General features: G+C 36.8%; 49 protein-coding genes, 4 tRNA genes and 1 riboswitch. Of the genes, 24 read left to right on the top strand and 29 right to left on the bottom strand.

What is annotated here, in order from left to right; all coding sequences use genetic code 11:
- Nucleotides 1–81 precede the first annotated feature (81 nt).
- The 12 genes from HMPREF2904_RS04590 to HMPREF2904_RS04645 all read right to left on the bottom strand — a co-directional run bounded on the left by HMPREF2904_RS04590 (nucleotide 82) and on the right by HMPREF2904_RS04645 (nucleotide 12,138).
- Nucleotides 82–813: an ABC transporter ATP-binding protein gene (locus tag HMPREF2904_RS04590; protein WP_070660452.1), complete on the bottom strand. Its 732-nt coding sequence runs from the start codon at nucleotides 811–813 to the stop codon at nucleotides 82–84.
- A complete protein-coding gene (locus HMPREF2904_RS04595) occupies nucleotides 806–1,801 on the bottom strand; it encodes an ABC transporter substrate-binding protein (protein ID WP_049506426.1) in 996 nt (331 codons plus the stop codon). Before HMPREF2904_RS04595 ends, HMPREF2904_RS04590 begins: the two co-directional genes overlap by 8 nt.
- A 57-nt stretch (nucleotides 1,802–1,858) precedes the next feature.
- On the bottom strand, nucleotides 1,859–2,617 hold the full coding sequence (locus HMPREF2904_RS04600) for an ABC transporter permease (protein WP_070660454.1): 759 nt from the start codon (nucleotides 2,615–2,617) through the stop codon (nucleotides 1,859–1,861).
- A gap of 74 nt (nucleotides 2,618–2,691) precedes the next feature.
- Nucleotides 2,692–2,793, bottom strand: a riboswitch (TPP riboswitch).
- Between the two features lie 34 nt (nucleotides 2,794–2,827).
- The gene (locus HMPREF2904_RS04605; protein WP_003009183.1) at nucleotides 2,828–3,100 is read right to left on the bottom strand and encodes a Veg family protein; all 273 of its coding nucleotides are present in this window, start codon (nucleotides 3,098–3,100) and stop codon (nucleotides 2,828–2,830) included.
- Between the two features lies 1 nt (nucleotide 3,101).
- Nucleotides 3,102–4,460 carry a replicative DNA helicase gene (gene dnaB, locus HMPREF2904_RS04610; RefSeq protein WP_070587662.1) on the bottom strand — a complete coding sequence of 453 codons (1,359 nt, stop codon included), beginning with the start codon at nucleotides 4,458–4,460 and terminating at the stop codon, nucleotides 3,102–3,104.
- Nucleotides 4,461–4,485: 25 nt separating this feature from the next.
- Nucleotides 4,486–4,938, bottom strand: a complete 453-nt coding sequence (gene rplI / locus HMPREF2904_RS04615) for a 50S ribosomal protein L9 (protein WP_003002156.1) — start codon at nucleotides 4,936–4,938, stop codon at nucleotides 4,486–4,488.
- A complete protein-coding gene (locus tag HMPREF2904_RS04620; RefSeq protein WP_083307530.1) occupies nucleotides 4,935–6,914 on the bottom strand; it encodes a DHH family phosphoesterase in 1,980 nt (659 codons plus the stop codon). The genes rplI and HMPREF2904_RS04620 overlap by 4 nt, the downstream gene beginning before the upstream one ends.
- 194 nt (nucleotides 6,915–7,108) lie before the next feature.
- Nucleotides 7,109–9,019 (bottom strand): tRNA uridine-5-carboxymethylaminomethyl(34) synthesis enzyme MnmG, encoded by a 1,911-nt coding sequence (gene mnmG / locus HMPREF2904_RS04625; RefSeq protein WP_070660458.1) that lies wholly within the window; start codon nucleotides 9,017–9,019, stop codon nucleotides 7,109–7,111.
- 10 nt (nucleotides 9,020–9,029) lie between these two features.
- The gene (locus HMPREF2904_RS04630; RefSeq protein WP_070660460.1) at nucleotides 9,030–9,485 is read right to left on the bottom strand and encodes an NUDIX hydrolase; all 456 of its coding nucleotides are present in this window, start codon (nucleotides 9,483–9,485) and stop codon (nucleotides 9,030–9,032) included.
- Between the two features lie 146 nt (nucleotides 9,486–9,631).
- On the bottom strand, nucleotides 9,632–10,243 hold the full coding sequence (locus HMPREF2904_RS04635; protein WP_049526536.1) for a MarC family protein: 612 nt from the start codon (nucleotides 10,241–10,243) through the stop codon (nucleotides 9,632–9,634).
- A 27-nt stretch (nucleotides 10,244–10,270) separates the two neighbouring features.
- Entirely contained in the window at nucleotides 10,271–11,392 is a 1,122-nt protein-coding gene (mnmA, locus tag HMPREF2904_RS04640; RefSeq protein ID WP_070660463.1) for a tRNA 2-thiouridine(34) synthase MnmA, read from the bottom strand.
- Nucleotides 11,393–11,595: 203 nt separating this feature from the next.
- On the bottom strand, nucleotides 11,596–12,138 hold the full coding sequence (locus HMPREF2904_RS04645; protein WP_023919981.1) for an aggregation-promoting factor: 543 nt from the start codon (nucleotides 12,136–12,138) through the stop codon (nucleotides 11,596–11,598).
- A 228-nt stretch (nucleotides 12,139–12,366) separates the two neighbouring features.
- Here HMPREF2904_RS04645 and sdaAB point away from each other — a divergent pair, with 228 nt between their 5' ends.
- The 3 genes from sdaAB to HMPREF2904_RS04660 are packed head-to-tail and all read left to right on the top strand — an operon-like array spanning nucleotide 12,367 to nucleotide 14,551.
- Nucleotides 12,367–13,038, top strand: a complete 672-nt coding sequence (gene sdaAB, locus HMPREF2904_RS04650; RefSeq protein WP_023919982.1) for an L-serine ammonia-lyase, iron-sulfur-dependent subunit beta — start codon at nucleotides 12,367–12,369, stop codon at nucleotides 13,036–13,038.
- 9 nt (nucleotides 13,039–13,047) lie between these two features.
- The gene (gene sdaAA / locus HMPREF2904_RS04655) at nucleotides 13,048–13,920 is read left to right on the top strand and encodes an L-serine ammonia-lyase, iron-sulfur-dependent, subunit alpha (protein ID WP_045760056.1); all 873 of its coding nucleotides are present in this window, start codon (nucleotides 13,048–13,050) and stop codon (nucleotides 13,918–13,920) included.
- 1 nt (nucleotide 13,921) lies between these two features.
- Complete coding sequence (locus tag HMPREF2904_RS04660) at nucleotides 13,922–14,551, top strand: HAD hydrolase-like protein (RefSeq protein ID WP_070660466.1); 630 nt, start codon at nucleotides 13,922–13,924, stop codon at nucleotides 14,549–14,551.
- A 24-nt stretch (nucleotides 14,552–14,575) separates the two neighbouring features.
- Here HMPREF2904_RS04660 and HMPREF2904_RS04665 read toward each other — a convergent pair whose 3' ends face one another.
- The 8 genes from HMPREF2904_RS04665 to yfmF all read right to left on the bottom strand — a co-directional run bounded on the left by HMPREF2904_RS04665 (nucleotide 14,576) and on the right by yfmF (nucleotide 21,361).
- Nucleotides 14,576–15,226: a LysM peptidoglycan-binding domain-containing protein gene (locus HMPREF2904_RS04665; RefSeq protein WP_070660469.1), complete on the bottom strand. Its 651-nt coding sequence runs from the start codon at nucleotides 15,224–15,226 to the stop codon at nucleotides 14,576–14,578.
- Between the two features lie 157 nt (nucleotides 15,227–15,383).
- On the bottom strand, nucleotides 15,384–16,181 hold the full coding sequence (locus HMPREF2904_RS04670) for an energy-coupling factor transporter transmembrane component T family protein (RefSeq protein ID WP_070660471.1): 798 nt from the start codon (nucleotides 16,179–16,181) through the stop codon (nucleotides 15,384–15,386).
- Nucleotides 16,174–17,016 (bottom strand): energy-coupling factor transporter ATPase, encoded by an 843-nt coding sequence (locus tag HMPREF2904_RS04675; protein WP_003002145.1) that lies wholly within the window; start codon nucleotides 17,014–17,016, stop codon nucleotides 16,174–16,176. The genes HMPREF2904_RS04670 and HMPREF2904_RS04675 overlap by 8 nt, the downstream gene beginning before the upstream one ends.
- Nucleotides 17,001–17,825: an energy-coupling factor ABC transporter ATP-binding protein gene (locus HMPREF2904_RS04680; protein ID WP_070660474.1), complete on the bottom strand. Its 825-nt coding sequence runs from the start codon at nucleotides 17,823–17,825 to the stop codon at nucleotides 17,001–17,003. The genes HMPREF2904_RS04675 and HMPREF2904_RS04680 overlap by 16 nt, the downstream gene beginning before the upstream one ends.
- Nucleotides 17,826–18,365 (bottom strand): CDP-diacylglycerol--glycerol-3-phosphate 3-phosphatidyltransferase, encoded by a 540-nt coding sequence (pgsA, locus tag HMPREF2904_RS04685; protein WP_070660477.1) that lies wholly within the window; start codon nucleotides 18,363–18,365, stop codon nucleotides 17,826–17,828.
- Between the two features lie 31 nt (nucleotides 18,366–18,396).
- Nucleotides 18,397–18,804, bottom strand: coding sequence for a helix-turn-helix domain-containing protein (locus HMPREF2904_RS04690; RefSeq protein WP_049495786.1), 408 nt, complete (start codon nucleotides 18,802–18,804; stop codon nucleotides 18,397–18,399).
- Nucleotides 18,805–18,830: 26 nt separating this feature from the next.
- Nucleotides 18,831–20,105: an EF-P 5-aminopentanol modification-associated protein YfmH gene (gene yfmH / locus HMPREF2904_RS04695; RefSeq protein WP_070660480.1), complete on the bottom strand. Its 1,275-nt coding sequence runs from the start codon at nucleotides 20,103–20,105 to the stop codon at nucleotides 18,831–18,833.
- Nucleotides 20,106–20,113: 8 nt separating this feature from the next.
- The gene (gene yfmF / locus HMPREF2904_RS04700; protein ID WP_070660518.1) at nucleotides 20,114–21,361 is read right to left on the bottom strand and encodes an EF-P 5-aminopentanol modification-associated protein YfmF; all 1,248 of its coding nucleotides are present in this window, start codon (nucleotides 21,359–21,361) and stop codon (nucleotides 20,114–20,116) included.
- A 155-nt stretch (nucleotides 21,362–21,516) separates the two neighbouring features.
- On the opposite strand from yfmF, the gene yaaA reads away from it, so the two are divergent.
- Nucleotides 21,517–21,879: a S4 domain-containing protein YaaA gene (gene yaaA / locus HMPREF2904_RS04705; protein ID WP_049471768.1), complete on the top strand. Its 363-nt coding sequence runs from the start codon at nucleotides 21,517–21,519 to the stop codon at nucleotides 21,877–21,879.
- Nucleotides 21,879–22,973: a DNA replication/repair protein RecF gene (gene recF / locus HMPREF2904_RS04710; protein ID WP_070660483.1), complete on the top strand. Its 1,095-nt coding sequence runs from the start codon at nucleotides 21,879–21,881 to the stop codon at nucleotides 22,971–22,973. The genes yaaA and recF overlap by 1 nt, the downstream gene beginning before the upstream one ends.
- Before the next feature lie 45 nt (nucleotides 22,974–23,018).
- Here recF and guaB read toward each other — a convergent pair whose 3' ends face one another.
- Together guaB and trpS are read right to left on the bottom strand one after the other, a co-directional pair.
- The gene (gene guaB, locus HMPREF2904_RS04715; RefSeq protein WP_003009220.1) at nucleotides 23,019–24,500 is read right to left on the bottom strand and encodes an IMP dehydrogenase; all 1,482 of its coding nucleotides are present in this window, start codon (nucleotides 24,498–24,500) and stop codon (nucleotides 23,019–23,021) included.
- 143 nt (nucleotides 24,501–24,643) lie between these two features.
- A complete protein-coding gene (gene trpS / locus HMPREF2904_RS04720; RefSeq protein ID WP_003002236.1) occupies nucleotides 24,644–25,672 on the bottom strand; it encodes a tryptophan--tRNA ligase in 1,029 nt (342 codons plus the stop codon).
- A gap of 205 nt (nucleotides 25,673–25,877) precedes the next feature.
- On the opposite strand from trpS, the gene HMPREF2904_RS04725 reads away from it, so the two are divergent.
- Both HMPREF2904_RS04725 and HMPREF2904_RS04730 read left to right on the top strand, forming a co-directional pair.
- Nucleotides 25,878–27,503 (top strand): ATP-binding cassette domain-containing protein, encoded by a 1,626-nt coding sequence (locus HMPREF2904_RS04725; protein ID WP_049486042.1) that lies wholly within the window; start codon nucleotides 25,878–25,880, stop codon nucleotides 27,501–27,503.
- Between the two features lie 49 nt (nucleotides 27,504–27,552).
- Complete coding sequence (locus HMPREF2904_RS04730) at nucleotides 27,553–30,129, top strand: YfhO family protein (protein WP_070660486.1); 2,577 nt, start codon at nucleotides 27,553–27,555, stop codon at nucleotides 30,127–30,129.
- 86 nt (nucleotides 30,130–30,215) lie between these two features.
- On the opposite strand, the gene HMPREF2904_RS04735 is transcribed toward HMPREF2904_RS04730, so the two are convergent.
- The 6 genes from HMPREF2904_RS04735 to rlmH all read right to left on the bottom strand — a co-directional run bounded on the left by HMPREF2904_RS04735 (nucleotide 30,216) and on the right by rlmH (nucleotide 33,460).
- Nucleotides 30,216–30,289: transfer RNA gene (locus HMPREF2904_RS04735), tRNA-Asn, on the bottom strand.
- Nucleotides 30,290–30,297: 8 nt separating this feature from the next.
- Nucleotides 30,298–30,369 (bottom strand) — tRNA-Glu (locus tag HMPREF2904_RS04740).
- 50 nt (nucleotides 30,370–30,419) lie between these two features.
- On the bottom strand, nucleotides 30,420–31,178 hold the full coding sequence (locus tag HMPREF2904_RS04745; protein ID WP_070660489.1) for a response regulator transcription factor: 759 nt from the start codon (nucleotides 31,176–31,178) through the stop codon (nucleotides 30,420–30,422).
- Nucleotides 31,175–32,515 (bottom strand): sensor histidine kinase, encoded by a 1,341-nt coding sequence (locus tag HMPREF2904_RS04750; RefSeq protein ID WP_070660492.1) that lies wholly within the window; start codon nucleotides 32,513–32,515, stop codon nucleotides 31,175–31,177. Before HMPREF2904_RS04750 ends, HMPREF2904_RS04745 begins: the two co-directional genes overlap by 4 nt.
- Nucleotides 32,516–32,864: 349 nt before the next feature.
- Nucleotides 32,865–32,938: transfer RNA gene (locus HMPREF2904_RS04755), tRNA-Arg, on the bottom strand.
- Between the two features lie 42 nt (nucleotides 32,939–32,980).
- Nucleotides 32,981–33,460: a 23S rRNA (pseudouridine(1915)-N(3))-methyltransferase RlmH gene (gene rlmH / locus HMPREF2904_RS04760; protein WP_070660495.1), complete on the bottom strand. Its 480-nt coding sequence runs from the start codon at nucleotides 33,458–33,460 to the stop codon at nucleotides 32,981–32,983.
- Between the two features lie 204 nt (nucleotides 33,461–33,664).
- On the opposite strand from rlmH, the gene HMPREF2904_RS04765 reads away from it, so the two are divergent.
- The 5 genes from HMPREF2904_RS04765 to HMPREF2904_RS04785 all read left to right on the top strand — a co-directional run bounded on the left by HMPREF2904_RS04765 (nucleotide 33,665) and on the right by HMPREF2904_RS04785 (nucleotide 38,805).
- Entirely contained in the window at nucleotides 33,665–34,846 is a 1,182-nt protein-coding gene (locus HMPREF2904_RS04765; RefSeq protein WP_070660499.1) for a serine protease HtrA, read from the top strand.
- Nucleotides 34,847–34,917: 71 nt separating this feature from the next.
- Nucleotides 34,918–35,679, top strand: coding sequence for a ParB/RepB/Spo0J family partition protein (locus tag HMPREF2904_RS04770; protein ID WP_070660503.1), 762 nt, complete (start codon nucleotides 34,918–34,920; stop codon nucleotides 35,677–35,679).
- A 267-nt stretch (nucleotides 35,680–35,946) separates the two neighbouring features.
- Nucleotides 35,947–37,305 (top strand): chromosomal replication initiator protein DnaA, encoded by a 1,359-nt coding sequence (gene dnaA / locus HMPREF2904_RS04775; RefSeq protein ID WP_031574821.1) that lies wholly within the window; start codon nucleotides 35,947–35,949, stop codon nucleotides 37,303–37,305.
- Nucleotides 37,306–37,464: 159 nt separating this feature from the next.
- Nucleotides 37,465–38,601, top strand: a complete 1,137-nt coding sequence (dnaN, locus tag HMPREF2904_RS04780; RefSeq protein WP_021154169.1) for a DNA polymerase III subunit beta — start codon at nucleotides 37,465–37,467, stop codon at nucleotides 38,599–38,601.
- A gap of 12 nt (nucleotides 38,602–38,613) precedes the next feature.
- The gene (locus tag HMPREF2904_RS04785) at nucleotides 38,614–38,805 is read left to right on the top strand and encodes a DUF951 domain-containing protein (RefSeq protein ID WP_003002008.1); all 192 of its coding nucleotides are present in this window, start codon (nucleotides 38,614–38,616) and stop codon (nucleotides 38,803–38,805) included.
- A 35-nt stretch (nucleotides 38,806–38,840) separates the two neighbouring features.
- On the opposite strand, the gene HMPREF2904_RS04790 is transcribed toward HMPREF2904_RS04785, so the two are convergent.
- Nucleotides 38,841–39,338: a DUF1307 domain-containing protein gene (locus tag HMPREF2904_RS04790; protein ID WP_070660504.1), complete on the bottom strand. Its 498-nt coding sequence runs from the start codon at nucleotides 39,336–39,338 to the stop codon at nucleotides 38,841–38,843.
- A gap of 177 nt (nucleotides 39,339–39,515) precedes the next feature.
- On the opposite strand from HMPREF2904_RS04790, the gene ychF reads away from it, so the two are divergent.
- The 12 genes from ychF (at nucleotide 39,516) to HMPREF2904_RS04845 (ending at nucleotide 51,455) form a co-directional block, all read left to right on the top strand.
- Nucleotides 39,516–40,631 (top strand): redox-regulated ATPase YchF, encoded by a 1,116-nt coding sequence (gene ychF / locus HMPREF2904_RS04795; protein ID WP_070660507.1) that lies wholly within the window; start codon nucleotides 39,516–39,518, stop codon nucleotides 40,629–40,631.
- 68 nt (nucleotides 40,632–40,699) lie between these two features.
- Nucleotides 40,700–41,269: an aminoacyl-tRNA hydrolase gene (gene pth / locus HMPREF2904_RS04800; RefSeq protein WP_003009246.1), complete on the top strand. Its 570-nt coding sequence runs from the start codon at nucleotides 40,700–40,702 to the stop codon at nucleotides 41,267–41,269.
- Between the two features lie 4 nt (nucleotides 41,270–41,273).
- Nucleotides 41,274–44,768, top strand: coding sequence for a transcription-repair coupling factor (gene mfd / locus HMPREF2904_RS04805; protein WP_070660508.1), 3,495 nt, complete (start codon nucleotides 41,274–41,276; stop codon nucleotides 44,766–44,768).
- A gap of 68 nt (nucleotides 44,769–44,836) precedes the next feature.
- The gene (locus HMPREF2904_RS04810; protein WP_003002258.1) at nucleotides 44,837–45,103 is read left to right on the top strand and encodes an RNA-binding S4 domain-containing protein; all 267 of its coding nucleotides are present in this window, start codon (nucleotides 44,837–44,839) and stop codon (nucleotides 45,101–45,103) included.
- On the top strand, nucleotides 45,096–45,464 hold the full coding sequence (locus HMPREF2904_RS04815) for an FtsB family cell division protein (protein WP_003009251.1): 369 nt from the start codon (nucleotides 45,096–45,098) through the stop codon (nucleotides 45,462–45,464). Before HMPREF2904_RS04810 ends, HMPREF2904_RS04815 begins: the two co-directional genes overlap by 8 nt.
- Before the next feature lie 3 nt (nucleotides 45,465–45,467).
- Complete coding sequence (locus HMPREF2904_RS11915; protein ID WP_003009253.1) at nucleotides 45,468–45,596, top strand: SP_0009 family protein; 129 nt, start codon at nucleotides 45,468–45,470, stop codon at nucleotides 45,594–45,596.
- Nucleotides 45,568–46,854, top strand: a complete 1,287-nt coding sequence (locus HMPREF2904_RS04820; RefSeq protein ID WP_070660510.1) for a serine hydrolase — start codon at nucleotides 45,568–45,570, stop codon at nucleotides 46,852–46,854. The genes HMPREF2904_RS11915 and HMPREF2904_RS04820 overlap by 29 nt, the downstream gene beginning before the upstream one ends.
- Nucleotides 46,854–48,128, top strand: a complete 1,275-nt coding sequence (tilS, locus tag HMPREF2904_RS04825; protein ID WP_070660513.1) for a tRNA lysidine(34) synthetase TilS — start codon at nucleotides 46,854–46,856, stop codon at nucleotides 48,126–48,128. Before HMPREF2904_RS04820 ends, tilS begins: the two co-directional genes overlap by 1 nt.
- Before the next feature lie 4 nt (nucleotides 48,129–48,132).
- Nucleotides 48,133–48,675 (top strand): hypoxanthine phosphoribosyltransferase, encoded by a 543-nt coding sequence (hpt, locus tag HMPREF2904_RS04830; RefSeq protein WP_003018402.1) that lies wholly within the window; start codon nucleotides 48,133–48,135, stop codon nucleotides 48,673–48,675.
- A gap of 10 nt (nucleotides 48,676–48,685) precedes the next feature.
- Nucleotides 48,686–50,659 (top strand): ATP-dependent zinc metalloprotease FtsH, encoded by a 1,974-nt coding sequence (ftsH, locus tag HMPREF2904_RS04835; RefSeq protein WP_003002062.1) that lies wholly within the window; start codon nucleotides 48,686–48,688, stop codon nucleotides 50,657–50,659.
- A gap of 90 nt (nucleotides 50,660–50,749) precedes the next feature.
- Nucleotides 50,750–50,821, top strand: a tRNA-Glu gene (locus tag HMPREF2904_RS04840).
- Between the two features lie 154 nt (nucleotides 50,822–50,975).
- Nucleotides 50,976–51,455 (top strand): transcriptional regulator, encoded by a 480-nt coding sequence (locus tag HMPREF2904_RS04845; RefSeq protein WP_070660516.1) that lies wholly within the window; start codon nucleotides 50,976–50,978, stop codon nucleotides 51,453–51,455.
- The last annotated feature ends 95 nt before the right edge of the window (nucleotides 51,456–51,550 follow it).

Consider the following 51,550-nt stretch of genomic DNA (forward strand, 5'->3'; position numbering starts at 1 on the left):
CTTCATTTTGTCCTGCTGTCATTTCGCACAAATTCTATTCTATCACGGAATAGAAACTTTGTAAAGTCCTTCAAAACAATTTCAATGAAATTCAGACAATAATTCTATGATTCGTTTTTTATATTGCAATTGTTGCCAGTCTCTATCCGTTGCTGGATCCCATTTTAAAGGAAGATCTGCAATAATTTCACCGGGATTATGATTTAAGATATAGATCCGGTCACTCAATGTCAAAGCTTCTTCGATACTATGAGTGATCACTAGAGTGGTGAGACCAAGACGTTCCTTACTGTCTAGATACCAGTGATAAAGATCCTGCCTTGTCAATTCATCTAAGGCACTAAAAGCTTCATCTAATAGGAAGACAGAATGACCCAGAAGATAGGTTCTCAATAGCGCCACCCGTTGCCGCATCCCCCCACTCAGGGCATTGGGATAAAGGTTGGCAATACTTCCCAATTTAAATTCATCTAACAATTTTAGAGCTGTAGATGTTGCCTCTTCCTTAGGAATCTTTTTTAATTGAAGGGGAAGAATAATATTTCCCAATACTGTCTTATGTTCTAACAAAAGATCCTTTTGTAGCATATAGCTGACTTTTCCAAAGGAGATCGGGGCATCATCTACTTCTATAGCGCCCTTTTGTAAGGGAAAGATCCCAGCAATTAAATTAAACAAGGTTGATTTCCCTACCCCACTTGGACCTATAATAGAGACGATTTCTCCTTTTTGCACTTCTAGTGATACATTGTTTAAAACTGCTTTATCTCCAAAAGAGAAACTTACATCTTTTACGGTTAAAATATCAGTCACCTACCAATTCATTTGTAAAACCTTTGTCTTCTAAGTCATTTGAAACCAATCCTTGCTCTTTTGCCCAAGCATAAAAAGCATTCCAACGCTTGGAGTCAAACTGCCCCCATTTATCCTTGTCTGAAGCATATTGACTGGAAAGATATTTTTGAGAAGCTAGTACAAAATCACGCTGGTTAGCCAAAGCAGGGGCCTGTTTAATCAAGATATCTGCTGCTTCTTCTGGATGCTCTATAGCATATTGGTAGCCTTTTTTCACCGCTTGAATGAATTTCTTTGCTTCCTCTTTATGAGACTTCAAATAGTCATTGTTAGCAATAATAACAGGCGAATAGTAGTCAAATGCAGGAACAAAATCTTTCATATAGAAGAAATTGGTCTTCATTCCCTTTTGCTCAGCCAAAATTCCATCCCAACCGTGATAAATCCAAGCAGCATCAAAGACCTTATTTTCAATCGGAGTAATGGAATTTGAATCACTATTTGGAACCAATTTTACTTGATTAAAATCAGCCCCCTCTTTTTTCATCATCGATTTGATCATTTCCAACTCAATCGGATCATTCCAGGTACCATACTTCTTACCAACCAAATCTTTTGGACTTGTGATCGCTGCATCTTTTCTTGAAATAATCCCTGACGTATTGTGTTCGACGATAGCTGCAACAGCGGTAATCCCCGCACCTTTATCCAATTTCTTGGCCATAGAATCTTGGAAATAAATACCAAATGGAGCTTTCCCATTAATAATCAAATCAGAACTACTGTCTTCCGGCGGAAGTTTTATATCTACATCCAGTCCTGCATCTTTAAAATACCCTTTTTCCTTTGCTACATAGAGACCCGTATGATTGGTATTCGGGGTCCAATCTAGAATAAAATCAATCTTTTTCAAACCACTTGACGATTGCTTGACAGAATTTTGACAAGCACTCAAGAAAACAAATCCCAATATTATTGAGAAAAATAAACCTATTGACTTTTTCATTAGCTATACCTCTTTTACATTTTTGTCAATTTAATTTTTACACCATTTACAAGTTTGTCAATTCTTTTTCCATTTTAGAATGGTTCGTTCTAATTGGTCAACGAGAAACATACCGAGTAAACTAATAGCAGAAATCAATACAATGATCGCAAACATCGTATCATACTGAAATAACTTCTTCGATTGGATCATATAGACCCCCAATCCATCAAAACCTCCTAACCATTCTGAAACTACCGTACTGATAAAAGCATAGGAAACGCTCACACGTAAGCCTGCAAAAAAATAAGGAAGCGCTGCAGGAATTTTATAATGGACTAAGGTCTGAAAGCGATTGGCTTGCATAATCTGAAACAATCTCAGAATATCTTGATCGCAATGTCGAAAACCATCTAAGAAACTAACTACGATGGGAAATACCACCGTAATAATGATCAAAACCAGTTTTGGAAGCATACCATAACCAAACCAAAGAACCAGGATGGGGGCCAAGGCAATCGTCGGAATGGTTTGAATAACAACCATAAAAGGATAGACCAGATCATTCACCCATTGAAAACTATCCATGAGAATCGCAAAGCCAGCAGCAAGAAGAACGCCTATAACAAGTCCGATCAAGGCCACTTGAAGGGTAGACAAACTGTGATGAATCAGGAGAGCTCGATCTCGTACAAAGGCATTCCCAATTTCAAGTGGCGTTGGTAATACAAATTTGGGGAGGATATTTAAAAATCCTGCTAGCTGCCATAAGACAAGAAGGCTGCTAAAACCTGCAAATCCTATCAACTGTTTTGAATATCTTTTTACAAGAGACATCGTAACCTCCTTTCTCACAAATAAAAAACGCCTCCAAAATAGGAGACGGATTGCACAAGGTCACTCATAACGAAAAATACATTTCATTTGTTTCCTACGCTGGCATTACCCAGATCAGGTGCGGTCGAAGCTTACACTTCCTCTCAGACTGTACACAGACTCCCATATGTATTTATTATAATAACTGTTTTAGACGATAAAAGCAAGGAATTAATCCAAATAACGAATTAAATTCTTCTCTGTTAAAATATCTGAATAGGTGTAAGACTCCACGTATGTATTGGCCGGTTCACCTGGTAAACTATTGTCGTTCGTATACTCGATAATAAATAAAGAAGGATAGACCTCAATCAAGCGTCCAAATTTATTTTTTTGACGTTTCCGTCCATTTTCAAGCGTCATTTCAACCACTTGTCCTTCATGGGCCTTAATTTCTTCCTTAATTTTTTTCATTTTTGCAACATCTGTAAATGCATCACTCATCTTATTGATCCTCTCTCTTTGAAATACTTGAGAATTTATTGTATTCCTTTTGGAATATTAATTCGACTGTCCCACGCGCACCTGAACGGTTTTTCTCAATAATCACTTCAACCGTATTATTGGGCATTCCATCTTCGTCCTCTTCACCAGCTCGATCATAATAATCATCACGGTACAAGAAAGCAACAATATCCGCATCCTGCTCAATCGATCCAGATTCACGAATATCAGAAAGAACAGGACGTTTGTCTTGGCGCTGTTCCACACCACGTGATAGCTGACTCAAAGCAATAACGGGAACTTTTAGTTCCTTAGCCAAAATCTTTAACTGACGGGAAATTTCTGAAACTTCCTGTTGACGGTTTTCTCTTCCAGTCCCTGTAATCAGCTGCAGGTAGTCAATCAGAATAAGACCGAGATTCCCTGTTTCCTGCGCTAATTTTCTTGCTCTCGAACGAATCTCAGTGATCCGAATTCCTGGAGTGTCATCGATGTAAATACTCGCATTGGCCAAATTTCCTTGAGCAATGGCATATTTTCGCCACTCTTCATCCGTCAATTGACCTGTACGAATCGAATGGGATTCAATTAAGCCTTCAGCAGCTAGCATCCGGTCTACCAAACTTTCAGCACCCATTTCTAATGAGAAAATAGCCACTGTCTTATCCAACTTTGTCCCGATATTTTGAGCAATATTTAGAGCAAAGGCTGTTTTTCCTACTGCAGGACGAGCCGCTAAAATAATCAACTCTTCCTCATGTAGCCCCGTCGTCATATGGTCCAAATCGCGATAGCCTGTCGCAATACCCGTAATATCAGAGGTTTGAAGCGAGCGGGCTTCTAAGCTACCAAAATTTATATTCAAGATGTCTCGAATATTTTTAAATCCACTACGATTTGCGTTTTCACTAACATCAATCAGAGCTTTTTCAGCACCCGCAATGATTTCATCTGAAGGACTTGCACCATCATAAGCTTGATTAATACTTTCCGTTAATCGAGAGATCAATCGACGTAAGACAGCTTTTTCGGCAACAATCTTCGCGTAATACTCCGCGTTAGCTGAAGTTGGTACCGAATTAATGACTTCTACCAAATAGGAGAGACCGCCAATATTTTGGAGATCCCCCTGACTATCCAAAATATTTCGAACAGTCGTCGCATCAATCGCATCCCCGCGGTCAGCTAGATCGATCATGGCTTTAAAAATCAAACGGTGCGAGTACTTAAAGAAATCGCCAGGCTCGATATATTCACGAACAAAGACCAATTTCCCCTCATCAATAAAGATGGCTCCCAACACTGATTGCTCCGCTTGGATATCCTGAGGTTGTGTTCGTAATTCCTCTATCTCAGCCATAAAAAAACCTTTCTATCGATCGTGTTTACCCTTCATTTACACGAATATTAATCACACCTGTAACATCTTGATAAATTTTTACAGGGACGTCAATCAAACCTGTTGAACGAATTGGAGAGGAAACTTGGATATGACGTTTATCAATTTTAATGCCAAATTGTTTCTCAAGCTCTTCTGCAATCTTTTTATTAGTAATAGAGCCGAAAGTACGGCCATCTGGCCCAATTTTTTCAGTGAATTGAACAACAGTTGCTTCTTCTTCTAATTTTGCTTTAATCTTTTGCGCTTCCGCTAACAATTCAGCATGCGCTTTTTCTTCTGACTTTTGCTTTCCACGAAGCTCACCGATTGCTTGGGCATTGGCTTCTTTCGCAAGATTTTTCTTGATCAAAAAGTTTTGTGCATAACCAGTAGGCACTTCTTTAATTTCGCCTTTTTTACCTTTACCTTTTACATCCGCTAAGAAAATAACTTTCATTCTACATTCTCCTTTTCAATAGTTACTTCGTTTTCAATAGTCTCAATCAGTTGTTGACGAATACTCATCAAATCTTGACCCTCAATTTGAGAGGCTGCCGAATTGAAATGACCTCCCCCGCCAAGCTGTTCCATGATACGCTGTACATTGACTTTACTTCGACTTCGTGCAGAAATCGAGACAGTCCCACTTTGATTACAAGCAATGACAAAGGTTGCTTCCACCTCAGACATGGCCAGCATACTATCAGCTGCTTTACTAATGGTTACTGAATCATAGGCTTTAGTCGTATGGGCACAAGCTACGATGATATGCGGCAAAATCTTTTCACCAGTCAAGATCAGTTCGTTCACTTCGCGGTACTCGTCAAACTGAATAGCAGAAATCTCCTGAATGGCTACACTATCACTACCTCTTGAGCGAAGGTAACTCGCCACATCAAAGGTCCGACTCGTAACACGTGCGGAGAAGTTCTTAGTATCCAGCATGATCCCAGCCATCAAGACACTAGCTTGAATCTTCGTCAACCGATTTTTCTTCGACTTCTGGAACTGGATAAGCTCACTAACCAATTCGCTCGCGCTACTTGCTCCACTTTCAATATAGGTGATCAGAACATTTTCAGGGAAATCATCATCCCGACGGTGATGGTCAATGACAATAATCTGTTGAAATTTCTGATAAAATTCTTTAGAAAGGGTCAAAGCTGTCTTAGAATGGTCAACCATAATTAACAAAGAGCGATCCGTCACCATTTGCATGGCTTCCTCTAGGGTAAGGATTTTCGTTACCTGCTCTTCTTCTAGTTTCGCAATTGCTCTTGAAATATCACTAGCCATTGCATGCGGGTCATAGACCACATAAGAGGAAGCCAAAATATTGCTAGAGAAAAACTGCATTCCCACAGACGCTCCTAAAGCGTCCATATCCAAGTTTCTATGCCCAACAATAAAAACTTGATCAACGGATTTAATCTTATCCGAAATAGCTGTCATCATAGCGCGTGTGCGAGTCCGAGTCCGCTTAACAGCTGAAGCTGTTCCACCACCAAAGAAAATAGGGTTTTTCTGTTCATCATTTTCTTTGACTACTGCTTGATCCCCACCACGAACTTCCGCAAGGTTCAGGTTCAAGAGAGCCACTTTACCAATCTCATCATGCTCCCCGTCACCGTACGAGAATCCCATACTTAAGGTAATAGGTAGCTCACGATTTTTAGCTTCTTCACGAAATTGATCGATGACTGAAAATTTTGATTCCATCAACTGTTCTAAGACCGTGTAGTCTGTAAACAAATAGAAACGATCCATCCCCACACGTCTGTAAAACATATGGTAATGAGCTGTAAACTCTTCTACAAAGTTGGCAATAAAACTATTGATATTGCTAATATCAGAGTCTGAAATGACATCTTCTAGATCATCATAGTTATCAACAGAAATAATACCGATAACGGGACGAGTTGTCACCAATCCCACAGTTGCTTCATACTCACTTGAAACATCAAAAAAGTAAACAACACTAGACGTCTGATCAAAGTAAACAGAATATTTCTTATCGGCTACAGTGACATAATGACCTTTATCCTCAAACAGAGTATTGAGTAACTTTTTCAATGATTCAACATCAAAGTCCCCATCATCTGTTGAAAAAATCAATTCAGCATAAGGGTTGAACCACTCTACTTCATTTGTCTCTTCATTAATTTTGATAACTCCAACAGGCATTTTATCAAGGAGGGATGCTAATCCGCTTTCTGCCTGATGGTTAACGTATTGTATTTGTTCTAATTCATCTAACTCTGAAATTTGTAACTGGTATTCAAATAAAGCAATCAATCCAGCTAAGACTAAAAAAATTGCAATGAGAGTTACATAGCCTTTGCCAAAGATTCTTAAAAAAATTGCTAAAATTGCAAATGAAATAAAACCAATTAACACATAATGGATGAACGATAAACGAAATTTTTTCATCATAAACCTCTTCTCGGAATTATACCATAAATAGAGGTAAAAAGCGAGGTTTCTCTCTATATTACAGAGAAGATCGACCTGTAAAAGCTCTTCCTCGGCTTCACTACTTTGTAAACAAGGTTTACAACTGTGTAAATAGTAACAACCGATTTCAATCCATAAAATTGAGGCTGAAACATCATCTCAGCCCCATTTGATTAGTGGTTTGCTTTATTTTTGGAGATACTACGAGATTTACCTTCCAAGTAAACCATTAAAATAGAGATATCCGCTGGATTGACACCTGAGATACGACTTGCTTGACCAATCGTTTCTGGATTAATTAATTTAAATTTTTGACGCGCTTCGGTTGCAATAGAGTCAATATCATCCCAGTCAATATTCGCAGGAATTCGTTTTTCTTCCATACGCTTCATTTTTTCGACTTGGTCCATTGCTTTTGAAATATAGCCTTCGTATTTAATTTCAGTTTCAATCAATTCAATGATTTTATCATCCAGTTCTTCAGCTGCAGGACCGATAAATTCTACCACATCTTGGTAAGAGACTTCTGGTCTTCGCAAGAATTCTTTAGCAGTGACAGCATCTGTCAATGGTTTAAAGCCCATTGCAGCAACCTTCTCATTGGTTTCCTTTACAGGCTTTAACTTAATGCTATCCAAACGCTTCATCTCGTTTTCAAACTGATACTTCTTGGTTTCGAAACGTTGCCAACGTTCATCATCTACCAATCCAATTACTCGTCCCATTTCTGTCAAGCGCATATCGGCATTATCATGACGCAAAATCAGACGGTATTCTGCACGGCTTGTTAACAAACGATACGGTTCGATCGTTCCCTTTGTTACCAAGTCATCGATCATGACCCCAATATAACCATCACTGCGTTTCAAAATGAGTTCTGGTTTTCCTTGGATTTTTAGAGCCGCATTGATCCCTGCAATAATCCCTTGACCAGCAGCCTCCTCATAGCCAGACGTTCCATTGGTTTGGCCAGCTGTAAAGAGACCTGAAATTTTCTTGGTTTCCAAAGTTGCGCGCAATTGATGAGGCAAAACCATATCATACTCAATTGCATAACCCGTTCGCATCATTTCTGCCTTCTCAAGTCCCTTAATAGAATGGACGAGATTCCGTTGAACATCCTCTGGTAAACTCGTTGACAGCCCTTGAACATAGACTTCTTCTGTATTTCGTCCCTCAGGTTCTAAAAATAGTTGATGACGCTCTTTGTCAGCAAAACGGACAATTTTATCCTCAATGGACGGACAATAGCGAGGACCCACTCCCTTTACAACCCCTGTAAACATAGGTGCCCGGTGTAAATTATTCTGGATAATTTCATGGCTATGCCCATTCGTATAAGTCAACCAACAAGGAACCTGATCCTTTACATAATCTTCATCACGCGATGTATAAGAAAAATGATTTGGAGCTTCATCTCCAGGTTGAATTTCCGTTTCGTCATAATTAATTGACGATGCCTTTACACGAGGTGGTGTCCCTGTTTTGAAACGTCCAATTTCTAATCCTAGTTGTTTGAGATTATCAGCCAAATTGATAGAAGCTAGACTATGATTAGGTCCTGACGAATACTTGAGATCTCCAATGATAATTTCTCCGCGTAAAGCTGTCCCAGTAGTGACAATAACAGCCTTTGCCCCATACTCTTGGTGAGTCGCAGTCCTTACACCAACAACCTTACCATTCTCCACCAAAATCTCATCAATCATAGTTTGGCGAAGAGTTAAATTTTCTTGGTTTTCAACCGTTTTCCGCATTTCTTTTGAGTAAAGTTCTTTGTCTGCTTGAGCCCGAAGTGCACGAACCGCAGGACCTTTACCAGTATTGAGCATTTTCATTTGGATGTAGGTCTTGTCGATATTCTTCGCCATTTCTCCACCGAGGGCATCGACTTCACGCACGACAATCCCCTTAGCAGAACCACCAATAGAGGGATTACAAGGCATAAAAGCCAGCATTTCAATGTTAATAGTCGCAAGTAAGACCTTACAACCCATACGGCTAGCAGCTAGAGAGGCTTCTACTCCCGCATGCCCCGCACCGATTACAATGATATCGTATTCTTCTATAAAGTTATAATTCATTCTATTTCTCCTATTTTTCAAGATGGATGTGTCGTAATTTTCCGTCCCAGTCTGGTAGGGCTGATTTTAAAAAAGCCGGTTTCAGGTCAACAGTATGTAAATCATCTAAAGCAATCCAACGACAAGGTAATTGCTTTGTATCTTCCTGCATGACCAAAGGTGCCTCCTCAAGTAAGTCTACTAAGTAGTGGAACTCGATGTTGTGATAGTGAACACCAGTTTGTTCGAAGCGATTTTCAACCACGAAAGCTAGCGGACCTGCTTTAGATGTAACACCAAGTTCCTCTTTGACTTCCCGAACTACAGCATCTTCTGTAGTTTCATTGACCTGAATAGCACCTCCGATTGTGTAACAGCCGCCCTCATCTTCAATGACAAACAAGCGATTATCTTTTACAATCAAAGCAGTCGCTCTCACACCAAAAACAGTAGAATCTATTTTCGTCCGAAAATCCTTTTGCCTCATTTTACTTCCTTTCGAAACCACACAAAAACAGTCAAAACTCCAAAGAAGTGCAGGACAAAAAAGCCTGCAACATCCATGAGCTTTGACCATCATGACTATTGTTAAAGTTATTTTATCAAATCAAATCGTTTTGTCAATGCAAATCACTATTTGAGCAAGGTCTGCACACTGACGATAATCATCTGTATTCCTATCGAGAATAGTAAAAGTCCCATCATTTTTGTTATAATTTTCATCAAATTTTCTCCCAAGAAGCCTGCAATTTGTTTTGCACTTCTTAACAGGAGATAAGTGATGACACATAGTAGAGCAAAAGCAACTACGGTCATCAGTTGATTCTGCAAACCTCCATTAGCCAGACTTAAAGCAGTTGTAATTGTACCTGGTCCTGCAAAAAGTGGCATTGCAAGAGGAGAAATAGCAATAGACATTGGATCTGAATTTACTGCTTGCTGCTCCATTCCTTTATAGCTAGGTGAATGATTACCATTAATCATATGATAACCGATAACGGCCACTAATATTCCACCAGCAATTCTGAAAGAAACAATTGTAATTCCAAATACTTTAAAAATGAAATCTCCTGAAAAGATAAAAACAGTTACAATAACAAAGGCAATCAAAAGACTCCTAAAAGCAATTTTTCGTGAAATTTTTTGACTATCATCTGCTACTAAAGCCATGTAAGCAGGAAGATTTGAAATTGGGTTCATTATAGCGAAAAATGCCATAAATGCATAAAAAAATTGAGAACTCATCGCTTTTACTTAGCTTCTTAACTCCAGTTAGATATACTGACAAACTTTTCCATCCCGATAAGCATTGTCAATCAAGCCACCGCCTAGACACTCTTCACCGTCGTAAAAGACAACAGCTTGTCCTGGTGTAATGGCTCGTTGAGGTTCTACGAAAATCACTTCTGCCTTGTCACCTTTAACGTGTACAGTCACCTTTGAGTCAGGCTGACGATAGCGGAACTTAGCTGTACACTCTAATGTAAACTCTTCTGGCATATCTCGTGTAAAGTGAACTTGACTAGCCTGTAAACTTGTTGACATCAATGCTTCATGATAGAAGCCTTGACCGACATAAAGAATATTTTGACTGAGGTCTTTCCCAACTACAAACCATGGAGCATTGTCTCCACCTTGTTGGCCACCAATTCCAAGTCCACCCCGTTGACCGATTGTGTAATACATCAAACCAGCATGTTCACCCATATCTCGTCCATCGATGGTCATCATTCGACCTGGTTGGGCAGGAAGGTAGTTCCCTAGAAATTCTTTGAAATTCTTTTCTCCGATAAAGCAAATCCCAGTTGAGTCTTTCTTTTTAGCTGTTGCTAAGCCAGCTTCTTCAGCTAGACGACGAACCTCTGGCTTTTCCAAATGTCCCAATGGGAACATGGTTTTTTGAAGTTGTTCTTGTGACAGCTGGCTTAAGAAATAAGTTTGATCCTTCCCGTTGTCAACGCCGCGTAACATATGAACAATGCCATCTTCATCACGCGCCACACGCGCATAGTGCCCTGTCGCTACATAATCTGCACCGAGTGTCATAGCATAATCTAAAAAGGCCTTAAATTTGATTTCCTTATTACACATGACATCCGGATTTGGTGTTCGACCAGCTCGGTATTCGGCAAGGAAATATTCAAAGACACGATCCCAGTATTCTTTCTCAAAGTTGACAGAATAGTAAGGAATGCCAATTTGGTCTGCAACCGCTGCTACATCTTTGTAATCTTCTGTAGCTGTACATACGCCATTTTCGTCTGTGTCGTCCCAGTTTTTCATGAAGATGCCGATGACATCGTAACCCTGTTGCTTTAATAATAAAGCTGTTACAGATGAATCCACACCACCACTCATACCAACAACAACACGTGTTTTCGAGTTATCACTCATAGATTTCTCCCATCTTTTCGTTTCTCACGATTGAAGGTCGTGGTTTGCTTCAACGATTGAAGGTCGTTTTGAGCAGTTACCATTTTAACACGCTTTATATTAGAAAACAAGCATCTTACTATTCTTTTGTTGATCAGGATCGATGGGTTTACAGGCCTGTAAATATAAAAAGAGTCCTATTCAAGAACTCTTTTCATACGAATTTAATACCAGCCATTTGCCAACCAGAAATTTTTAGCTGCTGACCATGATCCATAACGGCTGACAACATATTGATTGGCCACTTTTTCTTGGTTTGCAGGTGATAAATCACCATTCAAATAAGTGATAGTCAATTGGTAACGGCCATAATATTGGCCATTTTGTGCTGTATAACTACCACTTGACTCTTTTTGGGCAATCCATTCCTTAGCAGCGGCATCTTCCGCACTCAAGCCATCTGAAGCAGAGACAGTAGTTGTTGCTTGTGTAGTATCAGTTTTACTAGCAGGAGCTTGCTCCGTAGTTTTCTGCGTTGTATTTGCATCTTCAATCTCAAGAACTTGACCAACTGAGATGAGATTCACGTTACTAATCTTATTTTTCTTAGCAATTGCATCAACCGTTGTGTTCTTCTCTTTAGCAATAGCTGATAAAGTATCACCTGATTTTACAGTATAAGAATCTGCATTCGCTACAATTGGAAGGAAAAGTCCTGCAAGTAAACTAAGTCCAATCATTCGTTTCATCATTTGTTTTTTATTCATTATTATGTACTCCTTTATTGGTATACCTCTATACTACACAAGAAATATTTCATATTTATTGAAATAATGTGTCAAATATTTCAGTCAGATGTTAGAAATACTAAAAATCCAGGGTAATATAAATGCTTTAAGCCCCCTTTAAGATTTCTCAGATATTTCGGGAAAAATAGAAGAAATCATCAGCCATATCTGATATAATGAAGTAAAGTGATCACAAAGGAGCAGAGCATGAACTCTTTAAAATTCCAATCAGTTTTTGATATTATTGGACCTGTGATGATCGGCCCATCCAGTAGTCACACTGCAGGTGCTGTTCGAATTGGTAAAATTGTTTCTTCTATCTTTGGAGAGGAACCAAAAGAAGTTGAGTTCCAATTATTTAATTCCTTCGCCAAAACCTATCGTGGTCATGGAACAGATTTAGCCTTAGTAGCGGGCATCTTAGGAATGGACACAGATGATCCTAGAATCCCAGATAGTCTAAAAATTGCACATGAACGAGGCATTCGGATTGTTTGGTCTATTCAAAAAGAAAGCAATGCTCCTCACCCAAACACAACGACTATTACTGTTAAAAATGATCATAAAACGATTTCTGTCACTGGAATCTCAATTGGTGGTGGGAACATACAGGTTACTGAGTTAAATGGCTTTGCCATCTCGCTAAATATGAATACTCCAACCATTATCATTGTTCACCAGGACGTCCCTGGAATGATCGCCCATGTGACAGAAGCTCTTTCTCGCTATGATATTAATATTGCACAAATGAATGTAACACGGGAAAAAGCTGGAGAAAAAGCGATTATGATTATAGAAGTTGACTCAAGGAGTTGTGAAGCAGCGATTGACGATATCCGTAAAATTCCTCATCTTCATAATGTCAACTTTTTCAAATAAGGAGTTCATATGTTTTATTCAATTGTAGACCTCGTAGAACAAGCAAGCACGCAATACCAAGGAAACGTCGCAGAGTTAATGATTGCAACTGAATTTGAACTAACTGGTCGTGAACGAGAAGAAGTCCTACGATTAATGACCCGTAATTTAGAAGTGATGATTGATTCTGTAAAGTTAGGATTAAATGAAAACCACTCTCGTAGTGGGTTAACCGGTGGGGATGCCGCAAAATTAGATCGCTATATCAAATCAGGAAAAACGTTATCTGACTTGACCGTCCTAACCGCAGCGAAGAATGCTATTGCTGTCAACGAACACAATGCTAAGATGGGACTGGTCTGCGCAACACCCACTGCAGGATCTGCTGGCTGCCTTCCCGCAGTTCTCACTGCAGCAACTCAAAAATTAGGGTTAAACCGTCAGCAACAATTAGATTTTCTACTGACAGCTGGAGCTTTTGGTTTAGTGATCGCAAATAATGCTTCTATTTCAGGTGCAGAAGGTGGTTGTCAAGCAGAAGTTGGTTCTGCTTCAGCTATGAGTGCGGCAGCATTGACACTAGCTGCTGGGGGAACTCCTTATCAAGCGAGTCAGGCAGTCTGTTTTGTCATCAAAAACATGCTTGGTCTCATTTGTGATCCAGTAGCAGGACTCGTGGAAGTTCCATGTGTCAAACGAAACGCAATGGGAGCCAGCTATGCCTTCATTGCTGCTGATATGGCCTTAGCAGGTATTGAATCAAAAATACCTGTTGATGAAGTGATTGACGCCATGTACCAAGTTGGATCTAGTCTTCCGACTGCCTTTAGAGAAACAGCTGAAGGAGGATTGGCAGCAACACCAACCGGACGTAGATTACAAAAAGAGATATTTGGGGAATAGCATGCAAGCCTTATTTTTTGACTTAGACGGAACATTAGTTGACAGTTCCAAGGGAATTACAGAGAGTTTTCAACATACATTCGATACTTTGAAGGTTCCTCAACCCGATCTCAAAACCATCCGTAGTTTTATGGGACCACCTTTGATTTCTAGTTTTGAAGCTACCCTTCCTGAAACTTTGGTAGATCAAGCCGTAACTATCTATCGCCAGTATTATCATGAAAAAGGTCAATACAAATCAACTCTGTTTCCTCAGATAGTAGAAGCTTTGAAAGCATTACATGACGAAAACATTCCTCTTTATGTAACCACTTCAAAACATGAACCAGTTGCTTTACAGATGTGTCAAGATTTAGGTATCGCTAAATACTTTAAAGGAATTTATGGATCAAATTCAGATCGTATCCACAAAGCTGATGTCATTCGATACGCCTTGTCAATCAATGACCTTCCAAAAGAGGAGACAGTGATTATTGGAGACACAAAATTTGACCTCATTGGAGGTCAAACAGTTGGCATAAAAACCATGGCCGTCACTTGGGGATTTGGAGATCTTGAAGAGCTACTTCTTTACTCACCAGATTTTATTTGTCACTCTCCACTTGATATTCTTGAGACATTAAAAAAATAGGTTTACAAATTGTAAACCTATTATTTAATAACCCCAAGCTGATAAACCTTGTGAGCTATATGCATTGTATGCAGCCTGGATTTGATCATCAACTGTTGCAGTTGAACCCCAACCTGGCATTGTTTGGAACAAACCACTGGCACCAGAAGCATTTGCTGCATTTACTTGACCATTTGATTCACGGGCAATGATTGCTTCCCAAGTAGAAGCAGGTACACCAGTCATTTCAGCCATACGAGCAGCCGCATAAGATCCTTGTTCTCCAGCAGTATTCCCATTTGATAGAACAATTCCACCATTTGTTGATTGTGCAGAAGTCACTGCAGCATTTGCTGCATAAGTTGTTTGTTTTTGAGCAGTTTGTGCTGTTGCAGTTGCTGTAGGTGCACTTTCAGCAGGTTTTGCTTGCTCTTGTGGAGCAACTTTATCAATCATAGATTTTGAACGCTCACCTAACTCAATAATTTGTCCTGCATAGATCAAATCTTCATTGGTCAGATTGTTAGATGCAATAATATTTTCTACTGAAGTGTTATTTTCTAGTGCAATTTTTGATAGAGTATCTCCAGACTTCACTTCGTAAGTTTCAGCATTCACTGTAGCAATACCAGAAATGAAAAGTGATGCTGCTGAAAGTAGGGAAGTGATTGTCCATTGGAACTTTTTACTGTTCATGAATTCTATTCTCCTTTCGAACATAATTCTATCATACACACAAAATGTTACAGTTTATTGTAGAATATATTACAAATGTTACAAGAATATGTGAATTTAATGTAAAAAGCGCTTTGTATAGCGCTTTTTCCTTATTTTTGAACCAATACAACTAGCTCTATCCATTTTTTAGATAAAAAACTATCAACATGAGGCACAGAATAACGAGCAATGCCAAATTATCTTTTACTCCCCACTGCAGAGTCCGATAGCGTGTTCGTCCCTCACCGCCTTTGTACCCTCTCGCTTCCATCGCAATTGCTAGTGCATCTGCGCGTTTAAAACTTGAGGCAAACAAAGGAATGAGGATTGGAATAAAGGAACGGATCCTTTTTAATAGATTTCCTTCACCAAAATCAACACCACGCGCCCTTTGCGCATTCATGATTCGATTCGTATCATCTACTAAAGTTGGAACAAAGCGCAAACTCATAGATAACATTAACCCAATCTCATGGGCCGGAACCTTAATAATTTTTAGTGGGGTAAGGATCTTTTCAACAGCATCTGCTAAACTCAATGGTGTCGTCGTCACTGTTAAAATCGTCGAATAAAAAATGATTAAAATAAATCTACAAAATATGATGGCGGCTTGCATCAATCCTTGGTCGGTTAATTTTAAAAACCACCATTGATACAAAATAGTTCCTTGAGAGGTCGCAAATAATTGAAAAATAGTTGTAAAAGCAATGATAAAAATCATTGATTTTAAGCCTTGAATATAAAAACTAACCGAAATCCTCGTTAGATACATTAAAACAAAAATAAAAGCAAAGAGAAGAACATTTGTCTGGATATTATTTGCCCAAAACAGAAGAAATATGAATAAAAACATTGAGAGCAACTTCCCACGAGGATCTAGTTGGTGGATAATGGAGTTTCCAGGAATATACCTTCCTAAAATCATATTATTCATGAAGTAACAGCTCCTTTAGTTCCTCAATTTTGATTGGTAGTCTGTCCAGAGGAAGTCCTCTTCGTTTCAATTGAAGAGCAAAATTCGTAATTTGTGGGACTCCTAATTGAAGTTTTTGTAAATACTCAACCTGTTGAAACACTTCCCTGGGGGATCCGTTTAGGACAAGTTTTCCCGCTTCTAAAGCAAATACGGTATCAGCAAAATTTGCTACATCATCCATCGTATGAGTTACCAGAACTAGGGTCATCCCATTTTTATGTAATGTCTCAAACAGCGCCATCAATTCCTTTCTTCCAGCAGGATCTAGCCCTGCTGTCGGCTCGTCCAATACTAAAATCTCTGGTTCGATAGCTAAAATACCCGCGATCGCAACCCGTCTCATCTGTCCACCAGATAGTTCAAATGGACTTTTATCATAGATAGACTCATCTAAACCAACGATCGCTAATTTTTCTTTGGCTATTTCCTCCGCTTTGTCCTTAGGTACCCCAAAATTTTGTGGTCCAAAGGCTACATCAGCTAGAACGGTTTCTGCAAACAGCTGACTTTCTGGAAATTGAAAAACCAAACCAACCTTTTTTCTCAGGTACTTCATTTCTTTTGGCTCAGAATGATTATCTAAAACAAAATCTTCAAATTGAATCGTTCCTTTAGTCGGACGCAGTAAACCATTTAGTAATTGCAACAAAGTAGACTTGCCACTACCAGTATGCCCGATGATGGCTGTATAAGATCCATCTTTTATTTCCAAACTAATATCAGAAAGCGCCTGCCCTTCAAAAGGACTTCCCTCTTGATAAGTATAATAGACATTCTTTAAAGAGATTCCCATAGTTGGTCTAATAACTCACTTTCTGTTAGATAGTCCTGCTTTAGCGGAAAATGCGAGCTGAGAAATTCTTGGACCTGCTTACTAAAAGGCTTATCTAATCCAATCTCATTCAGATCATTTCTTGAAAACAATTCCCGCGGCGTCATAGAAGACTCTAGTTTTCCCTTTTGAAACACGAGTGTTCGATCACTTAAGGCAATTTCGGTTAAATCATGGGTAATGGAGATAATTGTTAATTGAAATTTTTTCTGAAGTTCTCTCATTACCGCCATTAGATCCTCTCTACCTTCTGGATCTAACATACTAGTTGCTTCATCAAGGATAATAATAGTTGGTCTCAAGGCGATAATACCTGCTATGGCCACTCGTTGCTTTTGACCACCTGACAAACGAGATGGTTCGCGATCTTTAAACTCCAGCATACCGACTTGCTCAATAGCCTTCTCCACACGTTGAAGCATTTCTTCCCGTGGAATTCCTTGATTTTCTAAACCAAAGGCAACATCATCTTCTACTGTCGCACCAACAAATTGGTTGTCAGGGTTCTGAAATACAATCCCAATTTTACTACGGATTTCCCATATGGTTTCACGAGTCAGTTGTTTTCCATCAACGTAAATCTCACCAGACTCAGCTTCCAAAAGACCATCAATCAGGCGTACAACTGTAGATTTCCCACTACCATTGTGTCCAACAATTGAAAGCCACTCTCCTTGTTTCACGTGAAACGAAACCGTGTCAATTTGATACTCTTCTACTGTTTTATCGTATCGAAAGGATACATTTTTTAGCTCAATCATCTGTTTCATTTATTTAAATGTGTCTTTAAAGAGATAGCTACTTCCCTTAAAGTAGTCGTAACCAGAATAAATTGTGAAAATCAATGCAATATAAAGCAACACTTGCCCTGGAAGTGTCCAATTGCAAAGCAAAAAGATAATGGCAAACATTTGGCTAAAGGTTTTAATTTTTCCTGGCATGGCTGCAGCAAGAACTGTACCACCTGTCTCAACAAGTAGAAGACGCAAACCAGTAACAGCTAACTCACGACAAATGATAACGGCCGCAATCCAAGCAGGAACCATTTTTAATTCAATCATCATGATAAAAGCTGACATGACCAATAATTTATCTGCCATCGGATCGGCAAATTTACCAAAATTACTAACTACATTCCATTTTCGTGCAAGAAAACCATCTAAATAATCTGTAATGCTAGCAATTGCAAAAATAACTGCCGCTACAATATGTCCTAAGTAAGAATGACTTAAACTTAAAATAGCAATAAAAATAGGAATCATCACAACCCGAATTAATGTCAATGCATTAGGAATATTTTCTTTTTTCATACTTCCTCCAAAAAATAAACTATCTTTACATCTATTTTACAGATGCTGTAAACTCATAAAAATATACGATATAAATCACAAAACCAAGAATGGCAAAACTAACTAGTAGATAATACAGGATTGGTAACCAGCTCGCTTTCTGTCTTAATTTTCTTGAATGAAGCTCTTCGTCATCTACAAGTATTTCTTCATCAAATAACAATTCTTTCCCTTCACGAAAAGCTGTCAATAGGATGGACTCATCTAATCCCAAAGCCCATGCTAACTTTTTAAGATAGATCTGAGCGTAAAAGGGACTCGGTAATAGATCAAACTCATCGTTTTCCAACGCTTCTATATAAGGAATTTCAATGGCTGTCTTACTTGACACATCTTGTAAACTCAAGTGTAAATTTACTCTTGACAGTCTTAACACTTGACCAATTGTTCTCTTCTTCATGTTTTCCCTTCTTGATACATTGTTTACTACTTTTGAAAAATCATATAATCAACCATCTCAGCCTGGTCGATGAACTGACGCCCTAATTTGATGATATCTTGTAAACTAATACCTTGTAAAATCTTTGGAAGATCATAAGAAGTGCTACCGTCTGAAAAATATTCAAACTGAGTGGCACTATACTCAAGCGAATTTAAACCTTGTAAGAAATCACCAAACATTTCGCTTTTAATCGTATCCAAATGTTCTTGATTCACATCTGGATCCTTCTCAAATTGTTTGATGGCTGACCTAAATTGATGAGATAAGGACACCGGTTCTTGAGTATCCATTGTCAAAATAACGAAATGAAATAATTCCTCGACCTCGACTTCAAGTGTCAATGAGTTGTCAATTTTCCCAGCTTCATATAAACTTTGAAACCGTTGCGAAGTCCAACCAAACATCATCGAAAATAGTAATTTCAACATCAATTTATAACGAAATTTTTCCTCTTCCTTAATGATATCATTTCCTCGAATTCCAATTGCCAACTTCGGAGTAGCAACTTCCATTCTACAAGATTGATTCAATCTTACTTCATTTTTTTCTACAGGAAAACGTTCTAACTCCACAGATGGATGAGGAGGAACTAGATCATATTCCTTTACTACTTGCAATACTTCATCAACATCAAAGTTTCCGATCACTAATAAGTGCATTTGAGAGGGATGATAGAATAGATCAAAGTTTTCACGGAGATTATCTATTGTAATGTCAGAGATAGACTCCCTAGTCCCAGCAATATCATCTGCTAACGGTGTTCCAGGATATAAATTTTCTAAAGCACCAAAAAATAATCGATAGTCTGGACTATCTTGGTACATTCCAATTTCTTGTTGAATGATTTCTCTTTCCTTAGATATAGATTTTTCTGTAAAGGAAGCCTTTGAAACCATCTCCAATAACAATTGAATATTTTCAGGGACTTTTGAAGTTGTTGAGAAAAGATAACTTGTCTTTGTAAAGCTTGTAAAGGCATTACTTTCCGATCCTAAATGAACGAATTTTTTTAAATAATCTTGACCATTTTCATCTTCAAATACTTTGTGTTCTAGGAAATGAGCAATTCCTGCAGGATATTGCCTCTCATCACCATCCACTAGAATTCGTGTATCCACTGAGCCAAACTTAGTTGTGATTATTCCATAGGTTTCATAATAATCTTCTTTGGGAATTAAATGAATAGTCAACCCATTTGACAAGCGTGTAAAGTAAACTTGCTCACCAACTGATTCATAATATTTTTCTTTAATTTTCAATCTTTACACTACTTTCCTTCCATAAAATATACAGACTGTAAATTAATTGTTTTTGCAACTTCAATAACTTCTTCTCTACTAACCTTATCGATAGATTCTAACCACTCTTCTAGAGAAAGGACTTTCTTTCCTAGGATCGTTTTCAAATATTTCCTTTCAATCAAGGTATTTTGCCGATCCTGTGCTAATAAAGTCGTATTCACCAACATTTCTTTTGTCAATTGAAGTTCTGACTCTGTAAACTTGCCTCGTTTTAAATCATTCAACTGTCTCATAATCAAGGTCATTACTTTCGTGCGAGATTCCTTATCAATGCCTGCAAAAACTCTCATAAAGCCTGTAAAAATATCAAAATGGCTAGAGATAGTATAAGCAAGACCTTCTTTCTCACGAATTACTTGAAAAAGTCTTGAATGCGAGAAAGCTCCCAGCATCCCATTTAATACAACTAGTGGGATATGGAGAGATTCTCCATACTGGGTAGAAAAATGGTAACCTAATTCTAAAATAGATTGTTGGTTTTGTTTTTGCTCTAACTTTTCTCTAACAACATTTGTAAAAGGTTGTTGATAGGTGACAGACAAATTGTTATCACGTGGCTTGAATTTAAACTGGTTCACTCGATCCACAATAGCGACCTCATTAAAGTCACCTATGAAAAAGAAGTCAATGTTATCTAATTGGAGCATCTGATGAAACTGTTCAAGAGAACTTTGAGCTGTTTCTTGTCTCACTAAATCAACTTTCCCCAATCTTGACATCCCGATTGTTTCGTCTTCAAAAAATAGTTGATTCAATTGCCCATGTGCATAATAATAAGGCTCTTCAATTTCCGACTCCAAATCGGAAATTGTATTTTTCTTTTCAACGTCAAATGTATCACTGTCAAAGTGATCTTCTACTACCAAAGGTGAAAAGAAGATAGTTTCTATAATGTCCAAAACCTCATCAGTAAGAACATTTTTCTTGCTCAAAAAGTCATCGCGCACAAAGGAAATATTCAAATCAACATAATGAACACGCCCCCTCTTAGAGACTGAGGTGGACAATTCTACCCCGTATAGACTCGCTAATTTTTCACGGAATAATTGTGAAGTTGGATATTTTTGATTTGCAGTTTCCATCATACAGGCTACTAAAACACGCGCAGCCACGGTATTTTCATCTAATGGCGATGAAAAACGGACCTTAATTTTATTGGTTTTAAATTTTTTTGATTGAAGAAAGTGAAGATTCACGCCCTTTACTAATTCCATTTTCATCCTCGTTCTACTCAATAGTAACTTTCATTATAACACGAAATCACACTAAAATCCTAATTCAAACTGTGAAAAAGCTCCTCAAATCACTCAACATTCTCTACCCTAGAAAAACTAAAAATATGGTATAATAACACGCAAAGAGGTGAACTATGAATTACAAATTATTTGATGACTTTATTACATTACAAGCAATCTTAAAAGAACTCGGTATTATACAGAGTGGTGGTGCAATCAAAGCTTTTCTTCAAGAAAAAGAAGTCTTTGTTAATGGTGAATTAGAACAACGGAGAGGCCGTAAACTTCGTGTCAATGATCAAATTGACATTCCTGAACTGAACATGACTATCACCATTCTTGAACCTTCTCAAGAAGAAATAGAAGAGCATCTTAAAGAGAAGGAAGAAAAGGAACGTGTTGCTAAACTTGTCAAGCAACTCAATCAACAACAAAAGAAACTACCGACAAAGACTAACAAAAAAGAAAAAGCAATTCGCTTTCCTGGTATCTCCTAATGTGGTTAAAACAGTTATCCATTCAACATTTTCGTAATTATCAAGAACTTGAAGTCGAGTTTCATCCTGGATTAAATATTTTCCTAGGTCAAAATGCTCAAGGAAAGACCAATATTCTCGAATCAATTTATTTTCTAGCTTTAACCAGAAGTCATCGAACACGAAATGATAGAGATCTCATCTATTTTGAATCCACCGATTTTAAAGTTTCTGGTCAATTACAAAGAGAAACTGGTCCCCTTCCATTAGAAATTTCCTTGACACCAAAAGGTCGGATAACTAAGGTAAATCATTTGAAACAAGCCAAATTATCGAACTATATTGGCCATATGAATGTTGTCCTTTTTGCACCCGAAGATTTGCAACTGATCAAAGGATCACCTGCAGGGCGTCGAAAGTTTATTGACATTGAATTAGGTCAGATGAAACCTCTCTATTTATCCGACTTATCTCAATACAACCATGTACTGAAACAAAGAAACAGTTATCTAAAAAATTCGGAAAAAATTGATGCTACATTTTTGGAGGTCTTAGATTCACAACTAGCTAGTTTTGGAAGTCGTGTCATCCATCATCGGCTTGAGTTTATTAAAAAATTAGAAGCTAAAGCAGAAGAAAAACACACTCGACTTTCTGACAACAAAGAAGACCTATCTATTCAATATCAGTCAACTGTTTTTTCTGAAGAAGGAAATGATATAGAAGAGCAGTTTCTCTCTATGTTGAAAAAAAACCGTCAGAAGGATATTTTTAGGAAAACAACAAGTATTGGGCCTCACAGGGATGATTTGGCATTTTTTATCAATAATATGAATGCTACCTTTGGTAGTCAGGGCCAGCATCGAAGTGTTGTTCTCTCTCTAAAATTAGCAGAAATTGAATTGATGGAAGAAATCACAAGAGAAAAGCCTATTTTATTACTTGACGATGTCATGAGCGAACTTGACAATTATCGTCAACTTCAACTACTTGAAACCATCTCTAATAATATTCAAACATTTATTACAACGACCACTCTCGATCATTTAAAAGACCTGCCTGAAGAGTTGAAAATTTTCACTGTTCAAGCCGGTCATATCAAAACAGCATCTTGACAGAATTGTCAAGATGCTGTTATTTTTATTTACAAATGTGTAAATTTATTGTGCTGAGTAGTTAGGAGCCTCGTTTGTGATTTGCACATCATGAGGATGGCTTTCTTTCAATCCTGCACCACTCATTTCAACAAATTGTGCATGATCATGTAAATCTTGAATGGTTGCTGCACCAACATAACCCATACCTGAACGAATACCACCGATCATTTGGAAGACCATATCTGCTACAGAACCTTTATAAGCAACACGTCCCTCAATTCCTTCAGGAACCAATTTATTGGCTTCATTGACAGATCCTTGGAAGTAACGGTCGCTAGAACCTTTCTTCATTGCTGCAATAGATCCCATACCACGGTATGTTTTAAATTTACGACCTTGGAAGATTTCTGTTTCACCTGGTGCTTCATCTGTACCTGCAAGCATTGAGCCAAGCATAACCGCATTTCCACCAGCTGCAAGTGCTTTGACAATATCTCCTGAATACTTGATACCACCATCAGCAATGATCGTTTTTCCATATTCACGAGCTACAGCGGCTGCATCATAAATGGCAGTCACTTGAGGAACACCAACCCCTGCAACAACACGAGTTGTACAGATTGATCCTGGACCAATTCCGACCTTAACTACGTCTACCCCTGCATCAAATAATGCACGAGCACCTTCAGCAGTTGCAATATTTCCTGCAATCAAGGTACGATCTGGGAAGTGAGCACGAATTTCTGCAATCTTACGAAGAACACCCGCAGAATGTCCATGAGCAGTATCGATGACAATAGCATCTGCACCAGCTTCAAAAAGAGCTTCTGCACGTTCAAAAGTATCTGAAGTAACCCCTACGGCACCAGCCACAAGCAAACGACCAAATTCATCCTTAGCCGCATTTGGAAACTCAATAACTTTTTCAATATCTTTGATTGTAATCAAGCCAGAAAGACGACCATTTTCATCTACCAATGGTAATTTTTCAATACGGTGCTCTTGTAGAATGCGTTCAGCTGTTTCCAAATCGGTTCCAACCGGTGCAGTTACCAAGTTTTCACTTGTCATATGATTTGAAATGGGTTGATTGTAATCAGAGATAAAACGCAAATCCCGGTTTGTAAGGATACCAACTAATTTACGATTTTCAAGAGTTTCAACAACAGGAACACCACTGATTCGGTATCGTCCCATCAACTCATCTGCTTCTGCAATTGTATGAGACGGAGTCAAATAGAACGGATCAATGATAACCCCATTTTCAGAGCGTTTTACTTTGCGTACTTCATCTGCCTGTTGCTCAATTGACATGTTTTTATGGATAACACCAAGTCCACCAGCACGTGCCATGGCAATTGCCATTTGACTTTCAGTCACCGTATCCATAGCAGCAGTAATGATTGGGATATTCAAGCGTAAATTACTTGCTAATTGTGTACTTAAATCTGCATCATTAGGCAATACATGACTTTCTGCTGGAATCAAAAGCACGTCATCGAATGTAAACCCTTTTTTTAAAAACTTTGTGTCCCAATTAGACATTAGCTGGATCCTCTTTTCTTTTTATTTGAGCAAGGCTCGAATTTTTATTGTTAATATCATACCATTCTATGGCAATTTGTCAATCATTTATTGGTAAATTATCAATGAACAGTAAAGAAATGTTCGCTATTAATGAAGTCGTTTTATTTTTTAAAATAGGTAATTCCCATCGCAGATTTTACTTCATCCAGTGTTTGAGCTGCTACATTTCGAGCGCGCTCACTTCCTTTTTCAAGAATAGAGTAGACCTCACCCATATCCTTTGCAAACTCAAGGCGTCTTTCACGAATCGGTCTTAATTCACGATCTAAAATTTCTAAAAGATATCGTTTGGTCTTTACATCACCAAGTCCACCACGTTGATAATGTTCTTTCATTTCTGCAATTTCAGCTGCATCTTCTGGACGGCCAAATACATCCAGGTAATGAAACACCATATTGCCTTCGATTTTTCCTGGATCCTCTACTTTAATATGATCAGGATCAGTATACATACTCATCACTTTTTTCTTTAAAGTATCTGCATCATCAGCTAGGTAAATGCCATTATTCAACGATTTAGACATCTTAGCATTTCCGTCTAAACCAGGTAAGCGCCCTGCTGCTTCATTTTCAGGATAAATCCCTTCCGGTTCCACCAAAGTATCTGTGTTGTATGCATGATTAAAGGAACGCACAATCTCACGAGTTTGCTCAATCATTGGCTTTTGATCATTTCCTACTGGAACAAAATTCGCTTTAAATGCTGTGATATCGGCTGCTTGTGAAATAGGGTATACCAAAAATCCTGTTGGAATACTCTCACCAAAACCTTTTTGAGAAATCTCGGTTTTTACAGTTGGGTTTCTTTCAAGTCGCGCCAAAGATACTAGATTCATGTAATACATGGTCAATTCCGCTAATTCAGGAATCTGGCTTTGAATGAAAATCGTAACTTTTTCAGGATCTAGTCCAGCTGCCAAATAATCCAAAGCAACATTACCAATAGATTCTACAATCGTTTTTGGATCTTTTGCATGATCTGTCAAAGCTTGCTGGTCTGCTAGGAAAACAAACATATTATACTCGTCTTTATTTTGCAACAAGACGCGATTTTTTAAAGAACCAACATAGTGGCCGATATGGAGTTTTCCTGTCGGTCTATCTCCTGTCAGAATGATGGGTTTTGTCATACTCTTCTCCTTAATCGTTATCCCTATCATTATAGCACTTTCTAGTTGAAAATGTTAGTCTATCCTCTATGTTTGCACCGAATTAATACTTTACTACAGTGTAAACTTGATTTACACATTTGTAAAAACAAATTGACAGTAAAAAAGTTGAATTTTCCCCTATTTTCTAGTAAAATGAAGACATTATAGAAAGAGGAGAAAATCATTGCTTACAGTATCAGACGTCTCACTACGTTTTAGTGATCGAAAATTGTTTGACGATGTCAATATCAACTTTACAGAAGGAAATACATACGGTCTCATCGGTGCCAACGGTGCTGGAAAGTCAACCTTTTTAAAAATTTTAGCTGGAGATATTGAACCAACAACTGGTCATATTTCTCTTGGCCCTGATGAACGTTTGTCTGTTTTGCGTCAAAATCACTTTGACTACGAAGACGAGCGGGTCATCGATGTTGTCATTATGGGAAATGAAAAGCTCTACAACATTATGAAAGAAAAAGATGCTATCTACATGAAAGAAGATTTCTCTGATGAAGATGGTGTCCGTGCAGCTGAACTTGAAGGTGAATTTGCCGAACTTGGTGGATGGGAAGCGGAAAGTGAAGCATCTCAATTGCTTCAAAATCTAAATATTTCAGAAGACCTTCATTACCAAACTATGAGCGAGTTAGCCAATGGGGATAAAGTGAAAGTTCTCTTAGCTAAAGCCCTTTTTGGTAAACCAGATGTCCTTCTTTTGGACGAGCCGACCAATGGATTGGATATTCAATCCATTACCTGGTTAGAAGATTTTCTGATTGATTTTGAAAATACGGTTATCGTTGTATCCCATGACCGCCACTTTTTGAATAAAGTCTGCACCCATATGGCGGATCTCGACTTTGGAAAAATCAAACTTTACGTCGGGAACTATGATTTCTGGAAAGAATCTTCTGAACTTGCAGCAAAATTACAAGCAGATAGAAATGCAAAAGCTGAAGAAAAAATTAAACAATTACAAGAATTTGTCGCACGTTTCTCAGCCAACGCTTCAAAATCAAAACAAGCAACTTCGCGTAAAAAAATGCTTGACAAGATTGAACTTGAAGAAATTGTTCCATCTAGTCGGAAGTATCCATTTATCAACTTTAAGGCAGAACGAGAAATTGGTAACGATCTCTTGACAGTTGAAAATCTTTCTGTCAAGATTGATGGAGAAACCATCCTTGACAATATCAGCTTTATCTTACGGCCTGGTGACAAAACCGCCCTTATCGGACAGAACGATATTCAAACAACCGCTTTGATCCGTGCATTGATGGATGATATTGAATATGAAGGAACTGTCAAGTGGGGAGTTACAACTAGTCGATCATATCTACCAAAAGACAACAGTCGTGATTTTGCAGGTGGTGAAAGTATTCTCGATTGGCTTCGTCAATTTGCAAGTAAAGAAGAAGATGACAATACTTTCCTTCGTGGTTTCTTAGGACGTATGCTCTTTTCGGGTGACGAAGTTAACAAGTCTGTCAACGTCTTGTCAGGGGGAGAAAAAGTTCGTGTCATGTTGTCTAAATTGATGCTCCTCAAGTCAAATGTTCTTGTACTAGATGATCCAACCAATCACTTAGATTTGGAGTCTATCTCAAGTTTGAATGATGGATTGAAGAATTTTAAAGAATCGATTATCTTTGCTAGCCATGACCACGAATTCATTCAAACACTCGCCAACCATATTATCGTTCTTTCAAAAAACGGCGTGATCGATCGTATTGATGAAACCTATGATGAATTTCTTGAAAATGAAGAAGTTCAAGCAAAAGTGAAAGAACTTTGGAGTCAATCATAAAAATAAAGAGCCCTGAAATCATTATTTCAGGCTCTTTCAGTAGAAATATATGAATAAAACAAAGCTAAAAACATACCTTTTTATAGTATCTTCTTTCCTGATTCCAGCTATCATGATGTTCTTTATTTACCTCTCACAAGGAATCTACTGGAACAGTGATACTTCCCCATTATTAGGAGATGGTTATCATCAGTATGTCATTTTTGATACCACACTTCGAAATATTTTACATGGGGCAGATAGCCTATTTTACAGTTTTCAAAGTGGACTAGGCATTAATTTCTATGCACTCAGTAGCTATTATCTAGGAAGTTTCTTTTCTCCTCTTGTCTACTTCTTTAATGCACAATCCATGCCGGATGCTGTTTACCTCATCACTCTTCTTAAATTTGGAGCTATTGGGTTAAGCACTTATATTAGTTTACATGGAATGTTTTCTAAAATTCCTAGATCCCTGGTTCTTACCCTTTCAACCTCATTTTCTCTTATGAGCTTTGCTATCAGCCAAATTGAAATCAAAACTTGGCTAGATGTTTTTATCTTGGCACCACTAATTCTTTATGGATTCAAAAAACTCATTTACAATGAGGGAGAGGTTCTCTACTTTATCAGCTTAACCAGCTTGTTTATCCAAAATTATTATTTTGGGTTTATGATGTCTATTTTTCTCATTTTATGGTACTTGACACAACTGTCATGGGACATCAAAGGAATTGGAAAACGCTTCTTTCATTTTGTGGTTGTATCTCTTTTATCAGTTATAACAAGCCTTGTGATGTTATATCCAACCTTCTTAGATTTACGCACTCATGGAGAAAGCTTTTCAAAGGTTGACAGTATCTTTACAGAAAAAAGTTGGTATCTTGACATATTTGCAAAAAATTTCATTGGAAGTTTTGACACTACTAAATATGGATCAATTCCAATGATCTACGTGGGATTATTTCCACTTCTTTTAGCGATTACCTTTTTCTTTGTAAAGTCGATCAAGTTTCACGTGAAACTTTCTTACTTTATACTCTTGACCATTCTTATTTTGAGTTTTCGTTTTCAATTCTTAGATCTCCTTTGGCAAGGTATGCACGCGCCAAATATGTTTCTTCATCGATACTCTTGGATCTTTTCTTTGACGATTATTCTGATGGCAGGAGAAGTACTAAATCGAATAGAGGAGATCACTTGGATTCGTTTTAGTCTTGCTAATTTCCTCCTTATTCTAGGATTTGGAGCAACTGTCCTTTACAGCAGTCACTATAAATTTTTAGATGCAGTCAATTTCATTGTTACTTTTGAATTTTTAATTGCTTTCTATTTGGTCTGTTTAGGATTTATCCTAAAAAAGATACCGCCTAGACTTTTCTATCTTTCGATCCTGTTTTTCTCCATCTTTGAATTATCGGTGAATAGTTATTATCAAATGGAAGGAATTGCGAATGAATGGGTCTTTGCTTCTCGGTCATCCTACGAACGCGACTTAAAAGCCATCCAATCCTTAGTAAGAGAGAAGACAGACTCTAATTATCGGACTGAGATTCTACAGCCACAAACGGGCAATGATAGCATGAAGTATGGTTATAATGGAATTTCTCAATTTTCATCTGTACGAAATACAGATGCTAGCTCGACATTGGACAAACTAGGATTTAAATCTGAAGGAACCAACCTCAATCTTCGATACCAAAACAATTCTATATTAATGGATAGTCTATTTGGTGTACGCTATAATTTAAGCCAACAACCTGTTCAAAAATTTGGATTTAAAGAGATTGCAACCAAAAATGGAGTCTCACTTTCAGAAAACGAATATGCCTTACCAATCGCCTTTCTGTCAGCAAAACCTTATAAAAATACTTCCTTTACGAATTTGACACTGGATAATCAAACACGATTCATCCATCAAATCACGGATGAAAAATATAAATTTTATAAGAAATTAAATATTCTCTCGCATACTTCACAAAATACTACATCCTCGTTGCAAACTGCAAAAATTGAAGAAGATAGTCATCTATCTTACGCAAGTATTCAATATGAAGTAAGGGTTCCTGCTCATAGTCAACTGTATGTCAATATTCCTAATTTACAATTTTCAAATGATGATCGGAAAGATATTGAAATCAGCTACAATGGACAGACCCAACGCTATACTATTGATAATACCTTTCCATTCTTTTCGATTGGCTATTTTGACACAGAGGAAACAGTTACTATTCGTATGAGTTTTCCAGAAAATTCGACAGTCTCCTTTGATACACCAGAATTTTTTGCTCTGGATCTTGACCAATATACACAAGCTATCTCCACTATTCGTCAACAAGAAGTTGCTATTCACAAAAAGAAAAATAAATTGGTGGCAGCCTATAACGCAAATAGAGACACTACCCTTATTTTTACACTCCCTTATGATAAAGGCTGGTCAGCTAAACAAAATGGGAAGCCTATCCAAATTCATCACATCCAGAAAGGATTAATGGGAGTTCGTGTTTCAAAAGGATCCGGAACAGTCACCTTAACATTTGTTCCCCAAGGCTTCATTGAAGGACTTATTGCCTTTTTCGTTGGAATCATTCTCTTTTTCCTCTACGAATGGAGACAAATAAAAAGACGAAAAAGCCAAGAAATCTAACCATCGTTCACTTAATAAAAGGCTAGGATAGCAATTATCCTAGCCTTTTTCGAAACAAAAAAACACCCAAATGGGTGCTATACTAGCTCCGCCAGTAGGACTCGAACCTACGACATCATGATTAACAGTCATGCGCTACTACCAACTGAGCTATGGCGGAATGAGATATAGTCCGTACGGGATTCGAACCCGTGTTACCGCCGTGAAAAGGCGGTGTCTTAACCCCTTGACCAACGGACCATATATTCATTAACAGAACATATCCCATTATATCAAAATTTAACTAATTGTCAAGCACTAAATTCTAAATTTTGCTCTTCAATTAATTTTTTGGCACGTTTGATATTGCTTCTTGAGATTGGACAAGAATACCCTTCTTTCAACAGTAGCTGTTTCTTTTTTTTATCCATTCCAATGATCATACTTCTATTCACGATAAAAGATTGATGGGGACTGAAATATCTCTCATCCACATCTTTCTCCAAGACATCTGATAAACTTCCCGCAATTTCTTTTTGAAAATTTTTCCCAACTAAATTTAATTTATAAGCAGAACCAACAGTTTCAATATAAAGAATATCCTTAAATGGAATTTTTATCTTTTTATCCTTAAAGTCATACTCAAAATAATCTGTCAAATCTTCATTTCCAATTTGAATAGTTGTCAGGTACTCAATACACTCCTTTATTTTTAATCTAAATAAATCTTCATTCAAATTTTTATCAATAAAATCTAAGGCAGATACTTTATAACGATAGGTAATCGAAGCGAATTCTGATTTTGTAGTAATAAAAACAATAATGGCATAAGGATTTGCTTCTCGTATTTTTTGAGCAATTTCCAGCCCACAATACTCATTATCTTGGATATGAATATCTAGAAAATATAATTGGTGGATATCTGAATGCTGGATATAATTTTCAAATTCCGCAATTTTACCGGTAGAAATCACTTCAAGTTTAATTTCTAATTCCTTAGCGATTTCTGCAATATGTTTTTCTACCCGTATCTGTTGAGAGAGCTCATCTTCTAATAAAAAAATCTTCATTCTTGTTCGTATCCTCCAATCTTCAAAACTTGTAAAAAACGATTTCCTTGCAATTCTGTTTCTAAAAACATCGTTCCATAATTTGCTAAGATTTTTCTCACATTATTTAATCCTAGTCCTCTATTTTCTCCTTTTGTCGAATAGCCTTCTTCATATATTTTTCTAATATCAAAAGTGATTTCATTTGTTGTATTATGAATCACTAAGTAAACAATTTTTGAAATAGAGAAAATAGCAATATGAACTTTCTTTTCTTCTGCTTCTTTTGAAGCTTCCAAAGCGTTTGTTACTAGAATCCCAACGATTCTCACGATATCTAATAAATCAACTGGTAGTTGCTCGATTGGTTCACTCGTTTCAAAGGTCATTTCCACCCCAGCATCTCTTGCATCCAACCAGCCTCGAATCAAAATACTTCGTAAAGCAGAATCTTTGATATTGACCAAGTTGAATCCTGATAATGCTTCTGTATTGATCTCTTTATAACCTTTTTCCAATACTTCTCTATGGATTCTCTGTATTTCTGGAATATTTTCTTCCTCAATAGCTAATGACATAGAAATAACTAAATTTCCCAAATCATGACGAAATCCCCTAACAATAGAATAGAGACTTTGAATTTCAGCCATATACCGACTCATTTGTTGCTCAGAAAATTCTTTATACTCCAGTTCTAAATTTTTACGATACTGATCTCGCTCGATTTTCATATGGAATAAGCTGACTACAAAAGAGAAAAAACAAATCGTTGCCAACATACTCCCAAAATTTTTAAATTGCGCTTGTTCACTAATCCATAAAGCAAAATTAATCACTACAAATATAGCAAAATAAACACAGATGAGTCTCTTTAAATATTTTTCAAATTCTTTCTCATAAAAAGGAGTGAAATCAAATTCAAATAAGTCAATTAACTTCAAAATGATTCCTAAAGAGACCAAACGAATGCACATATTGTAGACAATCGAGTAAGCTGCTACTAAAGCATCTCCCAACACTGAAGAGACAATTATCGTCAGAAAAGTTGCTGTTCCTTCAACCGCTAAATAAGTAAAAAAAGAATAAAAAATGGCGCACAAGCGATTCGTCCGATTGGCATAATGATAATAAGGATATAAATAAACCGGCCATAAGAGCATATTTAAATCAGAGAGTCGAATATTTGAAAATAAAGTCACATCTAAAAATACTAAGAGACTTTCAAAAAGAAGAACAAAGGTGCTCAGCAGAAAGATAAATGCAAATTGATGTTCCTGATAGATTTTTTCGTCCACTAATGCAAACGTCAGAACAATGATCCCTCCCAAGAGAAAAGACAAGATTAATGACTGAATCACACAAACTCTCCCACTTTGTTTTTTCTATTTTATTATACTCTAGTATTATTATAAAAAAATAAAATTTTATATACAAAAAATTATAATATAAAATAGCCTAAAATTAAAGGGAATAGGTAAAATTGTAATGTTTTTAATGTTTTTGTTACATGAATGAAAACTATTTTACACAATTTATATAATCTACACTTTGCACTATATAGGGATTATTAGTTCTTTTTTAAAATATTCCTAATAAATCATTTCATTACTATTAATCTATAGCAAAGTATACAAAAATTAATAGATAATGAAAATTTATACATTTTAACATAAAAGAAAAGATGCAGCAAAATCTGCATCTTTCATTTGATCCCAGCAGGATTCGAACCTGCGACCGTTCGCTTAGAAGGCGAATGCTCTATCCAGCTGAGCTATGAGACCGAACTTACTTCATTTTAGCAGAAAAAGGAAGGAGCGTCAAGGTTATTTATGGTAAGGACTCCCCTGTTGAATCATGAAAGCACGATAGATTTGTTCCACCAACACTAATTTCATCAACTGATGAGGAAGAGTTAATTGACCAAAGCTCATTAATAGATTTCCTCTTTTTTTCACTTCAGGAGACAGACCAAGACTGCCTCCAATAACAAAAGTAAGGTTTGAATAACCAGATGTCATAATCTGGTCAATCGTTTGACTAAATTTCTCTGAAGGAAACTGTTTTCCTTCGATGGCTAATACAATCACATATTCCTTATCTGAAATCTTAGAGAGAATTCGTTTCCCCTCTTTTTCAAGGATTTGTTGATTTTCGAGTTGACTGGCACGATCTGGAGTTTTTTCATCAACTAACTCAACCTGTTCTACTTTTGCAAATCGACCAAGCCTTTTAATATACTCCGCGATCCCATCTTTTAAGTATTTTTCTTTTAATTTTCCAACGGTTATCAATTTAATTTTCATTCCCCTATTGTAGCATAATTCTTCAATTCCACAAATAATCCACAGCTATAGAAAGGAAATCTATTCTATAAAGTCCTTTTTAAAGCCATTTCTCAACTAAATTCTACAAGTTATCCACAAATTGTGGATAACTTTAGTTATTTAAGATATAATTAAGAAAGTTTGTCTATACTCTAGACAATTCGATATCCTTAGGAGGAAAATATGAAATCTTCATCTAATTTACTGAAAAAACTTGGAAACATAGCCCTCATTTTTGTTGTAGGTTTTCTAGGTGGGATTCTTGGAACCTTTTTAACCTTACAAACATCTCATTCTTCTACTTCAAATACTGAAAGTAAGCAAGTCCACTCAACCACTGTTAAAACAGCTTATAAAAATACAACCTCAACTAGTGAGGCCGTAGACAAGGTGAAAAATGCTGTAGTTTCTGTGATTACTTATTCTGATTCTTCGAATCAAGGGTTATTTGAAAAAGAAGAAAACTCTGACTCACAAATTTCTAGTGAAGGTTCTGGGGTCATTTATAAAAAAGAAGGAAAATATGCCTACCTTGTTACCAACACCCATGTAATCAATGGTGCTAAAAAAGTAGATATTCTTTTAGCAGATGGGAATAAAGTCCCCGGAGAAGTAGTTGGGTCAGATGTCTATTCTGATATTGCAGTCGTTCGTATTAGTGCGGATAAAGCAAAGGCAGTAGCTGAATTCGGAGATTCAAACCAATTAACAGTCGGTGAGACTGCAATTGCAATCGGTAGCCCTCTTGGAACTGATTATGCGAATTCTGTTACTCAAGGGATCATTTCTAGCCAAGGTCGCAATGTGAATTTGAAAGCTGATAATGGACAAAATATCTCTACACGCGCCTTACAAACAGACGCAGCCATCAACCCAGGGAACTCTGGAGGGCCATTAATCAATATTCAAGGACAAATCATTGGGATTACCTCAAGTAAAATTTCAAATAATGGACAAACTTCAGTAGAAGGAATGGGATTTGCTATTCCTGCAAATGATGTTGTCAATATTATCAAACAGCTAGAAGAAAAAGGAAAAGTAGTTCGACCAGCTCTTGGAATCCAAATGATGGATTTATCCAACCTTTCAACTTCTGATTTAAGCCAATTAAAACTTCCTGAAAAAATCTCTGGAGGAGTATTGGTTCGTTCAACACTTGAAAATATGCCTGCTTCAGATAAATTGCAACGCTATGATGTCATCACAAAGATCGATGATACAGATATCGAGTCAACTGCAGATTTACAATCTGCCCTCTATTCTCACCAAATCAATGATACGATCAAGGTCACATTCTATCGTGATGGAAAACAACAAACAACTTCTATCAAGTTGACAAAATCAACTGAGGATCTGAGCGATTAACTTTCACTTTCTTGACATACTTGTAAACACACCTTTACGAATTTGTAAAGGTGTGTTATTCTATTCATAAGATGGAAAAATTAGAAAAAATAGCGGTAAAGGACATTCGAACCAATCCTTTCCAACCAAGAAAAGTATTTGATCAAGAAAAATTAGAAGAACTGGCTCAGTCAATCAAAGAAAATGGCTTAATTCAACCCATTATTGTCAGAAAATCTCCAATAATTGGTTTTGAATTGCTTGCAGGTGAAAGACGTTTTAGAGCTTCAAAAATTGCTGGATTAGAGCTTGTTCCTGCGATTATTAAAGAGTTAACGGATCAAGAAATGATGCGACAAGCCATTATTGAAAATCTTCAACGAGAAGATCTCAATCCAATTGAAGAAGCTATCTCCTACCAGAAGCTCGTTGATCATGGCTATAAGCACGACCAAATCGCTCAATTTATGGGGAAATCTAGACCCTATATCAGCAATATGCTTCGCTTGTTACATCTAGCTCCTTCTGTTCAAGAAGCAGTCATTCAAAATGATATTTCTTCGGCTCACGCGCGTGTTCTTGTTCCTCTTGATGAAGAAGAGCAGCGCTTTTGGTTGGAGCGAATCAAACAGGATCATTTAAATGTTCGAACATTAGAAAACAAGATCAGTTCAAAAAGAAAACAGAAAAATAAAAAATCAAAAGAGAGCTTCCTACTAGAAGAGGAACAACGATTGAAAAAAATATTAGGAACAGATGTGACGATACACTCCTCTTCTCAAAATAAAGGAACTATCCAAATTTCTTTTTCCAGTCTTGATGAATACCAACGAATTATCAACAGCCTCAAATAAGGCTGTTATTTTTATTTTTTGTATTGACAAGCTTTTCCACTATAAAAATCTTTTGTAAGTAGCAGAAAAATAAGGATATTCTCTAGTTATCCCCACTTTGTGGATAACTTTTAAAAACAATGTGAATTTAAATCCACAACTTGTGGAAAAGTTTAAAACTATAATTTAATTTCATGAAATTTAGCCTGTGGAAAACTATTTTTGTTTGTGGTAGAATAGGAGTACGTATGATTTGATACAATTCAAGAAAAGGAGGGAAGTCTGATAGTGTCACAAGAAGAGCAATTTTGGTCTCGTTTTTTAGAATTAGCCCAATTACAACTAAAAGATAGTGCCTATGATTTTTTTGTCGCCGATTCAAAATTAGTCAAAATCGATGGAGAGACGGCTACCATTTATCTTGATGGAAATTATAAAGAATTATTTTGGGAAACAAATCTAAAAAATGCTTTGATCACAGCCAGCTTTGAAGTCTACAATACAGATTTGAAGTTTCATTTCGTTTTTGAAGATACCGAAGAAATTCCTAGTAGTCATAGCGGTGAGAATAGGAGATTATCTTCAGGTAGCTTAACAACCGAACCGTTACCTAAAATTGATACAGGTCTGAAATCAAAGTACACCTTTGATAATTTTGTGCAAGGGGATGGAAATATTTGGGCGAAAGCAGCAGCGCTTGCAGTTTCTGAAAATCTTGCAACAACTTACAACCCTCTCTTTATCTATGGTGGACCAGGGCTTGGAAAGACTCACCTATTGAACGCAATTGGAAATCAAATCCTAGAAAATATTCCAAATGCACGGGTTAAGTATGTCCCAGCAGAAACCTTTATTAATGAATTTTTAGAGCACCTTCGATTAGGGGAAATGAAAACTTTCAAGAATACCTATCGAAGTTTAGATCTTTTATTGATTGATGATATCCAGTCACTTGGTGGTAAAAAAGTCACGACTCAAGAGGAATTTTTTAATACCTTTAATGCCCTCCATAGCGACAACAAACAGATTGTTCTAACAAGCGATCGAAGTCCGGATCATTTAGATAGTCTTGAAGAGCGGCTAGTTACTCGTTTCAAATGGGGACTCACGCAAAATATAACACCACCTGATTTTGAAACTCGGATTGCCATCTTACGAAATAAAATTGAAGATCTAGACTATATTTTTCCTAATGACACACTAGAATATCTAGCTGGTCAGTTTGATTCAAATGTCCGAGACTTAGAAGGTGCATTAAATGATATTTCTTTAATGGCGAAGGTTAAAAAACTAAAAGAAATTACGATCGATGTTGCAGCTGAAGCTATTCGAGCTCGTAAAAACGATAATAGCAAGACGCTTGTCATCCCCATTGAAAAAATTCAGGAAGCAGTTGGAGCCTTTTATGGAGTCAGTGTAAAAGAAATCAAAGGTTCTCGAAGAGTTCAGAATATTGTCCTAGCACGACAAGTGGCCATGTATCTTTCAAGAGAGATGACGGACAACTCACTTCCTCGAATCGGAAAAGAATTCGGTGGAAAAGACCACACGACTGTCATTCATGCTTATGAAAAAATTAAAAGTATGGTCGACACAGATGATAATCTACGACTCGAAATTCAAAGTATCAAGAAAAAGTTAAATTAATCTGTGGATAACTTCTTCTAAACTTCTAGGGGTTATGCACAATTTTTAAACAAGTAACTTTTCAAGTCATAGACAGGATTCTAAGAGTTTTCCACAACTTCCACACAATCTACTATTACTATTATCTTACTAATCATAAAATAAATAAAAGGAATGACCATGATAAATTTTTCTATTAACAAAACTTTATTTTTACAAGCACTAAATACTACCAAAAGAGCGATCAGTTCAAAAAATGCTATTCCAATCCTTTCCACGATTAAAATTGATGTCACTCCAGAAGGAGTTGCCTTATCTGGATCGAATGGCCAAATTTCAATTGAAAACTTTATTTCTATCAAAGATGAAAATGCTGGTTTATTGGTGACCTCTCCAGGTTCTATTTTATTAGAAGCAACTTTCTTTATTAATGTGGTTTCAAGTTTACCAGATGTTACTTTAGATTTTAAAGAGATTGAACAAAAACAGGTTCTTTTAACAAGTGGAAAATCAGAAATTACACTTAAAGGAAAAGATGCAGATCAATATCCACGTATTCAAGAAATTGCTGCAAGTAATCCATTAGTTTTGGAAACAAAATTATTAAAACAATTAATTAATGAAACAGCATTTGCAGCAAGTGTACAAGAAAGTCGTCCAATTTTGACTGGTGTTCACTTTGTTTTATCAGATAATAAAGAGCTAAAAACAGTAGCAACAGACTCTCACCGTATGAGTCAAAAAGTGATTACACTGGAGAAAAATGGAGACAACTTTGATGTTGTCATCCCAAGTCGCTCTCTTCGTGAATTCACCTCTGTCTTTTCTGATGATATTGAAACAGTTGAAGTTTTCTTTGCAAACAATCAAATTCTCTTTAGAAGTGAACACATTAGTTTCTATACCCGTTTGCTAGAAGGAAATTATCCTGATACAGACCGTCTCATTCCAACAGAATTCAATACAGAGGCAACCTTCAATGTGGCCAACCTTCGATTTGCAATGGAGCGTGCTCGTCTTCTTTCAAATGCGACTCAAAACGGAACGGTTAAATTAGAGTTCAAAAATGGAGTGGTTTCTTCCCACGTTCATTCACCAGAAGTTGGGCGAGTAAATGAAGAGATCGATACGAGCGCCGTTTCAGGAGAGGATTTGTCTATTAGCTTTAATCCAACTTATTTGATTGAAGCGCTCAAAGCTATTGACAGTGAACAAGTTGTTATTCGTTTTATTTCTTCTGTTAGACCGTTTACATTGGTTCCAGAAGGAAATGAACAAGGGTTCATTCAATTGATTACGCCAGTTCGCACAAATTAACAAAGGTGAATCATGTATACGTTAGGTGATTTTGTAGAAATGAAAAAGCCTCACGCTTGTGTGATTAAAGAAACAGGCAAGAAGGCAAATCGTTGGGAAATTACGCGACTTGGTGCAGACATAAAAATCAAGTGTAGCAATTGTGATCATGTGGTCATGATGAGTCGCCATGATTTTGAACAGAAAATGAAGAAAGTACTATAAAAGGTTCAGTCACTTATGTGACCGAACCTTTTCGATTATTTTAATTCTTCAAATTTTCCATTTTTAACTTCTTTGAAACCACTTTGTTTCATCATATCAAGAGTTGATTTGTAGCTGATATAGTCGACTTTTTTATCTTTTTGTGTTGTTACTAATTTCTTTTCAATTAGTTGATCTAAGTCTGCCTTTTCATAATTTAGAGTTGTTTTTTCAACCATATAATCATCTTTGTATTCAGCAGAATGTGTGAATCCTTTGACATCCTTATAATCTTCATCATATTTATCGACCACTTCCTTTAATTGATCTTTCGTAACTCCCGCCTCTTTGTAGTAAATAGTAGTGGTAGTTTGGTTACTGATCGCTTTATCTCCTTTATGTTCTAAGGTAATACGAACGTCTGTTTTCTTTTCTTGGTTGATTCCCTGAAGATAGGATTTTTGAACAGATTGTTGTCCACAAGCTCCAAGAAGAAAGAGAGTAAAGATAGCGATTAAAGAAAGAAAAATAGATTTCCATATTTGTTTTTTCATCTGAAAAACTCCTTTATTCATTGTTAAATAGAGTATACCATATTTATCTTTTTAGAACGTTACAGTTTGATGAAAAAATCTAGTTTCAAAGGTCATGAAATATTTCATTTTTCATCACTTGTCTTTTGAATTATGTTATAATGAAAGAGATTGAAATTTGAACGGAGAAAAAGAAAAATGGCATTAACAGCAGGTATCGTTGGCTTACCAAATGTTGGTAAATCAACCCTATTTAACGCAATTACAAAAGCAGGAGCAGAGGCCGCAAACTATCCCTTTGCAACCATTGATCCAAACGTCGGGATGGTAGAAGTTCCAGATGAACGCCTCCAAAAATTGACGGAAATGATTACTCCTAAGAAGACAGTTCCGACTACTTTTGAATTTACAGATATTGCTGGGATTGTGAAAGGAGCTTCTAAAGGGGAAGGACTTGGTAATAAATTCTTGGCCAACATCCGTGAAGTAGATGCCATTGTCCATGTAGTGCGTGCTTTTGATGATGAAAATGTCATGCGGGAGCAAGGTCGTGAAGATGCCTTTGTTGATCCACTGGCAGATATTGATACCATCAATTTAGAATTAATTTTAGCCGACTTAGAGTCTGTCAATAAACGCTATGCGCGTGTAGAAAAAATTGCTCGTACACAAAAAGATAAGGATTCTGTTGCGGAATTTAATGTTCTACAAAAAATCAAACCAGTTCTTGAAGATGGTAAATCAGCTCGGACCATTGAATTCACTGAGGAAGAACAAAAAGTGGTGAAAGGACTTTTCCTTTTGACTACCAAACCAGTTCTTTATGTAGCCAATGTGGATGAAGATGTTGTTGCAGATCCAGATTCTATTGATTATGTGAAGCAAATTCGTGACTTTGCGGCAACAGAAAACGCGGAAGTCGTGGTGATTTCTGCGCGTGCTGAGGAAGAAATTTCTGAGCTAGAAGATGCAGATAAACAAGAATTTTTAGAGGCGATTGGCCTGACAGAGTCTGGAGTTGATAAACTTACGCGTGCAGCTTATCACTTGTTGGGACTTGGCACTTATTTCACAGCTGGTGAAAAAGAAGTGCGTGCTTGGACCTTCAAACGTGGCATGAAAGCTCCTCAAGCAGCTGGAATCATCCACTCCGATTTTGAAAAAGGATTTATTCGTGCCGTGACTATGTCCTATGATGATTTGGTCAAATACGGTTCTGAAAAGGCTGTAAAAGAAGCAGGACGCTTGCGCGAAGAAGGAAAAGAATATGTTGTCCAAGATGGGGACATCATGGAATTCCGTTTTAATGTATAAGAGAGTTAAAAAGATGTAAAGGTTGGAAAAAATATTTCCAACCCTTTTAGTGTTTTGAAAGGAAAGAGATGACGAAATTAATTGTTGGATTGGGAAATCCAGGTGATAAGTATTTTGAAACCAAACACAATGTAGGCTTTATGTTAGTTGATCAAATGGCAAAGTCTTTAAATCTTACTTTCTCCCATGATAAGATTTTTCAAGCTGATATCGCCTCAACATTTTTGAATGGAGAAAAGGTCTATTTTGTAAAGCCGACCACTTTCATGAATGAGAGTGGAAAAGCGGTCCATGCCCTTCTGACTTATTATGGTCTGGATATTGAAGATCTTTTGGTTATTTACGATGATTTGGATATGGAAGTTGGTAAGATTCGTCTTCGAGCGAAAGGATCAGCTGGAGGTCATAACGGAATCAAATCGATTATCAATCATATTGGAACTCAGACTTTTTATCGAATTAAGATTGGAATTGGAAGACCTAAGCAGGGCATGTCAGTTGTTCATCATGTCTTAGGAAAATTTGATAAAGACGATTACATCACTATTCTACAAACAATTGATCGAGTAGAAGAAGCGGTTAACGATTACTTGGTAGAAGAAAATTTTGAAAGAAGCATGCAGAAATACAACGGGTAAGTAGATGAATGTAATTGATTTAGTGAGTCAAAACTCCAACCTTCTATCCTGGCAACAAGGTTTGCAAAAAAACAATAGGGAATTGATCTTAGGATTGTCTGCGACCACAAAGGCTATTGTAATGGCTTCAGCCTTTGATTCTATTGAAAAAGCAGTCCTCATTACTTCCAGTTATAACGAAGCGGAACGATTGGCCAGTGATTTTATTGCCTTGCTTGGAGAAGAGAAAGTCCATACATTTTTGGGAGATGATAACCCTTTAGCAGAATTTGTTTTTGCTTCACAAGAAAGGCAATTTGCACGATTAGAGGCTTTGAACTTTTTATGTCAAGAAGATCGTCAAGGTATCCTTGTGACCAATGTGAGTGGTATAAAACTACTATTACCTTCTCCTAAAGTTTTTGCATCTAGTATTTTTAAATTGAAGGTTGGTCAAGAAATAGACTTAACTACTCTGAGTGAAACATTACAAAAGATTGGCTATCAAAAGGTGAGCCAAGTTTTGCAACAGGGAGAGTTTAGTCTACGAGGAGATATTTTAGATATCTTTGAGATCGAACAACTCCAACCCTATCGGATTGAATTTTTTGGAGATGAGATTGATGGAATCCGAATTTTTGACCCAGAAAGTCAGCGTTCTGTTGAAAATGTTGAAGAAGTTCAACTGAAGGCAGTGAGTGATCTATTGTTGCAAGAGGAAGATTTTATCCGTGGTCAGCAGCAAATCGAACAATTGCAAGAACAGAGCGCGAATGAAGAATTTAAATCTTATCTAGCAGAAATTTTAGGAGATATTTCTCAAAGGAAACTCCATCCGGATCTTAGAAAATTTATTAGTTTCTTTTACAAGAAACAATATACCCTATTCGATTATCTCCCTAAACACACTCCAGTCTTTCTGGATGATTATCAAAAAATAGCCGATCAAATAGCGAGATTTGAACTAGATACAGCTAATCTCTTGACGGAAGATTTACATAAAAATAGAGCTTCTTCTCGCCAAGTGTATTTTGCAGACACCAGTACAACATTACGAAAATATACCCCTGCCACTTATTTTTCAAACTTTCAAAAAGGATTGGGAAATCTGAAGTTTGATCATTTGTATCAATTCAATCAATATCCCATGCAGGAGTTTTTTGGACAATTTGATTTGCTAAAAGAGGAAATTGAACGGTATCGAAAATCAAACTATACAGTTATTGTCCAAGCAACTTCTCATCACAATCTTCAACAGCTACATAAAAATTTAGAAGAGTATGGGATTCGATTAGATTATATTGATGGGGATGCGATTATCCCTCAAGCTAGTCAATTAATTGTTGGAGGACTAGCTCACGGTTTCCAATTTGTTGATGAAAAAATTGTCTACATTACAGAATCAGAGATTTATCAGAAAAAGATCAAACGAAAGATTCGCAGGCAAAATATTTCCAATGCAGAACGCCTAAAAAATTATAATGAACTAGAAAAAGGGGACTATGTTGTTCACCAAGTTCATGGTATTGGTCAATATTTGGGAATTGAAACGATTGAAATTTCGGGTGTCCATCGTGATTATGTTTCGATTCAATATCAAAATGGAGATCGCATCTCGATTCCTGTCGATCAGATTCAGATGTTGTCCAAATATGTTGCAAGTGATGGAAAAACGCCAAAAATTAACAAGTTAAACGATGGGCGTTTCCAAAAAACGAAGCAAAAGGTTCAGACCCAGGTAGAGGACATTGCGGATGATTTGATAAAACTTTATGCGGAGCGTAGTCAATTAGAAGGCTTTTCCTATTCCCAAGATGATGAAAACCAAGAGGCTTTTGAACAAGATTTTCCATATATTGAAACAGATGACCAATTACGTTCCATTGAAGAAATCAAAAAAGATATGGAATCGAATCATCCGATGGACCGATTGCTGGTTGGAGACGTCGGTTTTGGGAAAACAGAGGTCGCTATGCGAGCAGCCTTTAAGGCAGTAAATGATCATAAACAAGTAGCAGTGCTGGTTCCTACCACTGTTCTTGCCCAACAACATTATGCCAATTTTAAGGAGCGTTTTGAATCTTTTGCAGTAGAGGTTGCTGTTTTAAGTCGTTTCCAGAGTAAGGCAGAGCAGAAAGAAACGCTTGAAAAGTTGAAAAAAGGACGAGTGGATATTATTATTGGAACTCACCGGCTCTTGTCCAAAGATGTTGTTTTTTCAGACTTAGGCTTAATCGTGATCGATGAAGAACAACGTTTTGGAGTGAAGCACAAAGAAACCTTGAAAGAATTGAAAAAAAAGGTGGATGTGCTTACCTTGACAGCTACCCCTATACCTCGAACTCTTCACATGTCTATGCTAGGAATTCGAGATTTGTCTGTCATTGAAACACCTCCGACCAATCGGTATCCTGTGCAAACTTTTGTATTAGAGACCAATCCAACCATTATTCGAGATGCTGTGTTGCGGGAGATGGATCGTGGAGGACAGGCCTATTATCTTTACAATAAGGTAGATACAATTGAACAAAAGGTGTCTGAATTAAAAGAGTTGATTCCAGAGGCTTCGATTGGCTTTGTTCATGGCCAGATGAGTGAAGTTCGCCTGGAAAATACCCTGTTGGATTTCATTAATGGCGAATACGATGTCTTAGTGACGACAACCATTATTGAGACAGGTGTGGATATTCCAAATGCCAATACACTCTTTATTGAAAATGCGGATCATATGGGGCTTTCAACGCTTTATCAACTAAGAGGTCGTGTGGGACGAAGCAATCGAATTGCTTATGCTTATTTGATGTATCGTCCAGACAAATCTCTTACAGAAGTGTCTGAAAAACGTTTAGAAGCTATTAAAGGTTTTACTGAGTTGGGGTCTGGATTTAAAATTGCTATGCGAGATTTATCGATCCGTGGAGCAGGGAATATCCTTGGAGCCTCTCAATCTGGTTTTATCGATTCAGTTGGTTTTGAAATGTATTCTCAATTGTTAGAAGAAGCTATTGCTAAGAAACAAGGCCAAGAGCATCGTAGGCAAAAGAGTAATGCAGAGTTGAACCTTCAAATAGATGCGTATTTACCTAATGAATATATTTCAGATCAACGTCAAAAAATTGAAATTTACAAACAAATTCGTGAAATGAATTCTGCGACAGACTATGAATACTTGCAAGATGAATTGATCGATCGTTTTGGAGAATACCCAGATGTTGTGGCCTACCTACTTGAAATTGGTTTAGTGAAAGCTTACTTGGATCAAGTCTTTGTCCGTCTTGTTGAGAGAAAACAACAAAAAGTGACAGTGAAATTTGAACCTATTGCCAAACAACTGTTTTTAACACAGGATTATTTCAAAGCTCTGTCAATGACACAGTTAAAGGCACAGATTGCAGAAGAAAAAGGATTGATTGAAGTGATCTTCGATATTCGAAATAAGAAAGATTTTGAAATTTTAGAAGCTCTGAAGCAATTTGGTCAAACCTTATTGGAAATTAAACAGGAAAAAGAAGAGAACTAGCAGTTCTTAGCTCATTTTTCGCATTTTATGTATAAAAAATGATACAATACTATGTTAGAGGTGACAGTATGAGATTAGATAAATATTTAAAAGTTTCTCGCATTATTAAGCGTCGTCCTGTTGCAAAGGAAGTTGCAGATAAAGGGCGAATCAAAGTCAATGGAGTATTAGCCAAAAGTTCAACGGATTTGAAAGTGAATGATCAAATTGAAGTTCGTTTTGGAAATAAAGTATTGACGGTTAAAGTCTTGGAAATGTTGGATAGTACAAAAAAAGAAGATGCATCCAAAATGTACGAAATAATTAGTGAAACAAGGATAGAAGAAGATGCCTAAAAATATCGTTCAAATGAACAATAAATATATCAAAGACGAAAGTCAGCGAAAACGTTTTTTAGAAGAAGAAAGAAAAAAACGCAATCGTTTTCTGGGGCTCGTTTTGATATTAGTCATGTTACTGTTTATTCTTCCAACTTATAATTTAGCCCAGAGCTATCAATCGCTACAAGATAAAAAAGAACAATACAAACAGTTGGAAAAAGAGTATAAAGAAACAAGTGAACAAAAAGAATACCAACAAGATATCGCTAAAAAATTAAAAGACGATGATTATGCAACAAAATATGCACGCGCTAAGTATTCTTTTTCAAAAGATGGTGAATATGTTTATACCATTCCAGATTTACTTCCCCAATAACCGATGGAAAATATCTTACAAACAGTTAAACAATTTCTTGAATTTTCGGATGAAAAATTAGAGGAATTAAAAAAGAAAAACCAAATGATCAAACTTCAAAAGGATGAAAAGGAAAGGAATACAGGTGTCTAAACGATTTCTGCTCCTATTGTTAGTTCCAATTTTATTTATTGGGTCTCAAGCAGCGAGTGTCGAGCAGTCTGAGTCTTCTCAGACAATGGCTCATCCATCAGAACTTTATTTTTCTTCAATTCCAGCGAACCCTAATGTCTATCGCAAAATTTCTGTTTTTTCTGATCCTCAGTTGAAAAAAGAAAAAGGAGAAATTCTTCCTAACACACCGTTTACAATCGAACAACTCTTTGTAAATGATGAAGGGAAAGCTGTGTTTAAAATAGCAGATAAAGGATATGTATTAGCAGATTCTTCTGTCATTTTTTCTGATGTTGTACAAGAAACACAAGAAAAAAAACAAGACATGTGGCTAAAACCTGGTTTTAAAGTGTATGACCGACCCTTAATAAATGGTGCAAAAGAAAAAAATACACCTCTTTCTCCTTATACAAAAGTGACAGTCTTACGTACAGCTAAGACTTTACGAGATGAGTTTTTGGAGATTGAAGGTCAGGGCTGGGTGAACAAAGCATTCGTCACTGAAAAAGATAATCGAATGGAAAAAGTCCAGGACTTGTTGAATAGTAAATACAATTCTCCTTCGTATGGAATCTATGTAAAACAATTAGAGACTGGAAATACTGCTGGAATCAATCCGCAAAAAGAAATGTATTCTGCCAGTGTAACGAAATTACCATACTTGTACTACGTCCAAGAACAGCTCAATAAAAAAGCCATTTCCCCAACTACAACCTACAAATATATTCCAGAAGTCAATGATTTCAAAGGTGGCTATGAACCAGAAGGAAGTGGTAGCCTTTCAAAAACACCAGATGGAAAAGAATACAGTGTTCAAGAGTTGGTAGATAAGATTGCAAAAGAATCAGATAATGTTGGACATAATATCTTGAATTATTATGTCACTCATCAATCAGATCAAGATTTTCAAAAAACTTTGGATAAAATTGCAAAAAAACATTGGGATGTTGAAAAAAGAGAAGCATCCGCTGAAATGGCTGGCAATGTCATGGAAGCTGTCTATCAACAAAATGGCCCTATTATTGATGCGCTCTCTTCTACAAAATATGATGATCAACGGATTGCGCGTGACCTTCCAGTAAAAGTTGCTCATAAAATTGGAGATGCCTATGATTTTAGACATGATGTTGCGATTGTATACACAAATTCACCCTATGTAATAGCCATTTTTACAGATCATTCGAATTATGATACGATTTCCAACATTTCAAAGGATATCTATGAGGTATTGAAATAATGGAAAAGCGATTTTTAGAGTTTTGTGAAAAACAAGATCTATTTACTCCCCATCGCCGTGTTTTGGTTGCCTTATCTGGTGGATTGGATTCAATGAATCTGTATGAACTTTTATATAAGAATAAAGAACGATTGAAAATCCATCTAGTACTCGCTCATGTCAATCATGGACAAAGACCAGAATCAGATTTAGAAGAAAGTGAACTTCGAACGCTAGCTGATAGGCGAGAGACACGTATCCATGTAGCTCACTATTCGGGTGATTTTACAGAAGCAAAAGCTCGTACCTTTCGTTATGATTTTTTTAAACAGATTATGGAGAAAGAGGATTGCACCGCTTTAGTAACAGGTCATCATGCAAACGATCAAGCCGAAACAACTTTCATGCGCTTAATACGAGGAACAAAATTACGCCATTTAAGTGGCATTCCTGTACGACAACCATTTAGCAAGGGTGAGCTAATCCGTCCTTTGTTAACTTTTACCAAAGATGAGTTGATGAAAATCCCTCACTTTGAAGATAGTAGCAATGACTCACAGGACTATTTTCGAAATCGTGTACGCCATCAATACCTTCCAGAATTTGAAAAAGAAAATCCTCAAATGCAAGCAAGTCTTCGCTATTTAGCAGAGGAAGTGAGTCATTGGCACCAAGCACTGAAAGAATTGACTAGCGAGTTAACCATTCAAGATTTAGCTTCTTTTAGAAAGTATTCTCATTCTGTACAATTATTCTTATTAGAAGAGTATCTGGCACAATTTCCAGATTTGCAACTTGGTAGGGTACAGTTTCAAGAATTATTAGATTTACTGCGAAAAAAAAGAAATTGCGTTCATTATTTAAAGTCGAATTATGAACTACATCAAGAATATGATTTCTTTGAAATACAAAAAATCAGTCAAAAGTCGGATGACCACCCCCTCCCATTTTTGTTAGAATTTGGGAATATCTTTGAAATTGCAAATTATAAACTATCTTTTGGACAACCATTAGTAGGGGAAAATGTAGAAATTCTTTCTGTTTCACGCGAAACTCCCATCTTAATTAGAAGGAGAAAGGAAGGAGATCAGCTACTTGTTAATGGCCACCATCAAAAATTAAGACGGTGGTTTATCAACCATAAAATTCCAATTTCTCTTCGGCAAAAGGCTCTCATTATAGAACAAAATCATAATATTCTTTCTGTAGTGGGATTGGTAACGAGTGATTTGAGTAAGCCCTCAAAAAGTGGTATAATGAAAGACAGTCTTTATATTCAAAAAATAGATAGGTAAAAACATGTTAGAAAAAGATATAAAAAAAGTATTGGTTTCACATGATGAAATTGTGGAAGCAGCAAAGAAATTGGGTGAAACCCTAACAAAAGAGTACCAAGGAAAAAATCCAATTTTTGTTGGAATTTTGAAAGGCTCTGTTCCATTTATGGCAGAGTTGATTAACCACGTGGATACACATATTGAATTGGATTTTATGCTGGTTTCAAGTTATCATGGTGGTACAGCAAGCTCAGGTATTATTAATATTATCAAGGATATCGACCAAGATATTACTGGTAGAGATATTTTATTTGTAGAAGATATTATCGATACAGGTAAAACCCTCAAGAGTCTAAAAGAACTCTTTGAAGAACGAAATGCAGCATCTGTGAAGATTGCTACCTTACTGGATAAACCTGAAGGACGTTTGGTTGAGATTGAAGCAGATTACACCTGCTTTACGATTCCAAATGAGTTTGTTGTAGGATATGGTTTAGACTATGATGAAAATTATCGTAACCTACCCTATGTTGGTGTATTAAAAGAGGAAGTGTACTCAAAATAGAGGAGACTAGATGAATAACAGAAAAAATAACGGTTTTGTTCGAAATCCATTTCTGTATTTGTTGATTATTGTAGCGGCTGTGACAGGATTCCAGTACTTTTTTGCGGGTAATGGAGTTGGTCAAAGTCAGCAAATCAACTACACAGAATTGGTCAAAGAAATTAAAAATGATAATGTAAAAACGATCAGTTACCAACCAAATGGTAGTGTGATTGAAATTGCAGGGACCTATAATAAAGCAAAAGAATCAAAAGAAGATACAGGAATTCAATTTTTTACCCCAAGTGTTCAAAAAGTATCTCGCTTTACTAGTGTCATCCTTCCATCTGATATCACCGTCAATGAATTACAAAAATTAGCAGCTGACCACAAAGCAGAAATCACCATCAAGCGTGAGAGCTCAAGTGGCATGTGGATAACAATTCTCACTTCAATTGTTCCATTTGTTATCGTCATGTTCTTCTTCTTCTCAATGATGAACCAAGGCGGTGGCGGAGGTGCCAGAGGTGCAATGAACTTTGGTCGTAATAAAGCCCGCGCTGCTAATAAAGAAGATATTAAAGTTCGTTTTTCAGATGTAGCAGGAGCTGAAGAAGAAAAACAAGAACTTGTTGAAGTTGTTGAATTTTTAAAAGATCCAAAACGCTTTACTAAATTGGGTGCAAGAATCCCAGCAGGTGTGCTTCTTGAAGGCCCTCCAGGAACTGGTAAAACCCTTTTAGCAAAAGCAGTAGCTGGTGAAGCTGGAGTGCCATTCTTCAGTATCTCTGGTTCTGACTTTGTTGAAATGTTTGTCGGAGTCGGTGCTAGCCGGGTTCGTTCACTTTTTGAAGATGCTAAAAAAGCAGCACCAGCCATTATCTTTATCGATGAAATTGATGCTGTTGGGCGCCAACGTGGTGTAGGTCTTGGTGGTGGAAATGATGAACGTGAACAAACCCTTAACCAGCTCTTGATTGAGATGGATGGTTTTGAAGGCAACGAAGGAATCATTGTTATCGCAGCAACTAACCGTTCTGATGTCCTTGACCCTGCCCTTCTTCGTCCTGGCCGTTTTGACCGTAAAGTATTAGTTGGACGTCCAGATGTGAAAGGTCGTGAGGCAATTCTTCGTGTTCATGCTAAGAATAAGCCACTTGCTCAAGATGTGGACTTGAAATTGGTTGCTCAACAAACACCAGGATTTGTCGGTGCTGATCTCGAAAATGTTTTGAACGAAGCAGCCTTGGTTGCAGCTCGTCGAAATAAAAAAGTAATTGATGCTGCTGATATCGATGAAGCAGAAGATCGTGTTATTGCAGGTCCATCTAAGAAAGATCGGACGATTTCACAAAAAGAACGTGAAATGGTTGCTTATCACGAAGCTGGTCATACAATTGTTGGTCTGGTCTTATCAAATGCTCGTGTAGTTCATAAAGTTACTATTGTTCCACGTGGTCGTGCAGGCGGTTACATGATTGCCCTTCCTAAAGAAGATCAAATGTTACTTTCTAAAGAAGATATGAAAGAACAATTAGCTGGGCTCATGGGAGGCCGTGTTGCCGAAGAAATTATTTTCAATTCGCAAACAACGGGTGCTTCAAATGACTTTGAACAAGCTACCCAAATGGCGCGTGCAATGGTAACGGAATATGGTATGAGTGAAAAACTTGGACCAGTCCAATATGAAGGAAATCATGCGATGTTTGGTGCTCAAAGCCCACAAAAAATGATTTCAGAACAAACAGCTTACGAAATTGATGAAGAAGTTCGTGGTTTGTTGAATGAAGCCCGTAATAAAGCGGCAGAAATTATTCAAGGAAATAGAGAAACGCATAAACTAATTGCGGAAGCTCTATTAAAATATGAAACCTTGGATAGTGTTCAAATTAAATCATTATATGAAACAGGAAAAATGCCTGAAAATTCAGAGCATGAATTGGAAGAAGAAGCAAAACCTCTATCATATGATGAGATTAAGTCAAAATTAGAAGAAAATAACTAATTCAAAAGAAGGAAAATATTTCCTTCTTTTTTATTAAAAAAGTGTTGACAGAGTAAAAATATTCTGTATAATAGAATATGTTGTAAAAATGGTCCGTTGGTCAAGGGGTTAAGACACCGCCTTTTCACGGCGGTAACACGGGTTCGAATCCCGTACGGACTATCGATAAACTGTCACCAAGTGGCAGTTTTTTTGTGTATTTGGACAAAATAATCAAAAATAATAACCAAATAGTTAAAAAAACGTGCAGAATAGAAAAAAAGTCCAATGGGCATCTTTATTTTTATAAAATACAGATAAAAGTAAAGGAGAGCTTATGGAATTTAATAAAATGTATCAAAAAGTAAAATATATCGTAAAAAAATGTGAAAAAGAGTATTATATTCAATTATGGGAAAAGGATGATTGGGAACAAGAAGGTCAGCTAACTCTGTTTGAACTTTATCAAAAAAATCCTGAAATTGAAACAAATGAAGAATTACTTTATACATATTTCAAAACAAAATTTAGAAATCATATTAAAGATAAAATAAGACAACAGGAAAGTGATAAGAGAAAAATAAATAGACTTCCATATATTGAAATTGGAGAAATTAGTCACAGAATTTCATCAAGAAAAATATATTTAGATGAGCTGGTTGTTCTGAGAGATGCATTAAAACGTTTTAAAGAAAAATTAACCGTAAAAGAAAAAGAACAATATGAAGCATTACTAGCAAACAGAAGATGTCTAGGAAAAACAAAAATGAAAAAGAAATTAGAGAACTATTTAAAGGACTTTAAAAATTCAATTTAAAAACTGAAAGTTGACAGTGAATAAATGAACTTTCAAAAAAATAAAATTTTTTGAAAAAAAGTGTTGACAGTAAGAGTAGGTCATGATATACTAAT

Origin of the sequence: Streptococcus sp. HMSC072G04, from assembly GCF_001813295.1 — a bacterium.
In the GTDB taxonomy this organism is placed as follows: domain Bacteria; phylum Bacillota; class Bacilli; order Lactobacillales; family Streptococcaceae; genus Streptococcus.

What these genes read in the sequence shown, in the direction of transcription:
- tilS (WP_070660513.1), top strand. Translation starts at nt 46,854, where the DNA reads ATGGAAAAGCGATTTTTAGAGTTTTGTGAAAAACAAGATCTATTTACT.
- HMPREF2904_RS04635 (WP_049526536.1), bottom strand. Translation starts at nt 10,243, where the DNA reads ATGAGTTCTCAATTTTTTTATGCATTTATGGCATTTTTCGCTATAATG.
- HMPREF2904_RS04670 (WP_070660471.1), bottom strand. Translation starts at nt 16,181, where the DNA reads ATGAATAATATGATTTTAGGAAGGTATATTCCTGGAAACTCCATTATC.
- pgsA (WP_070660477.1), bottom strand. Translation starts at nt 18,365, where the DNA reads ATGAAAAAAGAAAATATTCCTAATGCATTGACATTAATTCGGGTTGTG.
- mnmG (WP_070660458.1), bottom strand. Translation starts at nt 9,019, where the DNA reads ATGAATTATAACTTTATAGAAGAATACGATATCATTGTAATCGGTGCG.
- ftsH (WP_003002062.1), top strand. Translation starts at nt 48,686, where the DNA reads ATGAATAACAGAAAAAATAACGGTTTTGTTCGAAATCCATTTCTGTAT.
- sdaAA (WP_045760056.1), top strand. Translation starts at nt 13,048, where the DNA reads ATGTTTTATTCAATTGTAGACCTCGTAGAACAAGCAAGCACGCAATAC.
- HMPREF2904_RS04730 (WP_070660486.1), top strand. Translation starts at nt 27,553, where the DNA reads ATGAATAAAACAAAGCTAAAAACATACCTTTTTATAGTATCTTCTTTC.
- HMPREF2904_RS04815 (WP_003009251.1), top strand. Translation starts at nt 45,096, where the DNA reads ATGCCTAAAAATATCGTTCAAATGAACAATAAATATATCAAAGACGAA.
- pth (WP_003009246.1), top strand. Translation starts at nt 40,700, where the DNA reads ATGACGAAATTAATTGTTGGATTGGGAAATCCAGGTGATAAGTATTTT.
- dnaB (WP_070587662.1), bottom strand. Translation starts at nt 4,460, where the DNA reads ATGGCTGAGATAGAGGAATTACGAACACAACCTCAGGATATCCAAGCG.
- HMPREF2904_RS04745 (WP_070660489.1), bottom strand. Translation starts at nt 31,178, where the DNA reads ATGAAGATTTTTTTATTAGAAGATGAGCTCTCTCAACAGATACGGGTA.
- sdaAB (WP_023919982.1), top strand. Translation starts at nt 12,367, where the DNA reads ATGAACTCTTTAAAATTCCAATCAGTTTTTGATATTATTGGACCTGTG.
- yfmF (WP_070660518.1), bottom strand. Translation starts at nt 21,361, where the DNA reads ATGGAATTAGTAAAGGGCGTGAATCTTCACTTTCTTCAATCAAAAAAA.
- HMPREF2904_RS04820 (WP_070660510.1), top strand. Translation starts at nt 45,568, where the DNA reads ATGAAAAGGAAAGGAATACAGGTGTCTAAACGATTTCTGCTCCTATTG.
- hpt (WP_003018402.1), top strand. Translation starts at nt 48,133, where the DNA reads ATGTTAGAAAAAGATATAAAAAAAGTATTGGTTTCACATGATGAAATT.
- ychF (WP_070660507.1), top strand. Translation starts at nt 39,516, where the DNA reads ATGGCATTAACAGCAGGTATCGTTGGCTTACCAAATGTTGGTAAATCA.
- HMPREF2904_RS04675 (WP_003002145.1), bottom strand. Translation starts at nt 17,016, where the DNA reads ATGGGAATCTCTTTAAAGAATGTCTATTATACTTATCAAGAGGGAAGT.
- HMPREF2904_RS04595 (WP_049506426.1), bottom strand. Translation starts at nt 1,801, where the DNA reads ATGAAAAAGTCAATAGGTTTATTTTTCTCAATAATATTGGGATTTGTT.
- HMPREF2904_RS04690 (WP_049495786.1), bottom strand. Translation starts at nt 18,804, where the DNA reads ATGAAGAAGAGAACAATTGGTCAAGTGTTAAGACTGTCAAGAGTAAAT.
- HMPREF2904_RS04845 (WP_070660516.1), top strand. Translation starts at nt 50,976, where the DNA reads ATGGAATTTAATAAAATGTATCAAAAAGTAAAATATATCGTAAAAAAA.
- HMPREF2904_RS04765 (WP_070660499.1), top strand. Translation starts at nt 33,665, where the DNA reads ATGAAATCTTCATCTAATTTACTGAAAAAACTTGGAAACATAGCCCTC.
- HMPREF2904_RS11915 (WP_003009253.1), top strand. Translation starts at nt 45,468, where the DNA reads ATGGAAAATATCTTACAAACAGTTAAACAATTTCTTGAATTTTCGGAT.
- guaB (WP_003009220.1), bottom strand. Translation starts at nt 24,500, where the DNA reads ATGTCTAATTGGGACACAAAGTTTTTAAAAAAAGGGTTTACATTCGAT.
- HMPREF2904_RS04680 (WP_070660474.1), bottom strand. Translation starts at nt 17,825, where the DNA reads ATGAAACAGATGATTGAGCTAAAAAATGTATCCTTTCGATACGATAAA.
- HMPREF2904_RS04785 (WP_003002008.1), top strand. Translation starts at nt 38,614, where the DNA reads ATGTATACGTTAGGTGATTTTGTAGAAATGAAAAAGCCTCACGCTTGT.
- HMPREF2904_RS04620 (WP_083307530.1), bottom strand. Translation starts at nt 6,914, where the DNA reads ATGATGAAAAAATTTCGTTTATCGTTCATCCATTATGTGTTAATTGGT.
- HMPREF2904_RS04665 (WP_070660469.1), bottom strand. Translation starts at nt 15,226, where the DNA reads ATGAACAGTAAAAAGTTCCAATGGACAATCACTTCCCTACTTTCAGCA.
- HMPREF2904_RS04790 (WP_070660504.1), bottom strand. Translation starts at nt 39,338, where the DNA reads ATGAAAAAACAAATATGGAAATCTATTTTTCTTTCTTTAATCGCTATC.
- HMPREF2904_RS04660 (WP_070660466.1), top strand. Translation starts at nt 13,922, where the DNA reads ATGCAAGCCTTATTTTTTGACTTAGACGGAACATTAGTTGACAGTTCC.
- rlmH (WP_070660495.1), bottom strand. Translation starts at nt 33,460, where the DNA reads ATGAAAATTAAATTGATAACCGTTGGAAAATTAAAAGAAAAATACTTA.
- yaaA (WP_049471768.1), top strand. Translation starts at nt 21,517, where the DNA reads ATGAATTACAAATTATTTGATGACTTTATTACATTACAAGCAATCTTA.
- HMPREF2904_RS04810 (WP_003002258.1), top strand. Translation starts at nt 44,837, where the DNA reads ATGAGATTAGATAAATATTTAAAAGTTTCTCGCATTATTAAGCGTCGT.
- rplI (WP_003002156.1), bottom strand. Translation starts at nt 4,938, where the DNA reads ATGAAAGTTATTTTCTTAGCGGATGTAAAAGGTAAAGGTAAAAAAGGC.
- dnaN (WP_021154169.1), top strand. Translation starts at nt 37,465, where the DNA reads ATGATAAATTTTTCTATTAACAAAACTTTATTTTTACAAGCACTAAAT.
- HMPREF2904_RS04770 (WP_070660503.1), top strand. Translation starts at nt 34,918, where the DNA reads ATGGAAAAATTAGAAAAAATAGCGGTAAAGGACATTCGAACCAATCCT.
- trpS (WP_003002236.1), bottom strand. Translation starts at nt 25,672, where the DNA reads ATGACAAAACCCATCATTCTGACAGGAGATAGACCGACAGGAAAACTC.
- HMPREF2904_RS04645 (WP_023919981.1), bottom strand. Translation starts at nt 12,138, where the DNA reads ATGAATAAAAAACAAATGATGAAACGAATGATTGGACTTAGTTTACTT.
- mnmA (WP_070660463.1), bottom strand. Translation starts at nt 11,392, where the DNA reads ATGAGTGATAACTCGAAAACACGTGTTGTTGTTGGTATGAGTGGTGGT.
- recF (WP_070660483.1), top strand. Translation starts at nt 21,879, where the DNA reads ATGTGGTTAAAACAGTTATCCATTCAACATTTTCGTAATTATCAAGAA.
- HMPREF2904_RS04605 (WP_003009183.1), bottom strand. Translation starts at nt 3,100, where the DNA reads ATGAGTGATGCATTTACAGATGTTGCAAAAATGAAAAAAATTAAGGAA.
- HMPREF2904_RS04600 (WP_070660454.1), bottom strand. Translation starts at nt 2,617, where the DNA reads ATGTCTCTTGTAAAAAGATATTCAAAACAGTTGATAGGATTTGCAGGT.
- HMPREF2904_RS04630 (WP_070660460.1), bottom strand. Translation starts at nt 9,485, where the DNA reads ATGAGGCAAAAGGATTTTCGGACGAAAATAGATTCTACTGTTTTTGGT.
- mfd (WP_070660508.1), top strand. Translation starts at nt 41,274, where the DNA reads ATGAATGTAATTGATTTAGTGAGTCAAAACTCCAACCTTCTATCCTGG.